The sequence below is a fragment of the Lysobacter enzymogenes genome (assembly GCF_023617245.1).
GTDB classification, from domain to species: Bacteria; Pseudomonadota; Gammaproteobacteria; order Xanthomonadales; family Xanthomonadaceae; genus Lysobacter; species Lysobacter yananisis.
In genome coordinates this window covers 5,971,593-6,027,350 of sequence record NZ_CP067396.1, presented here as the reverse complement: position 1 = coordinate 6,027,350, position 55,758 = coordinate 5,971,593, and the positions used below count along the sequence as shown (strand labels likewise).

At 71.3% G+C, this 55,758-nt stretch carries 49 protein-coding genes, 5 tRNA genes and 3 pseudogenes (2 of these 57 running past the window's edge); 36 read left to right on the top strand and 21 right to left on the bottom strand.

The features are described 5' to 3' along the window. The 4 genes from ubiA to JHW41_RS25115 all read left to right on the top strand — a co-directional run. A protein-coding gene (ubiA, locus tag JHW41_RS25130) for a 4-hydroxybenzoate octaprenyltransferase (RefSeq protein ID WP_250448299.1) crosses the window boundary here: on the top strand, positions 1-681 show its 3' portion. 231 nt of this gene lie to the left of the window's left edge; only the last 681 of its 912 coding nucleotides appear in the window; the start codon falls outside the window, past its left edge; its stop codon occupies positions 679-681. Positions 682-859: 178 nt separating this feature from the next. Beyond that, complete coding sequence (locus tag JHW41_RS25125; protein WP_250448297.1) at positions 860-2,902, top strand: CshA/CshB family fibrillar adhesin-related protein; 2,043 nt, start codon at positions 860-862, stop codon at positions 2,900-2,902. A gap of 169 nt (positions 2,903-3,071) precedes the next feature. Further along, positions 3,072-3,596, top strand: a complete 525-nt coding sequence (locus tag JHW41_RS25120; protein WP_250448295.1) for a Rid family hydrolase — start codon at positions 3,072-3,074, stop codon at positions 3,594-3,596. 254 nt (positions 3,597-3,850) lie between these two features. Continuing rightward, positions 3,851-5,290 carry a short-chain fatty acid transporter gene (locus tag JHW41_RS25115; RefSeq protein WP_250448293.1) on the top strand — a complete coding sequence of 480 codons (1,440 nt, stop codon included), beginning with the start codon at positions 3,851-3,853 and terminating at the stop codon, positions 5,288-5,290. Between the two features lie 946 nt (positions 5,291-6,236). Here JHW41_RS25115 and JHW41_RS27730 read toward each other — a convergent pair. From JHW41_RS27730 to JHW41_RS26100, 3 genes and pseudogenes are all read right to left on the bottom strand, one after another. Further along, a pseudogene (locus tag JHW41_RS27730) lies at positions 6,237-6,461 on the bottom strand (DUF6053 domain-containing protein); the annotation flags it as partial. 40 nt (positions 6,462-6,501) lie between these two features. Further along, positions 6,502-7,374, bottom strand: coding sequence for a ComF family protein (locus JHW41_RS25110; RefSeq protein WP_250448291.1), 873 nt, complete (start codon positions 7,372-7,374; stop codon positions 6,502-6,504). 48 nt (positions 7,375-7,422) lie between these two features. Further along, positions 7,423-7,551, bottom strand: a pseudogene (locus tag JHW41_RS26100) (hypothetical protein); the annotation flags it as partial. A 724-nt stretch (positions 7,552-8,275) separates the two neighbouring features. Here JHW41_RS26100 and bioB point away from each other — a divergent pair. From bioB to folE, 8 genes are all read left to right on the top strand, one after another. After that, entirely contained in the window at positions 8,276-9,310 is a 1,035-nt protein-coding gene (gene bioB / locus JHW41_RS25105) for a biotin synthase BioB (protein ID WP_428995434.1), read from the top strand. Positions 9,311-9,328: 18 nt separating this feature from the next. Next, positions 9,329-10,561, top strand: coding sequence for an 8-amino-7-oxononanoate synthase (gene bioF / locus JHW41_RS25100; RefSeq protein WP_250448289.1), 1,233 nt, complete (start codon positions 9,329-9,331; stop codon positions 10,559-10,561). A 313-nt stretch (positions 10,562-10,874) separates the two neighbouring features. After that, positions 10,875-11,672, top strand: a complete 798-nt coding sequence (gene bioH, locus JHW41_RS25095; protein WP_250448287.1) for a pimeloyl-ACP methyl ester esterase BioH — start codon at positions 10,875-10,877, stop codon at positions 11,670-11,672. Positions 11,673-11,904: 232 nt separating this feature from the next. Next, a complete protein-coding gene (bioC, locus tag JHW41_RS25090; protein WP_057945768.1) occupies positions 11,905-12,816 on the top strand; it encodes a malonyl-ACP O-methyltransferase BioC in 912 nt (303 codons plus the stop codon). Beyond that, positions 12,813-13,805, top strand: a complete 993-nt coding sequence (locus JHW41_RS25085; protein WP_250448285.1) for a multidrug resistance efflux transporter family protein — start codon at positions 12,813-12,815, stop codon at positions 13,803-13,805. Before bioC ends, JHW41_RS25085 begins: the two co-directional genes overlap by 4 nt. Positions 13,806-14,002: 197 nt before the next feature. Next, entirely contained in the window at positions 14,003-15,703 is a 1,701-nt protein-coding gene (locus JHW41_RS25080; RefSeq protein WP_250448283.1) for a sensor domain-containing diguanylate cyclase, read from the top strand. 190 nt (positions 15,704-15,893) lie between these two features. Further along, positions 15,894-16,238: a hypothetical protein gene (locus JHW41_RS25075; RefSeq protein WP_123645902.1), complete on the top strand. Its 345-nt coding sequence runs from the start codon at positions 15,894-15,896 to the stop codon at positions 16,236-16,238. A gap of 303 nt (positions 16,239-16,541) precedes the next feature. After that, positions 16,542-17,135 carry a GTP cyclohydrolase I FolE gene (gene folE, locus JHW41_RS25070; RefSeq protein WP_057945772.1) on the top strand — a complete coding sequence of 198 codons (594 nt, stop codon included), beginning with the start codon at positions 16,542-16,544 and terminating at the stop codon, positions 17,133-17,135. Positions 17,136-17,235: 100 nt separating this feature from the next. Here the strand turns inward: folE and JHW41_RS25065 are convergent, their stop codons facing one another. Then, entirely contained in the window at positions 17,236-18,768 is a 1,533-nt protein-coding gene (locus JHW41_RS25065; protein WP_250448281.1) for an FAD-dependent oxidoreductase, read from the bottom strand. 211 nt (positions 18,769-18,979) lie between these two features. Further along, entirely contained in the window at positions 18,980-23,473 is a 4,494-nt protein-coding gene (gene gltB, locus JHW41_RS25060; protein WP_250448279.1) for a glutamate synthase large subunit, read from the bottom strand. A gap of 543 nt (positions 23,474-24,016) precedes the next feature. On the opposite strand from gltB, the gene JHW41_RS25055 reads away from it, so the two are divergent. From JHW41_RS25055 to JHW41_RS27725, 3 genes are all read left to right on the top strand, one after another. Continuing rightward, complete coding sequence (locus JHW41_RS25055; protein WP_250448277.1) at positions 24,017-25,294, top strand: TCR/Tet family MFS transporter; 1,278 nt, start codon at positions 24,017-24,019, stop codon at positions 25,292-25,294. Between the two features lie 89 nt (positions 25,295-25,383). Next, positions 25,384-25,620, top strand: a complete 237-nt coding sequence (locus tag JHW41_RS25050) for a hypothetical protein (protein WP_078996215.1) — start codon at positions 25,384-25,386, stop codon at positions 25,618-25,620. Positions 25,621-25,641: 21 nt separating this feature from the next. Continuing rightward, positions 25,642-25,782, top strand: coding sequence for a DUF6053 domain-containing protein (locus JHW41_RS27725; protein WP_428995599.1), 141 nt, complete (start codon positions 25,642-25,644; stop codon positions 25,780-25,782). On the opposite strand, the gene JHW41_RS25045 is transcribed toward JHW41_RS27725, so the two are convergent. After that, entirely contained in the window at positions 25,779-26,216 is a 438-nt protein-coding gene (locus JHW41_RS25045; protein ID WP_250448276.1) for a barstar family protein, read from the bottom strand. The two genes, JHW41_RS27725 and JHW41_RS25045, sit on opposite strands and share 4 nt — an antisense overlap. Then, positions 26,213-26,647 carry a ribonuclease domain-containing protein gene (locus JHW41_RS25040; RefSeq protein ID WP_057945778.1) on the bottom strand — a complete coding sequence of 145 codons (435 nt, stop codon included), beginning with the start codon at positions 26,645-26,647 and terminating at the stop codon, positions 26,213-26,215. Before JHW41_RS25040 ends, JHW41_RS25045 begins: the two co-directional genes overlap by 4 nt. Positions 26,648-26,718: 71 nt before the next feature. On the opposite strand from JHW41_RS25040, the gene JHW41_RS25035 reads away from it, so the two are divergent. Beyond that, complete coding sequence (locus JHW41_RS25035; protein ID WP_250448274.1) at positions 26,719-27,162, top strand: hypothetical protein; 444 nt, start codon at positions 26,719-26,721, stop codon at positions 27,160-27,162. A 35-nt stretch (positions 27,163-27,197) separates the two neighbouring features. Here JHW41_RS25035 and JHW41_RS25030 read toward each other — a convergent pair whose 3' ends face one another. Continuing rightward, positions 27,198-27,602: an I78 family peptidase inhibitor gene (locus JHW41_RS25030; RefSeq protein WP_250448272.1), complete on the bottom strand. Its 405-nt coding sequence runs from the start codon at positions 27,600-27,602 to the stop codon at positions 27,198-27,200. A gap of 433 nt (positions 27,603-28,035) precedes the next feature. Continuing rightward, on the bottom strand, positions 28,036-28,338 hold the full coding sequence (locus tag JHW41_RS25025; protein WP_057945781.1) for an I78 family peptidase inhibitor: 303 nt from the start codon (positions 28,336-28,338) through the stop codon (positions 28,036-28,038). Positions 28,339-28,610: 272 nt separating this feature from the next. Between JHW41_RS25025 and JHW41_RS27720 the strand changes: the two genes are divergently transcribed. Then, the gene (locus JHW41_RS27720) at positions 28,611-28,715 is read left to right on the top strand and encodes a hypothetical protein (protein ID WP_428995598.1); all 105 of its coding nucleotides are present in this window, start codon (positions 28,611-28,613) and stop codon (positions 28,713-28,715) included. Here JHW41_RS27720 and JHW41_RS25020 read toward each other — a convergent pair. The 3 genes from JHW41_RS25020 to JHW41_RS27715 all read right to left on the bottom strand — a co-directional run bounded on the left by JHW41_RS25020 (position 28,668) and on the right by JHW41_RS27715 (position 32,576). Continuing rightward, complete coding sequence (locus JHW41_RS25020) at positions 28,668-29,879, bottom strand: ribonuclease H-like domain-containing protein (protein ID WP_250448270.1); 1,212 nt, start codon at positions 29,877-29,879, stop codon at positions 28,668-28,670. The two genes, JHW41_RS27720 and JHW41_RS25020, sit on opposite strands and share 48 nt — an antisense overlap. Then, positions 29,876-32,344: a DEAD/DEAH box helicase gene (locus JHW41_RS25015; protein ID WP_078996221.1), complete on the bottom strand. Its 2,469-nt coding sequence runs from the start codon at positions 32,342-32,344 to the stop codon at positions 29,876-29,878. The genes JHW41_RS25020 and JHW41_RS25015 overlap by 4 nt, the downstream gene beginning before the upstream one ends. A 181-nt stretch (positions 32,345-32,525) precedes the next feature. Then, positions 32,526-32,576 carry a DUF6053 domain-containing protein gene (locus JHW41_RS27715; protein WP_428995597.1) on the bottom strand — a complete coding sequence of 17 codons (51 nt, stop codon included), beginning with the start codon at positions 32,574-32,576 and terminating at the stop codon, positions 32,526-32,528. A gap of 91 nt (positions 32,577-32,667) precedes the next feature. Between JHW41_RS27715 and JHW41_RS25010 the strand changes: the two genes are divergently transcribed. The 4 genes from JHW41_RS25010 to JHW41_RS24995 all read left to right on the top strand — a co-directional run bounded on the left by JHW41_RS25010 (position 32,668) and on the right by JHW41_RS24995 (position 37,538). Next, the gene (locus JHW41_RS25010; RefSeq protein ID WP_250448268.1) at positions 32,668-34,041 is read left to right on the top strand and encodes an Hsp70 family protein; all 1,374 of its coding nucleotides are present in this window, start codon (positions 32,668-32,670) and stop codon (positions 34,039-34,041) included. 100 nt (positions 34,042-34,141) lie between these two features. Further along, positions 34,142-35,395: a hypothetical protein gene (locus JHW41_RS25005; RefSeq protein WP_250448266.1), complete on the top strand. Its 1,254-nt coding sequence runs from the start codon at positions 34,142-34,144 to the stop codon at positions 35,393-35,395. Continuing rightward, complete coding sequence (locus JHW41_RS25000; protein ID WP_428995596.1) at positions 35,367-36,038, top strand: DUF938 domain-containing protein; 672 nt, start codon at positions 35,367-35,369, stop codon at positions 36,036-36,038. The genes JHW41_RS25005 and JHW41_RS25000 overlap by 29 nt, the downstream gene beginning before the upstream one ends. 105 nt (positions 36,039-36,143) lie before the next feature. Beyond that, entirely contained in the window at positions 36,144-37,538 is a 1,395-nt protein-coding gene (locus JHW41_RS24995; RefSeq protein WP_250448262.1) for a sialidase family protein, read from the top strand. Here JHW41_RS24995 and JHW41_RS24990 read toward each other — a convergent pair. Together JHW41_RS24990 and JHW41_RS24985 are read right to left on the bottom strand one after the other, a co-directional pair. After that, positions 37,448-38,062, bottom strand: a complete 615-nt coding sequence (locus tag JHW41_RS24990) for a YiiX family permuted papain-like enzyme (protein WP_250448261.1) — start codon at positions 38,060-38,062, stop codon at positions 37,448-37,450. The two genes, JHW41_RS24995 and JHW41_RS24990, sit on opposite strands and share 91 nt — an antisense overlap. After that, on the bottom strand, positions 38,059-38,598 hold the full coding sequence (locus tag JHW41_RS24985) for a GNAT family N-acetyltransferase (RefSeq protein WP_250448259.1): 540 nt from the start codon (positions 38,596-38,598) through the stop codon (positions 38,059-38,061). Before JHW41_RS24985 ends, JHW41_RS24990 begins: the two co-directional genes overlap by 4 nt. Before the next feature lie 139 nt (positions 38,599-38,737). Between JHW41_RS24985 and JHW41_RS24980 the strand changes: the two genes are divergently transcribed. After that, positions 38,738-39,553, top strand: a complete 816-nt coding sequence (locus JHW41_RS24980; RefSeq protein ID WP_250451279.1) for a nucleotidyltransferase domain-containing protein — start codon at positions 38,738-38,740, stop codon at positions 39,551-39,553. A 19-nt stretch (positions 39,554-39,572) separates the two neighbouring features. Here the strand turns inward: JHW41_RS24980 and JHW41_RS27710 are convergent. Together JHW41_RS27710 and JHW41_RS24975 are read right to left on the bottom strand one after the other, a co-directional pair. After that, positions 39,573-39,656, bottom strand: a pseudogene (locus JHW41_RS27710) (DUF6053 domain-containing protein); the annotation flags it as partial. 31 nt (positions 39,657-39,687) lie between these two features. Then, a complete protein-coding gene (locus JHW41_RS24975; protein ID WP_057945788.1) occupies positions 39,688-40,314 on the bottom strand; it encodes a thymidine kinase in 627 nt (208 codons plus the stop codon). Between the two features lie 265 nt (positions 40,315-40,579). Between JHW41_RS24975 and JHW41_RS24970 the strand changes: the two genes are divergently transcribed. From JHW41_RS24970 to JHW41_RS24915, 12 genes are all read left to right on the top strand, one after another. Then, positions 40,580-42,562 (top strand): UvrD-helicase domain-containing protein, encoded by a 1,983-nt coding sequence (locus tag JHW41_RS24970; protein ID WP_250448257.1) that lies wholly within the window; start codon positions 40,580-40,582, stop codon positions 42,560-42,562. A 160-nt stretch (positions 42,563-42,722) separates the two neighbouring features. Continuing rightward, a complete protein-coding gene (locus tag JHW41_RS24965; protein WP_250448255.1) occupies positions 42,723-43,748 on the top strand; it encodes a DUF4272 domain-containing protein in 1,026 nt (341 codons plus the stop codon). 97 nt (positions 43,749-43,845) lie between these two features. Continuing rightward, positions 43,846-44,301, top strand: coding sequence for a GNAT family N-acetyltransferase (locus JHW41_RS24960; protein WP_250448253.1), 456 nt, complete (start codon positions 43,846-43,848; stop codon positions 44,299-44,301). Between the two features lie 357 nt (positions 44,302-44,658). Continuing rightward, positions 44,659-44,744: transfer RNA gene (locus JHW41_RS24955), tRNA-Leu, on the top strand. A gap of 18 nt (positions 44,745-44,762) precedes the next feature. Next, a tRNA-Leu gene (locus JHW41_RS24950) sits at positions 44,763-44,848 on the top strand. Positions 44,849-44,877: 29 nt separating this feature from the next. Further along, positions 44,878-44,964: transfer RNA gene (locus JHW41_RS24945), tRNA-Leu, on the top strand. Between the two features lie 24 nt (positions 44,965-44,988). Further along, a tRNA-Leu gene (locus JHW41_RS24940) sits at positions 44,989-45,073 on the top strand. A gap of 23 nt (positions 45,074-45,096) precedes the next feature. Continuing rightward, a tRNA-Leu gene (locus JHW41_RS24935) sits at positions 45,097-45,183 on the top strand. A gap of 124 nt (positions 45,184-45,307) precedes the next feature. After that, positions 45,308-45,823 (top strand): GNAT family N-acetyltransferase, encoded by a 516-nt coding sequence (locus JHW41_RS24930; protein ID WP_250448252.1) that lies wholly within the window; start codon positions 45,308-45,310, stop codon positions 45,821-45,823. A 116-nt stretch (positions 45,824-45,939) separates the two neighbouring features. Then, a complete protein-coding gene (locus JHW41_RS24925) occupies positions 45,940-46,386 on the top strand; it encodes a RidA family protein (protein WP_250448249.1) in 447 nt (148 codons plus the stop codon). Further along, positions 46,383-46,976, top strand: a complete 594-nt coding sequence (locus JHW41_RS24920; protein WP_250448247.1) for a hypothetical protein — start codon at positions 46,383-46,385, stop codon at positions 46,974-46,976. The genes JHW41_RS24925 and JHW41_RS24920 overlap by 4 nt, the downstream gene beginning before the upstream one ends. A gap of 357 nt (positions 46,977-47,333) precedes the next feature. Beyond that, positions 47,334-48,281, top strand: coding sequence for a 5'-nucleotidase, lipoprotein e(P4) family (locus JHW41_RS24915; RefSeq protein WP_078996233.1), 948 nt, complete (start codon positions 47,334-47,336; stop codon positions 48,279-48,281). 659 nt (positions 48,282-48,940) lie between these two features. On the opposite strand, the gene JHW41_RS24910 is transcribed toward JHW41_RS24915, so the two are convergent. The 4 genes from JHW41_RS24910 to JHW41_RS24895 all read right to left on the bottom strand — a co-directional run bounded on the left by JHW41_RS24910 (position 48,941) and on the right by JHW41_RS24895 (position 53,678). Continuing rightward, positions 48,941-49,960, bottom strand: coding sequence for a Csu type fimbrial protein (locus JHW41_RS24910; protein WP_250448245.1), 1,020 nt, complete (start codon positions 49,958-49,960; stop codon positions 48,941-48,943). Next, positions 49,957-52,440 carry a fimbria/pilus outer membrane usher protein gene (locus JHW41_RS24905; RefSeq protein ID WP_250448243.1) on the bottom strand — a complete coding sequence of 828 codons (2,484 nt, stop codon included), beginning with the start codon at positions 52,438-52,440 and terminating at the stop codon, positions 49,957-49,959. The genes JHW41_RS24910 and JHW41_RS24905 overlap by 4 nt, the downstream gene beginning before the upstream one ends. Then, entirely contained in the window at positions 52,391-53,113 is a 723-nt protein-coding gene (locus JHW41_RS24900) for a fimbrial biogenesis chaperone (RefSeq protein WP_250448241.1), read from the bottom strand. Before JHW41_RS24900 ends, JHW41_RS24905 begins: the two co-directional genes overlap by 50 nt. A 61-nt stretch (positions 53,114-53,174) precedes the next feature. Next, a complete protein-coding gene (locus JHW41_RS24895) occupies positions 53,175-53,678 on the bottom strand; it encodes a Csu type fimbrial protein (protein WP_250448239.1) in 504 nt (167 codons plus the stop codon). Positions 53,679-54,057: 379 nt separating this feature from the next. On the opposite strand from JHW41_RS24895, the gene JHW41_RS24890 reads away from it, so the two are divergent. Further along, a complete protein-coding gene (locus JHW41_RS24890; RefSeq protein ID WP_250448237.1) occupies positions 54,058-55,356 on the top strand; it encodes a hypothetical protein in 1,299 nt (432 codons plus the stop codon). Between the two features lie 159 nt (positions 55,357-55,515). Here JHW41_RS24890 and JHW41_RS27705 read toward each other — a convergent pair whose 3' ends face one another. Continuing rightward, positions 55,516-55,644, bottom strand: coding sequence for a DUF6053 domain-containing protein (locus JHW41_RS27705; RefSeq protein WP_428995433.1), 129 nt, complete (start codon positions 55,642-55,644; stop codon positions 55,516-55,518). On the opposite strand from JHW41_RS27705, the gene JHW41_RS27700 reads away from it, so the two are divergent. Next, positions 55,589-55,758 carry the 5' portion of a DUF6053 domain-containing protein gene (locus tag JHW41_RS27700; RefSeq protein ID WP_428995432.1) on the top strand. It continues 10 nt past the right edge of the window, so 170 of the gene's 180 nt are visible here — the first part of the coding sequence; its start codon is at positions 55,589-55,591; its stop codon lies off the right edge, out of view. The genes JHW41_RS27705 and JHW41_RS27700 overlap by 56 nt on opposite strands.

Here is a 55,758-nt window from a genome sequence, read left to right as displayed (position 1 = left end):
GACCGCTGGCTGGATCCGCACGTCGAGCGCACCAAGCACCGGCCGCTGGCCACCGGCGAGGTGCGCGGGCGCGAGGCGCTGGCGGTGTTCGCGGCGCTGATGCTGGCGGCGTTCGCGCTGGTGCTGACCCTCAACCGGCTGACCGTGCTGATGAGCGCGGTCGGCGTGGTGTTGGCGGCCAGTTATCCCTATCTCAAGCGCTACACCCACTTGCCGCAGGTCTACCTGGGCATGGCCTTCGGCTGGGGCATCCCGATGGCGTTCGCGGCGGTGCGCGGCGAGGTGCCGGCGGTGGCGTGGCTGTTGTATGCGGCCAACATCCTGTGGTCGACCGCGTACGACACCTGGTACGCCATGGTCGATCGCGAGGACGATCTCAAGATGGGCTCGAAGTCGACCGCGATCCTGTTCGGCGATCTCGACCTGGTCGCCATCGGCGTGCTCTATGCGCTGATGTTCGCCGCCTTGTTCCTGGTCGGCCAGCGCACCGGGCTGGGGCCGTGGTACTACGCCGGCCTCGCGGCGGCGGCGGCGTTGGTGGCGTACGAGTTCGTCATCGCGCGCGGGCGCGAGCGCGAACGTTGTTTCCGCGCGTTCCTGCACAACCACTGGGTCGGCCTGACGATCTTCGCCGGTCTGGCGCTGGACTATTTGCTGCGCAATACCAGCACGGTTGCCTGAACGTTGTTCAGGTTGGAAGGACGGTCGCGGGCTCAAGAACTGCGTACTTCAAGTGGCGTTGACAGCTCGATTGGCACACTCGCGGCACGCCTAAGCGGGGGATAGGGCGCCTGACCTGGTCTTGCGCGCGGCCCGTCCGCCCGGCGTCGTCCGTCCGCCGTTCGAACCGGAAGTCCGCATGACCCTCGTCCTCTCCGCGCGCCGCCCGCGCGCCCGCCTGGCCGCGCAGTTCGCGGCGATCGCCGCCATCGGCCTGGCCGCCCTGTTGTCGCCGCTGGTCGCGCAGGCGCAGTTCGCCACCGGCGGCGCCGGCCGGTTCAAGCAGAACATCTATTGGTTCGACTGGGGCACCACGCCGGACAACATCCCGCAGGCCGGCACCACCGTGACCAATACGATCCCGCTGTCGGGGCAGGAACTGCGCGTCACCTGTTCGTTGAGCAACATCAGCGGCGGCACCGGGCCGACCCTGCGCATCTACCGGCCGGGCAACTGGACCGGCGACGGCCTGGACGATCTGTACAACATCGGCGGCACCGGCAGCGCCAACACCATGGACATCGGCCTGCGCAACCGCGTGGACGGGGTCACCGCCAACTTCGATTTCGCCTGTTCGGCCACGCTCGGCGCGCCCGGCCAATCCAATCCGCCGGCCTACCAGCTCGACGGCCTGGTCGTGGCCGACGCCGAGCAGTCCTCCGGCGCCGAATACCTGCAGGCCACCATCAACAGCACCAACGGCGGCCTGCCGACGGTGTGGCGCATCATCGACCGCTTCCGCTCCTCCAACTGCGCCGACGGCACCCCGACCACGCTGACCGAAAGCGGCGGCAGCAGCACGCTGCGGTTCGGCGCGGCGCCGTTCTGTTCTTCCGGCCCGATGGGCATCGCCTTCATGGAAAACGCCACCCGCGCGAGCGTGCAGTTCCGCGGCGGCGGCGGCTCGGCGGTGGCGCTGGGCGTGGTGGTGGTGGACTCCACCGACCACGGCGACGCGCCGGCCAGCTACGGCGATGCGATCCACCTGGCGCAGTTCACCTGGAGCGGCGGCACCCTGACCGCGGGCACCACCACCGACATCCACGCCAGCGGCTTCGCCCTGGCCAATCTGGTGCCGCCGAGCACCCGCCTGGGCACCGCGCTGGACTCCGAATCGCTCGCCCAGTTCTCGGCCAACGCCGACGGCGACGACCTGCTCGGCAGCGACGACGAGGACGCGTTCGCCGCGCCGCTGGGCACGATCGCGGCCCTGCCGGGCACGACCTACACCTCGCCGGCGATCGCCTGCACCGGGCCCGGCACGGTGCGCGGCTGGATCGACTTCAACCGCGACGGCGACTTCAACGACGCCGGCGAAACCTCCAGCAACAGCCCGACCTGCACCGGCACGACCACGGTCAATCTCAACTGGACCGTGCCGGCCGGCGTGCAGACCGGACGCAGCTATATGCGCCTGCGCATCGCCAGCAACGCCGCGCAGATCGCCGCGCCGACCGGCAGCGCCAGCGACGGCGAAGTCGAGGACCACGTGCTGACCCTGGCCAACGCGCGAGTGACCTTGAACAAGCAGGTGGCCGCGCGCGCCAACGCCGCCGATCAGTTCACCGTGAGCCTGCTGCAGGGCGCCACCGTCGTCGCCAGCGCCGCCACCAGCGGTACCGGCACCAGCGCCGGCACCGGCGCGCAACTGCTGGCCTCGGCCACCGGCTACACCCTGCGCGATGCGCTCAGCGCCGGCAGCACCCCGTTCGCGCGGTATCAGAAGAGCATCGCCTGCGTCGCCAACGCCGGCAGCACCGGCGCGGTGCCGGTGCCCGGCGGGCCGACCGGCACCGGCCCGGTCGACTGGACGCTGACGCCGAACGCCGGCAACGACCTGACCTGCACCATCACCAATCGCGCGGTGGTGACGGCGTTGCGGATCAGCAAGAGCGACGACCAGGCCACCTACACGCCGGGCGACGCGCGCAACTACACGATCACCGTCAACAACGACGGCAGCGACGCGGCTACCGGCGCTCAGGTCAGCGACACCCTGCCGGCCGGCATGACCCTGACCGCGCAATGGCAATGCACCGCCAGCCCCGGCTCGACCTGCGGCGCGGCCAGCGGCGGCACGATCGGCGGCAACAGCGTGGCGTTGACGGTGAACCTGGCGCCGGGCGGCAGCGCGACGATCCAGGTGCCGGTGCGCTACAGCCCGAATCCGGGCGATTACTGATCGAACAGGATCGGGTCGGGCGCGCGGCTGCGGCTGCGGCGCATACGGATGCGCCGCACGGCGCGCAGTCGCGCAAGCGCGAGCGCCGCATAACGTAATCGCGATGCCGGGCAAAGACGGTGCCGCCGCGCTGGTGCGCAATGGCGGCACCCGTTGCCGGAGCGTCGTCATGCCGAAATCGTTGCTGCCGCTGTTGCTGTTCGTCCCTTGCGCCGCGCTCGGCGCGCCGGCCGGGCCGCACGCCGCGACCCCGACCCCGACCCCGACCCCGACCCGCGAACACTTCGCGCCGCCGGGCTGGGAAGGCTCGTATCGCGAGTTGCACTACTCGCCGGTGGTGCGCATCGGCGACCGGGTCATCGTGTCCGGCATTCCCACCCCGGACGGCGCGGACGATGAAGCCAAGGCGCGTGCGTTGTTCGTCGAGCTGCGCAAGCACCTGCGCAGCGCCGGCGCCGACCTGGACGACGTGGTCGAACTGCAGAGCTTCCACGTCGCCCGCGACCAGGCCGAATTCCGCGAGCGGATCGCGCCGGTGCTGAAGGCGCATCGCGAGTTCTTCAAGGACCATTACCCCGCGTGGACGGCGGTGGCGGTCAGCGGGCTGTATTCGAAGGGCGCGACGTTCGAACTGCGCGCCGAAGCGGTGATCGGCTCCGGCAAGGCGCCGCGGGCGACCATCGGCAAACCCTGACGCGTCTCGCACGGCCGAGTTGTAGCAGCGGCGCGAGCCGCAACCCACCGCAGCGACGCACGCCAGCGCCGCGGCCGAAGCCCGGCCGGCCGGTGGTTCGCGCGAGCCCGCGCCGCATCGCCGCGGCGGGCGACAACCTCGCCGCCGCATCGCGCGCCGGCGCCGCGCCGCCGCGCGATTCCGACTAAAGTCCAAGTGGCCCGAGCCTTCCGCGCTCGGACAATGCCCCAGCCACCGCAGGATTCCGCACCGCCATGACCGCAGCCGCTCCCGTCGCCGACGGTCCGCTCGCCCGCTTCGCCCTGCGCAGCGCCGCCTGGGCCGAACGCTGGTTTCCCGATGCCTATGTGTTCGCCGCGCTCGGCGTGGTCGTGGTCGCGGTCGCCGCGTTGGCCTTCGGCGCCACGCCGACCGCCATCGCGGCCGCGTTCGGCGACGGCTACTGGAGCCTGATCCCGTTCACCATGCAGATGGCGTTCGTGGTGATCGGCGGCTATGTCGTCGCCACCGCGCCGGCGGTGGCGCGGCTGATCGACGCGCTGGCGCGTTTCCCGCGCAGCGGCCGCGGCGCGGTCTGCTACGTCGCCTTGGTCAGCATGCTGACCTCGCTGCTGAGCTGGGGCTTCTCGCTGGTGTTCGGCGGCCTGCTGGTGCGCGCGCTGGCGCGGCGCGAGGACCTGGACATGGATTACCGCGCGGCCGGCGCCGCGGCGTACCTCGGCCTGGGCGCGGTGTGGGCGATGGGCCTGAGCTCCTCGGCCGCGCAGCTGCAGGCCAACCCGGCGAGCATGCCGCCCGGCCTGCTCGCGATCACCGGCGTGCTGCCTTTCAGCGAAACCATCTTCCTGTGGCAGTCGATCGCGCTGACCGCGGCGCTGATCGCGGTCTCGCTGCTGGTGTGCTTCGTCACCGCGCCGCGCGGGGCGTCGGTCAAGCGCGCGAACGAGTTCGAAGGCGCCGACCGCCTCGCCGCCGACGAGCGCCACGCGGCGGCGCTGCCGCCGCGCACGCGTCCGGGCGAATGGCTCGAATACAGCCCGCTGATCACCGTGCTGCTGGCCGCGCTGAGCCTGGGCTGGCTGGCTTACGAATTCGGCCAGAAGCCGCTGGTCACCGCGATCGCCAGCCTCAACACCTACAACTTCCTGTTCCTCACCGTCGGCCTGCTGCTGCACTGGCGTCCGCGCAGTTTCCTCAACGCGGTCGCGCGCGCGGTGCCGAGCACCGGCGGCGTGCTGATCCAGTTCCCGCTCTACGGCGGCATCGCCAGCCTGCTGACCGCGGCCAAGGGCGCCGACGGCCAGACCCTGGCGCACCATCTGTCGAGCGTGTTCGTGCACATCGCCAGCACCGACACCTTCACCCTGGTGATGGGCGTGTACTCGGCCGTGCTCGGCTTCTTCGTGCCGTCCGGCGGCGGCAAGTGGATCATCGAGGCGCCGTACGTGATGCAGGCCGCCAACGACCTGCAGGTGCACCTGGGCTGGGCGGTGCAGGTGTACAACGCGGCCGAGGCGCTGCCGAACCTGATCAATCCGTTCTGGATGCTGCCGCTGCTGGGCGTGCTCGGCTTGAAGGCGCGCGACATCGTCGGCTTCACCTTCATCCAGCTGCTGGTGCATATCCCGCTGGTGCTGGGCTTGCTGTGGCTGCTCGGGCTGACCCTGACCTATCACCCGCCGGTCATGCCATAAGCGCAAAGCGCGCGTTCGCGCAAGCGGAAAAATCCTACCCGCGCGCGCGCCGACCGCCGACTGACGCGGTCGGCCGCGGCGCGCGATGCTGTGCGCCGTGGAGACGCCATCGCGTTTGCGGCGGCGGGACCGGCAAGGAGGCCGCGTCCGCTTCCACACGGCGTTCCGGTCGATGCGAGTCGCCGCTGCGCCTTCAGGTCTCAATGTAGGAGACCTGTGTTGGCGACAATGGCGGCCTGCGGCAGGGAAGGGACATCCAGCCGGCAGCACACGCTCAAGGAGGGAGCGGACCGGGGGCCAGGGAACGCATCGCAGGCGACAAAGCATCCTCGTCGGTGGAGAACTTGCGATGCCGGGCCCCGGCCACGGCAGGGAACGTCGGCCAAGCGAACCCGCTCGATTCGATCAGGCGCGCCAGGAGGCGCGGCGCAGGGAGCACCGCCAGGGACGGCGGGCGATCGGATCGGGGATGCGCCCGGGATGGCGCGCGTGACGGCAGGGACGCCGTCACCGGGGAGGCGCCACGGACGGCGAGGCTTGCGCCAGGCCACGGAAGGGCGTGAACGGCCATGGATGGCTATGGATGGCCATGGATGGCAAGGGGGCCGCGCGTCGCGCAGGAGGCGCGACGCGCGGAGCAGGGGGGAGGCTCTTGAGTCCCGACGTTTTCGGCTCCGCGCGGGTCGAAGCCGCGCTGCGGTCGATTGAAGGCGTCGGGCCTGAAGGGCTTCGCTCAAGGATGAAGGCGGAGCCGGTTTGCCGATACGGATCGGCGTGCCGGTCGCGATAGCGCGAGCGTGTCGCGGCGGATCGGAAAGCATCGGGCCTGAAGGCCCTCCCACACAGCGATGGGAGGATCTTCGGGCCCTACTGTTTTCCAGGCAGGCGATTGCTTTCAGTCCCGATGCTTTCGGCGCAATGGGAGCGCCTTTCAGCCTCGGTGCTCTCAATGCGGCAGGGAGGCTTCATGCCTCGACGCTTTCCATATGCCGGGATGGCCGGAGCCTCTGATGCTTTCGACGCCCCGGAATGGCCTGAGACTCCGGTGCTTTCGATGCACCAGAATGGCCTGAGTTCCAATGCTTTCGATGCATGGGAGGGCTTCATGCCTCGATGCTTTCGACGCAGTGGGAGGGCCTTCAGGCCCGACGCTTTTGTTCCAGGTCGCTGCGCACTATGCCCAAGCCCCGGACCTTTCCCGCCGGCCGTCTCTAGAGTGTGCGCGCGCAGACCCAGGCATCGACCCGTTGCGCTCCGGCGCGTCGCAGCGCCAGCGCGGCGGCGTGCAGCGTGGCGCCGGTGGTCATCACGTCGTCGATGAGGATCGCGTGCATCGGTGGCGCGGCGGCGCCGGTCCAGGCGAAGGCATCGCGCAGGTTGCGCCGGCGTCGGGCGGCGTCCAGGCGCGATTGCGCCGGGGTGGCGCGGAGGCGATGCAGGCCGGTGGCGCACAAGGCCAGGCCCAGGCGCCGCGACAGCGGGCGGGCCAGTTCCAACGCCTGGTCGTAGCCGCGTTCGCGCAGGCGGCCGCGGTGCAGTGGGATCGGCACCAAGGTCGGTGTGTCGCGCGCAGCGGTTGTCGCGGTCCGGCGGCCCGGTTCGCCAGTGGCGCGGCGCGCGTTCGGGCGTTCGCTGGCCTGCGCGGCGGACTGCCGTGGGGTTGCGGCCGCGCCGTTCGCGAGCAAGCTGGCCGCGCGCGGCGCGAATGCCGCCGCCATGGTCGATGCCAGCAAGCGGCCGGCGGCGAGGTCGCGATGGAATTTGAAGCGCGGCAGCAGGCGGTCGAGCGGTGCGCGATAGAACGCCGCGGCGCGCACTTCGTGCAAGGGCGATGCGCGATTGCGGCAGGCGCCGCAGCGGTCGCGGCGCATATCGGCGGCGCGCGGTGCGGAATCGGCTGGATGCCAGCGATCGGCTTCGAGGTCGGTATCGAGGTTCGCATCGAGCGCTATATCAGGACCCGCATCAAGAGCCGCACCAAGCGTCGCACCGAGAACCGCCCCGCGGTCTGCGTCGCTCCCGCCGTCGCGGACCCTAGCGACCGCGCCCTCGGTTTCGCCGGCCACGTCCACCGGCAGCGGCATCGCGCATCCCAGGCAACTGCGTCCGGTGCGCGGCCAATGCGTCCAGCAAGTCGCGCACAGATCGCAGCCGGCCAGGCCGGGTTCGGCGCAGGCCAGGCAGCGCGCGGGCCACAGCGACCAGCCCAGGCGCGACCAGAAGCCGGCGGGGCAGGCGAGGGCGAACGTGTCTGGATTCATGGGCGTAGTGTTCGCGATGGCGCGCGCGCGGGTTATCGGCGCTGCAGCGGTGGTTGGGTCGGGGAAAGCCGGAGAGGCGGGCCGGGAAATGCCCCTGGGCTCCGCGGCGCGGCGCCGGCTCGCGGGTCGGCGCCGTGTCCGGGCTCAAGACGTCGGCACTGAAGTCCTTCCCGCTCAGGCGCGATGGCTGCCAAGCCGGTTTGGATGATCCGTCCCCGCGGGTGTCGCCGGCCTTGTTCGGCCCTCGACCGAGCCCACGCCGCTACGCGGATCGTCGCCCTGCGCGGCGGCTTCATGGCCGCATTCGATCGCCGAGGCCAGGCTCAGCGCATCGCTGTAGTCGAGCCCCGCCTGTTTAAGCGGCCTCGTCGTCCGGCGGCGCGTACCCGGACCGCCTTGCCCAATCGGTCCGTCGTCGCGAAAACGGCGCCGCGAACGTCGTTCAGGGATGCTGGTGCCGGGGCCCCGCCCGTCGTCCGTGTCCTGACGGCGCCCCAACACATGCTATCGCGCATCGAACAAGCGCCGAACGGCCGCAACCTGCAGAGAACTGCCGACAAGATGCGCTCATCTGTCGCTTCGCACGCCGTCAACCATCTGTGCATCACCTCGGTTGACAGCCCCCCGGCCACTTCCCAGACTGCCCGTTCCGGCCGCGCTGACGCGTCCGGTTCCCTTTCGCCCGCCGTCAGTGCAGTCCGCTGGAGCCAGCCCGGTGCCCAACATGTCCCCCGAATCGACCCCGCTGCGTCACGACTGGTCCCGCGCCGAGGTCCGCGCGCTGTTCGACCTGTCCTTCCCCGAGCTGCTGCACCGCGCCGCGAGCGTGCACAAGGCCCACTTCGATCCGGCCGAGGTCCAGGTCAGCACCCTGCTGTCGGTCAAGACCGGCGGCTGCCCGGAAGACTGCGCCTACTGCCCGCAGGCCCAGCGCTACCACACCGGTGTCGACGCGACCAAGCTGATGAGCACCGAGGCGGTGCTGGAGAAGGCCAGGCAGGCCAAGGCCGCCGGCGCCTCGCGCTTCTGCATGGGCGCGGCCTGGCGCTCGCCGAAGGACCGCGACATCCCCAAGGTCGCGGCGATGATCCGCGAGGTGAAGTCGCTCGGCCTGGAGACCTGCGCCACTCTGGGCATGCTCTCGGGCGAGCAGGCGCAAAAGCTCAAGGCCGCCGGCCTGGACTACTACAACCACAATCTCGACACCGCGCCGGAGTTCTACAACGAGATCATCCGCACCCGCGAGTTCCAGGACCGCCTGGACACGTTGGAGCACGTGCGCGACGCCGGCATGAAGACCTGCTGCGGCGGCATCGTCGGCATGGGCGAGTCGCGCGAGCAGCGCGCCGGCCTGCTGCAGACCCTGGCCAACCTGCCCGCGCACCCCGATTCGGTGCCGATCAACCGCCTGGTCCAGGTCGAGGGCACGCCGCTGGCCGGAACCACCGAGCTGGATCCGTTCGAATTCGTGCGCACCATCGCGGTTGCGCGCCTGATGATGCCCAAGTCGATGGTCCGTCTCTCCGCCGGTCGAGAATCGATGAGCGACGAGCTGCAGGCGCTGTGCTTCCTGGCCGGCGCCAACTCGATCTTCTACGGCGAGAAGCTGCTGACCACCGGCAACCCGGACACCGAGCGCGACCTCGCCCTGTTCGCGCGCCTGGGCCTGCGGCCGATGCAGGTCGTGGAGACCGCGGGCACCGTCCATGCGAGTATTGAAGACCACGAGGCACTTCCCGCCCACACCTGCGCCGCCTGAGCGGCGGAGCCACCTGCCATGAGCAGCCAGCGAATCCTTTGGCGCGACCGCGTCCATGCCGCACAAGCCCAGCGCGTGGCGGCCGCGCGCAGCCGCACCCACCGCGCGGTGAGCCACCGCGACGGCGCGCGCTGCGAAGTCGAAGGGCGTTCGCTGGTCAATTTCTGCGGCAACGACTACCTCGGCCTGTCGCAGCATTTCGCGGTGATCAACGCGTTCCAGGACGCGGCCTCGCGCGAGGGCACCGGCGGCATCGCATCGCATCTGGTCTGCGGCCATCACGCCCAGCACGAGGCGCTGGAGCGCGAACTGGCCGACTGGCTGGAATCGCCGCGCGCGCTGCTGTTCGGCAGCGGCTTCATGGCCAACATCGCCGCGGTGCAGGGCCTGCTCGGCGAGGAAGACGTGTGCGTGCAGGACCGGCTCAACCACGCCAGCCTGATCGACGCCGCGCGCCTGGCCGGCTGCCGTCTGCGCCGCTATCCGCACGCCGATCCCGAAGGCGCGATCCGCCAGCTGCGCAACGTCCCCGACGGCCTGGCGATGCTGGCCACCGACGGCGTCTTCAGCATGGACGGCGACATTGCCCCGCTGCGCGACCTGGCCCTGGTGGCGCGCGCGCAGAAGGCGGTGCTGTACGTCGACGACGCCCACGGCGTCGGCGTGACCGGCCCGGACGGGCGCGGCACGGTCGCCGCGGCGCGGTTGTCGGTGCAGGAAGTGCCGCTGCAGCTGGCGACGTTCGGCAAGGCGCTCGGCAGCTACGGCGCGGCGCTGCACGGCGACGCCGAACTGATCGGGCACCTGGCCGAAACCGCGCGCAGCCACCTGTACACCACCGCGTTGCCGCCGGCGCAGGCCGCGGCCACGCGCGCGGCGATCAAGCTGGCGCGCAACGACCATTGGCGGCGCGAGAAGCTGGCCGACCTGACCTCGCACTTCCGCGAACGCGCGATCCAGCTCGGCCTGGAACTGCTGCCCTCGGGCACGCCGATCCAGCCGGTGATGTGCGGCGACGACCGCCGCGCGCTGGCGATGGCGCAGGCGCTGGAGCAGCAGGGCTACTGGGTCGCGGCGATCCGTCCGCCGACCGTGCCGGAAGGGCGCGCGCGGCTGCGGGTGACGTTCTCGGCGCTGCACACGCGCGAACAGGTCGACGGCCTGATCGAAGCGCTGGCGCGCGCGGCCGAGCGGGTGGCGATCGAGCGCGCCGACGAAGCCGCGATGGCGGCGGTCGGGGCCGGGCGCTGAGGCGGCTCATGGCGACGCAATCGCTAGCGATGTGGCGGTGAATCGCGAAGTTTTTTCGGCGCTCCTGCGAAGGCGGGCTCCGCTTTGCTTCGGCGGAGCCGAACATCCAGGGCTTCACCGAGGCATGACGCTGAAGTCTCTGGATCCCCGCGTTCGCGGGGATGACGAGTAATAGCAACAGCACTACAGGCAATACCCACCCTCCGTCGTTCCCGCGAACGCGTGGACGACCAGCAGCACGACGGGCAACACCCGGTTTCGCGCCGCCCGGCCCAGCGCCGGCGGCACCGCAACGCAGCAACACGGACTTTCCATGTACATCCAAACCGCCGGCGCCCCCGCCGGCAGCGGCCGCCCGGCGCTGGCGCTGATCCACGGCTGGGCCATGCACGCCGGCCTGTTCGCGCCGCTGGTCGAGCGCCTCGGCGAGGCCTTCACCCTGCACCTGGTCGATCTGCCGGGCCACGGCTACGCCCGCGAGGACGCCACGCCGCTGGATCCGAAGGCGCTCGCCGCCGACCTGGTGCAGCGCATTCCCGACGCCCACTGGTTGGGGTGGTCGCTCGGCGGCCAGGTCGCGCTGCGCGCCGGGCTCGACCATGCCGACCGCGTGCGCGGCTTGATCCTGATCGCGTCCTCGCCGCGCTTCGTGGTCGGCGACGACTGGCCGCACGGGGTGCAGCCGAGCCTGTTCCGCAATTTCGGCGAAGCGCTCGGGCGCGATTTCCGCGGCACCCTGGAAGGATTCCTCGCGCTGGAAGCGCTGGGCTCGGCCAAGGCCCAGGAGGAACTGCGCCACCTGCGCCAGCTCGCCTTCGAGCGCGGCGATCCGGCGCCGCGCGCGCTGCAGGAAGGGCTGGTGCTGCTGGACGAATTCGACGTGCGCGCCGAGCTGCCGCGACTGCGCGTGCCGAGCCTGTGGATCTCCGGCCGCCGCGACCGGCTGGTGCCGGCCGGGGCGATGCCGGCCGCGGCCGCGCTCGCGCCGCGGGGCCGCAGCGAGGTCATCGCCAGCGCCGGCCACGCGCCGTTCCTCGGCGCCACCGACGAAGTCGCCGCGTCGATCGAGGCGTTCGTGGCGCAAGCGCCCGCGCCGGCCGTCGCCGTTTGAAACCGCCGCTCGAACCCACCCCTCGAACCCACCGCTTGAGCCCGTCACGTGAACCCGTCGTCGCGCCATCGCCCGTCCCAGCCTGTCGCCCCGGTCGCCGGCGCAGCGCGCCGTTCGCGCGAACGCGCCGGTTGCGTCGCCCGCGCTCGAACCCCGCGTCCGTGAACTACCCGCTCCGGGCCCGCCGCATTGCCGCGACCCCCGTGAGCCCACTGCATTACCGAGTCCCGTCATGACCGATCTGTTCGACCACCGCCAAGTGCGCCGCTCGTTCTCGCGCGCCGCGCACGGCTACGACCAGGCCGCCGCGCTGCAGCGCGAAGTCGGCGCGCGCCTGAGCGAAACCCTGGATTATCTCGACGAGCGCGTGCCCGATGTGGTCGTCGACGTGGGCTGCGGCCCCGGCCACCTCAGCGCGGCGATGCAGCAGCGCTGGCCGCGCGCGCAGGTGATCGCGCTCGACCTCGCCCTGCCGATGCTGCGCGAGGCGCGCGGCCGCTTCGGCGAGGGCGGCTGGCGCCCGCGCCTGCTCGGCGGCGCGCGCCGGCCCGATCCGGTCTGCGCCGACGCGCGCGCGCTGCCGCTGCGCGACGCCAGCGTCGATGTGCTGTTTTCCAACCTGTGCCTGCAATGGGTCGAGGACCTGCCGGCGGTGTTCGCCGGTTTCCGTCGCGTGCTCAAGCCCGGCGGCCTGTTGCTGGTCTCGACTTTCGGCCCGGACACCCTGTTCGAACTGCGCGGCGCCTTCGCCGAAGCCGACGCGGCGCCGCACGTGAGTCCGTTCGCCTCGATCGCCCAGTTCGGCGACGCGCTGATCGCGGCCGGCTTCAAGAACCCGGTGCTGGACCGCGACGAATTCGTGCTCGGCCACGACGACCTCGGCCACCTGATGCGCGAGCTGCGCACGCTCGGCGCCACCAACGCCAGCGTCGACCGCCGCCGCAGCCTCACCGGCCGCGCCCGCTTCGCCCGCGCCGCCGAGGCCTACGAGCCGCTGCGCGGCGCCGACGGCAAGCTGCCGGCGACCTGGGAAGTGGTCTACGCCCACGCCTGGGGCCCGGAGCCGGGCACGCCGATCCGGGTCGGCGGGGTCGATGAAGTGCAGGTGCCGGCGTCGAGCATCCGCGTGCGCCAGCGGCCGTGAGCGCGCGCCGGCACGCGCTGTACGCGGTGCTGATCGCGCTGGCCTCGGCGCTGTTCTTCACCTGCACCTACGTGCTCAACCGCGCCGCCGCCGACGGCGACGGGCACTGGGCCTGGACCGCGTCGCTGCGGTACCTGTTCACCCTGCCGATGCTGTTGGCGGTGATGCCGCTGCAGGGCGGGATCGGGCCGGTGTGGCGCGCGATCCGCGCCCATCCGGGACCGTGGCTGGCCTGGAGCGCGGTCGGCTTCGGCTTGTTCTACCTGTGCCTGAGCTACGCCGCCGCCAGCGGCCCGTCGTGGCTGGTCGCCGCGACCTTCCAGCTCACCGTGATCGCCGGGATGCTGTGCGCGCCGCTGCTCTATCGCGACGAACGCGCGCGCGTGCCGTTGCCGGCGCTGCTGGTCGGCGCGGCCATCGTCGCCGGCGTGCTGTTGATGCAGCTCGGCCACGGCGGCGGCCGGCTCGACCGCGCCGGCTGGATCGCGCTGATCTGCGTGGCGGTGGCCGCGTTCGCCTATCCGCTCGGCAACCGCGGCCTGCTGTTGCACCTGGAGCGGGCCGGGATCGAACTCAACGCCACCCAGCGCGTGTTCGGCATGACCCTGGCGAGCCAGCCGCTGTGGTGGGCGAGCGCGCTCTACGCCGGCGTCGAGGCCGGCGCGCCGACGGCCGCGCAGGCGTGGCTGGCCGCGGGCGTGGCGCTGGGCGCGGGAGTGATCGCCACGATCCTGTTCTTCCAGGCCACCGGCATGGTCCGCAACGATCCCACCGCGCTGGCCGCGACCGAGGCGATGCAGGCGGCGGAAATCGTCTTCGCCACCGCGATCGGCGCGCTGTGGCTGGGCGAGGCGTGGCCGCGCGGCCAGGCGCTGGCCGGGGCCGGGATCGTGGTGCTGGGCATCGTCGGCTTCAGCGCGGTGGCCGCGCGCGCCGCCGCCGGCAACGAGCGGCGGCTGCGGCGGTTGCGCAGCGATCGCGGCGGCTGAGGCGCCGATCCGCCAACGTTGATCGCGCCAGGCGGCACGTTCGCGGACGTTCGCCGCCGCTGGCGTCGCCACGCCGGGCCGGCGAAGCGGGCGCCGTGCGCTCGCGCGGCACGCGCCGGGCACGCGAGCGCCGCCCCGCACGCGCGCGCAGCGGCTAGACTTCGACGTTCTCTTCGCAGGCGGGAGCGGGCCGGGACATGCGCAAGGCGGTGTGGGCGCTGACGATCGCGTTGCTGTGCGCGCTGCTGGCGGGCATGCCGGCGGCCGCGCAATCGCTCAAGGTCGACGTGCTGCTCACCGAGACCGACCTGCAGACCCCGCCGGTCGGCGCGCCGGTGCTGCGCAGCCTGGTCGCCGAACGCCCGACCGACGCCATCCGCTTCAGCCTGCCGCGGCGCGAGGAAGGCTATTGGCTGCGCCTGACCAGCCAGCGCACGATCAAGCCCGGCGACGGCCAGATCCTGGTGGTGCGCGGGCTGCGCGCGTCCGGGCCGCTGCTGTACTACCCGCCCGGGGTCAGCAGCGCGCGCGAGATCGAGGACGCCGAACACGGCGGCGTGCCGCTGATGCGGCGCGGCTGGGTGCTGCCGCTGCCGAACGGCTGGCCGACCTCGTCGGTGGCCTACGTGCGCATCCAGGGCCGCGCGGCGATGAGCGAGATGCGCCTGAGCTTCGCCACCATTCCCGAACTGGCGCGGCAGGAGCGCGGCGACGCGCGCTTCATGGCCGCCGCGTTCACCGCGATGATGCTGATGGCGGTGGCCATGGTCGGGGTGTGGGTGGCGTTCCGCGACTTCGTCTACCTCGGCTACGGCGCCTACCTGGCGTGCATGGCCACCTACCTGCTGCTGCGCTCGGGCGACGCCTCGGAAATGTGGGGCCTGGCCGGCATGGCCAACGAACCGGCGGTGGGTTGGGCGCTGGCGACCCTGGCGACGATCTTCCAGCTCGGCTTCAGCGTGCGCTTCCTCGACCTGCCGCGGCTGATGCCGCGCACCACCTGGGTGCTGCGGATCGTGCAGTGGGCCAACATCGTCTGGCTGCTGGTGTTGCTGCTGCTGCGCGAACACGTCTACGGCTGGTGGTACATCGGCGGCAACGCGCTGTTGCTGCTGGGCGTGCCGCTGATGCTGGTGATCGCGGTCGCGGCCTGGCGCAAGGGCGCGCCGTACGCGGGCTATTACCTGCTGGGCTGGACGCCGATGCTGGTGCTGGCGGCGGCGCTGGCGGCCAACATCCTCGGCCTGCAGGACGCCGAGTGGGCCGAGCGCGGGCTGGCGCTGACCGCGGTGCTGGAATCGGCGGTGCTGGCGCTGGCGTTGAGCCAGCACGCCGCCAACCGCCACCGCATCGTGCTGCTGGCGCGGCAGTCGGTCGAGCGCGATCCGCTGACCGGCGCGCTCAACGCCCAGGTGCTGGAGCAGATGCTGCAGGCCTGGTCGTCGCCGGGCAGCCTCAACGTCAACAACTACGCGCTGTTGCTGGTCGACCTGGACGGCTTCGGCGAGGTCAACGCGCGTTACGGCCGCGCGGTCGGCGACGCGCTGCTGCAACAGGCGCTCTCGCGCATGCGCGGGGTGCTGCGTCCGGACGACACCATCGCGCGCATGGAGGGCGACTGCTTCGGCATCGTCAGCGAATGCGAGCGCGCCGAGAGCGAGATGCTGGCGCGGCGCATCGGCGAGACCTTCGCCCAGCGTCCGTTCCGCATCGACAGCCACGAGATCGTGATGAGCGTGAGCATCGGCCTGGCGATGTCGCAACGCGGCGAGAGCGTGCCGGCGTTGTTCGAACGCGCGCGGCTGGCCCTGCGCCACGCCGCGGCGGCCGGGCGCAACGCGGTCAGCACCGCCCAGGGCGGCGGCCGCGACGTGGCGGTGGTGCTGCAAGCCGAATGAGCGCGGCGGTCGCGGCGGCTGCGACGGCCGCGCGCTAACGTTCCTCACGCAGAACTAACGCAACGGCCACGTCCGATCGACGTTGGCCGCGTCCAGGCTGAACGTCTTAAGCCGCCTCGCCGATCTTCACCTGCATTGCATCGGCCAGGGCCTAGCTTGGTCCACGGAGATGAGCAAGTCGATGCGAGCCATGAGCAATCACGACGAAACGGAGGTCGGCGCGGCGGCGTTCGTGCAGGCGATAGATCCGGGCGAGTACCGCGAGCACTTTCATCGCGAATTCCGCTTCGCCCCGTACTACAGCGCCGGCCGGGAATGGCCCGATTACGAACCGGCGTATCGCTACGGATACGACCGTTACCTGCATTGTGGCGGGCGGCGCTTCGAAGAGGTCGAAGAAGCGCTGGCCCGCGAATGGAACCACTGCCGCGCCGCCTCGCGGCTGCACTGGACCGAAGCGCGCGAGGCGGTGCGCGACGGTTGGCACCACATCGAACGCAACCTGCCCCACGCGCTCGATCGGCCCCTGCGCTGACATCACGCGCACCGGCCCACCGCTCCCCCGGCGCTCTCTCCCCCGGGGAGCCGACTGGTCGCCCGTAGTGGGGCGACCTTTTTTTTGGAATAAGCGGCGCGGGACGTGCACGGGTCGCCGGGACGGTGCGGCCGCGCGCGCGCCGGCCCCGTCGCTGCCCGCATTCCCTTCGCCCTCTCGTTCCCGCCTGCCGCCCGGGCTTGCCGATCCTGCCGAAGCCCGGATCGTCCGCGCCGCGCATCCTCCCGCCGCTTTGCCCGGCTTGATAGCATTCGTGTCCCCCAAGCACACAAGGCCCATTCCATGGCCGACACCCCCGACAAGCCCAGCCGCGAGCAAGCCGAGGCCGCGGTCCGCACCCTGCTGGCCTGGGCCGGCGAGGACCCGAGCCGCGAAGGCCTGCTCGACACGCCCAAGCGCGTGGTCACCGCCTACGGCGACTGGTTCAGCGGCTACGACGACGACCCGCGCGAATACCTGGCGCGCACCTTCGAGGAAGTGGCCGGCTACGACGAGATGATCGTGCTGCGCGACATCGAGTTCGAAAGCCACTGCGAGCACCACATGGCGCCGATCATCGGCAAGGCGCACGTGGGCTACCTGCCCAGCGGCAAGGTCGTGGGCATCAGCAAGCTCGCGCGCGTGGTCGAGACCTACGCGCGCCGCTTCCAGGTGCAGGAGAAGATGACCGCGCAGATCGCCCAGTCGATCCAGGACGTGCTGCAGCCGCTCGGCGTCGGCGTGGTGGTCGAAGGCGCGCACGAGTGCATGACCACGCGCGGCGTGCACAAGCGCGGCGTCAGCATGATCACCTCGAAGATGCTCGGCATGTTCCGCGACGACGCGCGCACGCGCGCCGAGTTCCTGCGCTTCATCGACGTCGGCCCGGGGCGCTGAGCCCCGGCTGTAGCGGGAGGGCCTTCAGGCCCGATGCTCTTGTTCCAGATCGCTGCGGCCTGAAAGAACAGCATCGGGCCTGAAGGCCCTCCCACATCGCTCAACCGGTCTTGGCCAGCTTCTCGTCGCGCGCGGCCGCCAGCGGCGCGCGCTCGCGCAGCAGCGACACGATCCCCGCCGCCGCCTCGCGGCCTTCGAACGCCGCGGTGACCACCAGGTCGGCGCCGCGCACCGCGTCGCCGCCGGCGAACACCTTCGGGTTGGCGGTCTGGTACGGCAGTCCGGCCGCGGTCTTGCGCCGGGTCGCGCAGCTTTCGCTGGTCGCCAGGACCTTGATCCGGCCGTTGTCGGCCAACTCGATGCCCTGCTGCGCCAGCCACGCCGGCGGGTCGGGCTGGAAGCCGAACGCGATCACCACCACGTCGGCGTCGAGCGTCTCCTCGCTGCCTTCGACGATTTCGGCGCGCTGGCGGCCGCGCGCGTCGGGCGCGCCGAGCCGGGTCTGGGCCACGCGCACGCCGCCGACCGCTTCGCCGTCGCCGATCAGCTCCAGCGGCTGGCGGTTGAACAGGAACTGCACGCCTTCCTCGCGCGCGTTGGCGACTTCGCGCGCCGAGCCGGGCATGTTGACCTCGTCGCGGCGGTACACGCAGCTGACTTGGGCCGCGCCCAGCCGCACCGCGCTGCGCACGCAGTCCATGCCGGTGTCGCCGCCGCCGAGCACGATCACCCGCTTGCCGCGCAGGTCGGGCAGTTCGATATGGTCTTCCCAGCCGGCGATCGGCGCCGAACTCGCGTTCGCGCCCTCGCCGTGGACGATGCGCCCGTTCTGGACCAGGAACGGCAGCGCCGGCAGCACGTGGCGCAGGTCCTGGCCCGGCAGGCCGCCGTCGGTGTAGCGATAGGTGCCCAGGCCGAGGAACACCGCGTCGAACTCGGCGACCAGCGCGTCGAAGGCGATGTCGCGGCCGATCTCGACGCCGAGGCGGAACTGTACGCCCATGCCTTCGAGCACCTCGCGGCGGGTGGCCATCACCGACTTCTCCAGCTTGAAGCTGGGGATGCCGAAGTGCAGCAACCCGCCGATGTGTTCGTAGCGATCGAACACCACCGCCTGGATGCCGGCGCGGGCGAGGCGGTCGGCGCAGGACAGCCCGGCCGGGCCGGCGCCGACGATGGCGACGCGATGGCCGCTGGCGGTCACCGCGGACAGGTCGGGGCGCCAGCCGTCGGCGAGCGCGTTGTCGACGATGTACTTCTCGACCGCGCCGATGGTGACCGCGCCGAAGCCGTCGTTGAGCGTGCAGCTGCCTTCGCACAAGCGGTCTTGCGGGCACACCCGGCCGCAGACTTCGGGCAGCGGATTGGTCTCGTGGCACAGCGAGGCGGCTTCGTGCAGGCGGCCTTCGCGCGCCAGCTCCAGCCAGTTGGGAATGTAGTTGTGCAGCGGGCAGGCCCAGCCGCAGTACGGGTTGCCGCAGTCCAGGCAACGGCCGGCCTGCTTCTTGGCTTCGACTTCGGCGAAGCGGCCGTACAACTCGCCCCAGTCGCCGTCCAGGCGCAATTGCAGCGGAATGCGCGAGGGCATCTCGCGCGGGGCATCGCGGAATTGGAAGACTTGCTTCTTGCTCATGCTTGCTGGACTCGATGGCGTTGTCGACACACGGCGATGGAAGCGTTGCGAAGCGGCGATGCCAGCGGTTTTACCGGGGAAAGGCCGCGTTCGCTGGTAATTCGGATCATCGTCGTCGCCTCGGCGGGTGTCGTCGTCCGCGTCGCCGACGCGGCGCGGGCGCAAACGGAACGGGTAAAAGCGGAATGGGTGAAAGCGGACGCGCGCGCCATCACGCCGCGCTCCTCAGGGTTTCGGCCAGCGATTCCAGGCTCGCGGCCTTGGGCTTGACCAGCCAGAACTTGCCCAGGTAATCGCGCATCTCGTCGAGGATGCGCCGCGCCCAGGCGCTGCCGGTCAGCGCCACGTGCGTCTCCAACAGGTCGTGCAGGTGCGAGCGGTGGTGCTCGAAACCGTCGGCGGAGATGCGCAGGATGTCGATCAGCTCGTGGTTGTAGCGGTCGACGAAATCGCGCTCGACATCGAGCACGTAGGCCATGCCGCCGGTGAAGCCGGCGCCGAAGTTCAGGCCGGTGCGACCGAGCACCGCGACCACGCCGCCGGTCATGTACTCGCAGCAGTGATCGCCGGCGCCTTCCACCACCGCGGTCGCGCCGGAGTTGCGCACGCCGAAGCGCTCGCCAGCGCGGCCGGCGGCGTAGAGCTCGCCGCCGGTGGCGCCGTACAGACAGGTGTTGCCGAGGATCGGGGTCTCGTGCGCGGCGTAGCGCGCGCCGGCGGGCGGGCGCAGCACGATGCGGCCGCCGGCCATGCCCTTGCCGACGTAGTCGTTGGCTTCGCCGGTGAGCTCGAACTGCAGGCCGCCGGCCTGGAACGCGCCGAAGCTCTGGCCGGCGGTGCCCTGGAAGCGCAAGGTCAGCGGCGCGTCGTTCATGCCGCGGTCGCCGTGGGCGCGGGCGATGCGCCCGGACAGGCGCGCGCCGATGCTGCGGTCGGTGTTGCGGATCTTGTAGCTGTACTCGCCGCCGGCCTTGTGCGCGATCGCCGCGGCCAGGTCGGTGTCGAGCTGCAGCGCCAGGCCTTCGGGCTCGGCCGGCGGCGCCGGCATGCCGCAATGGCCGCCGTGGGCCAGGCCCGAGCCGGCCAGCAGCGGCGACAGGTCCAGGCGCTGCTGGCGCACGCTGTCGCCGGCGCGCTGGCGCAGCAGGTCGGTGCGGCCGACGATTTCGCCGAGCGTGCGCACGCCCAGCGACGCCAGCCAATGGCGCACTTCCTCGGCCAGCAGGCGGAAGAAGTTCTCCACGCGTTCGGGCAGGCCGGTGAAATGGTCGCGGCGCAGCGCGTTGTCCTGCGTGGCCACGCCGGTGGCGCAGTTGTTGAGGTGGCAGATGCGCAGGTACTTGCAGCCCAGCGCGATCATCGGCGCGGTGCCGAAGCCGAAGCTCTCCGCGCCCAGCAGCGCCGCCTTGACCACGTCCAGGCCGCTCTTGAGCCCGCCGTCGGTCTGCAGGATCACGCGCTCGCGCAGGTCGTTGCCGATCAGCGCCTGGCGCGCCTCGGCCAGGCCCAGTTCCCACGGCGTGCCGGCGTAGCGGATCGACGACAGCGGGCTGGCGCCGGTGCCGCCGTCGTGGCCGGACACGGTGATCAGGTCGGCGCCGGCCTTGGCCACGCCGGTGGCGATGGTGCCCACGCCGGCGTGCGAGACCAGCTTCACCGAGATCAGCGCCTGCGGATTGACCTGGCGCAGGTCGTGGATCAGCTGGGCCAAGTCTTCGATCGAATAGATGTCGTGGTGCGGCGGCGGCGAGATCAGGCCGATGCCCGGCATCGCGTAGCGCAGCCGCGCGATCAGCTCGTTGACCTTGTGCCCCGGCAGCTGGCCGCCTTCGCCGGGCTTGGCGCCCTGGGCGACCTTGATCTGCAGCACTTCGGCGTTGACCAGGTACTCCGGGGTGACGCCGAAGCGGCCCGACGCGATCTGCTTGATCTTCGAGACCTTGTCGCTGCGGTAGCGCGCCGGGTCCTCGCCGCCTTCGCCGGAGTTCGAGCGCCCGCCGAGCCGGTTCATCGCGATCGCCAGCGCCTCGTGCGCTTCCGGCGACAGCGCGCCCAGGCTCATCGCGGCCGAGTCGAAGCGGCGCACGATGGCTTCGATGGGTTCGACATCTTCCAGAGGAATCGCCCGCGAAGGATCGGCTTCGAGTTCCAGCAGGTCGCGCAGCGCCGCGGTCGGGCGTTCGTTGACCGCTTCGGCGTAATGCTGCCAATCGCTCCACTGCCCGCTGCCGACCGCGCGCTGCAGGCGGGTGACCACGTCGGGGTTGAACAGGTGGTACTCGCCGCCGGGCGTGTACTTGAGCAGGCCGCCGATCTCCGGCAGCCGGTTCGGATTCCAGGCGATGTCGGCGAGGGTTTCGTCGTCGCCCTGCAGCAGCGCGAAGCCGGCGCCGCTGATGCGCGAGGGCGTGCCGGCGAAGCACAGGTCGACGACTTCCCGGTCCAGGCCGATGATCTCGAACAGCTGCGCGCCGCGGTAGCTGCCGATGGTGGCGATGCCCATCTTCGAGATGATCTTGAGCAGGCCCTTCTTGATCGCGCGGCGGTAGCTGCGGCCGATCTGCGCGACCTCGCCGTGCTTGGTGCGCAGGATGCCGCGCGCGCCCAGGTCGTGCAGGGTCTGGTAGGCCAGGTACGGATACACCGCGGTCGCGCCGAAGCCGATCAGGCAGGCGAAGTGGTGCGGGTCGCGCGCGGTGCCGGTCTCGATGATGAGGTTGGCTTCGCAGCGCAGGCCGATCCGCACCAGGTGCTGGTGGATCGCGCCGGTGGCCAGCAGCGCGTGCATCATCAGCGCGTCGCGGCGCGGGCGGCGGTCGCTGACGATCAGCAGCACGATGCCTTCGCGGGTGGCGTCCTCGGCCTCGCGGCACAGCCGCAGCAGCGCCGCCTGCAGCCCTTCCTCGGCGCTGTAGTTGAGGTCGATGTAGCGGTGCGACTGGTCGTAGGGCGCCATCGCAAGCAGCTGGCGCAGCTTGCGCTGGGCCAGCACCGGCGAGTTGAGGTGGATGTGGCCGACGTTGTTCGGCCCGTCGACGAAGATGTTGCCCTCGCGCCCGATCTGGGTCGCCAGCGACATCACGCAGTCCTCGCGCAGCGGGTCGATCGGCGGGTTGGTGACCTGGGCGAAGGCTTGGCGGAAGTGGTCGTACAGCGGCCGCACCTGTTGCGAGAGCACCGCCATCGGCACGTCGTCGCCCATCGAGCCGGTGGCTTCCTGCTCGATCTCGGCCAGCGGGCGCAGCACCTGCTCGCGCTCTTCGCGGGTCAGCTGGAACAGCTTCTGGAAGCCGGCGAGGGTTTCGTGGTCGAACGGTTCGGCGGCCAGGTTCGGATCGATCAGTTCGCTGTGCAGGTAGGTCATGCCCTGCTTGAGCCAGCGCTTGTACGGCGCGCGCGCGCGGTTGACCCGGTCGATGGCTTCCGAATCCAGCAGCTCGCCCTGATACAGGTCGACGGCGATCATCTCGCCCGGGCCGAGCTTGCCCTTGGCTTCGATCTCCTCGGCCGGCAGTTCCCACACGCCGGCTTCGGAGGCGATCAGGAAATGGCGGTCGCGCGAGCGCAGCCAGCGCGCCGGGCGCAGGCCGTTGCGGTCGAGCGTGCAGGCGGCGTAGCGGCCGTCGCAGGTGACGATGCCGGCCGGGCCGTCCCACGGCTCGGTGTTGAGCGCGTAGTACTCGTAGAACGCGGCGAGGTCGGCGTCCTTGTATTCGAGCGATTGGGTCGCCGGCGGAATCAGGATGCGCATCGCCTTGAGCAGGTCCATGCCGCCGGCCTGCAGCACTTCCAGCATGTTGTCGAGGCTTTGCGAGTCCGAGCCGTCGACGCTGACGATGTGCTCGAATTCGCGCAGGTCCAGGTTCGGCGTGCGCCAGGCGTGCGCGCGCGCCTGCGCCCAGGCGCGGTTGCCGGCGATGGTGTTGATCTCGCCGTTGTGGGCGAGCAGGCGGAACGGCTGCGCCAGCGGCCAGCGCGGCGTGGTGTTGGTGGAGAAGCGCTGGTGGAACACCACCGCGCTGGCGGCCAGTTCGGGTCGTTGCAGATCCGGATACAGCTGCATCAGCCGATCCGGCAGGACCATACCCTTGTAGCCGATGCTGGCCGAGGACAGGCTCACCACATAGAAGTCGCGCTCTTCGCGCAGGCGTTGCTCGGCGCGGCGCCGGGCCAGGAACAGCGAGCGCTGGAACGCGGCCGGATCGAACGGCGCGGCGGCGTCGACGAACACCTGCTCGATCCGCGGCATGGTCTGGCGTGCGAGTTCGCCGCAGGCGTCCAGGTTGGTCGGCACCACGCGCCAGCCGGTCACCCGCATGCCTTCGCTGCGCAGGGTGTCGTTGAGGGTGTCGCGCGCGCGCGCGGCGGCGTCGGCGTCGTGCGGCAGGAACACCAGGCCGGCGGCGAAGTTCGCGCCCGGACGGATGTTGGCTTCGCGCGCGATCAGGCGCAAGAACGCGTCGGGATGGCGGATCAGCAGGCCGCAGCCGTCGCCGCTGAGGCCGTCGGCGGCGACGCCGCCGCGATGGGTCATGCGCGACAGCGCTTCCAGGGCGCGGTCGACCAGGGCGCGGCTGGGACGATCGTCGAGCTGCGCGATCAGCCCGAAACCGCAGCTGTCCCGCTCGTCGCGGGGATCGTAGAGCCCCTGCGACTCCGCGCGCGCGCGGTTCGGGAGGCTCGGACATTCTTGCCTGGCTTGCATCGCATCTCCGGGACGAAAGGTGTTCCGTGGATCGCTAGCTCGCTACCGCAGCGCGTTGTGTCGGCTCGTCCTGCCTCGGTCGGGACGCTGCCGCGCGGCGCGCGGCATGGCGTCGGGTTCCGGCGTTCGGCTGTGTCCTGGAGTTCGCTTCCTGTGGGGTCCGCAACGCGCGTCGCGTTGGCGACGTCGCTAAGTCTGGTGGCTTTGGCGCGGAGACCGTCCACCGCTGGCGCGGACTTTCGTCCGCACCGCAGCGTTGGAAACCGAGCGTGTCCCGACTAAAGCACAAATTGTGCGATGCGGCAATTCGCCCGCGGACGCGGAAATAGCAACTTTTGAGCGGCGTCGCGCTTGTGAGCGCACGCGCTCACAAGCGATTTCGTAAGTGATTCATCGCGAAGGAAAAATCGTCGATTCGTCGCGGCATTAGTAACGTCAGAAACCATCCTGCCATGACATTCGTCCCTGCCCGCGCGCAGGCCGCGCGCTAAACTGCGCGGCGAGCACCCTCGCACTGTCTCCCAGGCCGGCCGCCGACTCCGCATGACTTCCGCTTCCGCTCCCGCATCGGGCGCGCGCCGCGCTGCGCTCGTCTTCATCTTCATCACGGTGTTGATCGACGTGCTGTCGTTCGGCCTGATCATTCCGGTGCTGCCGCACCTGATCGAGAAGTTCGTCGACGGCGACACCGCGATCGCCGCGTATTGGGTCGGCGTGTTCGGCACGGTGTTCGCGCTGGTGCAGTTCCTGTTCTCGCCGATCCAGGGCAGCCTGTCGGACCGTTACGGCCGGCGCCCGGTGATCCTGCTGTCGTGCCTGGGGCTGGGTCTGGATTTCCTGCTGATGGCGGTGGCCGACAGCCTGCCGCTGCTGTTGATCGGGCGGATTATCTCGGGCATCACCGCGGCCAGCTTCACCACCGCCAACGCCTACATCGCCGACATCACCGCGCCGGAACAGCGCGCCAAGAGCTTCGGCATGATCGGCGCGGCGTTCGGCGTGGGCTTCGTGATCGGGCCGCTGATCGGCGCGTACCTGGGCGAGGTCGACCTGCGCCTGCCGTTCTGGTTCGCGGCCGGCCTGGCGCTGCTGAATTTCCTCTACGGCCTGTTCGTGCTGCCCGAGTCGCTGCCGCCGCAGCGGCGCAGCGCGCGCTTCGACTGGGCGCACGCCAATCCGTTCGGCGCGCTGCTGCTGCTCAAGCGCTATCCGCAGGTGTTCGGGCTGGCCGCGGTGGTGTTCGTCGCCAACGTCGCCCATTACGTCTATCCGAGCATCTTCGTGCTGTTCGCCGACTACCAATACCACTGGGGCCTGCGCGAGGTCGGCTGGGCGTTGCTGGTGGTGGGCGTGTTCAACGTCGTCGTCAACGTCGCCCTGATCGGACGCGCGGTGGCGCGCCTGGGCGAGCGCCGCACGCTGCTGCTGGGCCTGGCCTGCGGCGTGGCCGGTTTCGTGATCTACGGGCTGGCCGACCACGGCTGGCTGTTCCTGCTCGGCCTGCCGATCAGCGCGTTGTGGGCGATGGCCACGCCGGCGACCCAGGCGCTGCTGACCCGCCAGGTCGACGCCGATGCGCAGGGCCGCATCCAGGGCGCGCTGATGAGCCTGATCGCGCTGGCCGGCGTGGTCGGGCCGGGGTTGTACGCCGGCAGCTTCGGCTATTTCATCGGCCCGCACGCGCCGGTGCATCTGCCGGGCGTGCCGTGGTTCATCGCCGCCGCGTTGCTGGCGCTGGGCTGGTTGATCGCCTGGCGCTATGCGCGGGTGCCGCCGGCCTCGGCGCCGCCCGCGGCCGGCGCCGCCGAAGCGCTCGCCTGAACCGCGCCGCTCCCTACCTGACCGATGGCACAGGTCGGGCGGCGGCGCGCGGCGGCATCGTCGCGTTCGGACCTCCAGGAGAAACCCCGATGCAGATCGCGCCCGCTCTGGCCATTGCCGTCCTCGCCGCCGCGCTGAGCGCCTGCGGCGGAGTGTCGTATCGCGATACCAACGCCGCGGTCGACGCGCGGCCCGAATGCGCCAGCGGCCCGCAGCGTCCTGGCGAGACGCCGCCGACGTGGTGCGAGCGCAAGGTGCAGACGGAGTGGAAGTCCGACGGCGGCGGCGAGAAGGTCGACTTCAAGAAGAAGGACGACGAGCGCTGAGCGTTCGTTGGGGGCGCGGCGATCCGGAACGAGAGCGTCGGGCCTGAAGGCCCTCCCACAAGAGCGAGGCGTCGGGTTGTGCTGCCGGCTGCGCTCACGGCTTTGGTGGGAGGGGCTTCAGCCCCGATGCTCTTGTCTCAGCTCGCCGCGCCTTTCGCCTAAGGCGCCATCTGCACCAGTTCCGCTTCCGGCAGCGGCAGCAGCGCCCAGAACGGCACCCGCGTCTTGGCCCAGTCCTGCGCGGCGTCGCCGAGGATCTCGACCAACGTCGCCGCATCGTCGGCATGCGCGGCCTGCCACGCGCCGGCGCGTTCGATCAGCAGCAGGTAGCCCGGCGCGGGCCACCACGACAGGTCGTTGACGCTGTCGTCGAGCGCGTCCCAGTTGCCGCCGAACCACTCGGGAAAGCGCAGTCCCGCGGCGATGCGGGCGAGGGCGTCGTCCTTGTCGCGGCAGCCGGCGAAGTCCACCCGCGCCAGCGCGAATCCGAGCTCGGTCGCGGCATCCGCCAGGGCCTGGCTGTCGCGCGCATCGATGAAGTAGGCGCCGGCCTGGGCCGGATCGGCGAGCAGTTCGCGCGGGTCGGTGGCGCTCATCGCGCGGCTCCTTGGGCGGGCGGATCGAAGCGGCGGAAGCTGCGATAGTGATCGTCGGTGTAGTAGTACTCCGACGGCGGATCGCCGCCGGTGACGATGCGCCGCGCGCCGCGGTCGCCGGAGCCCGGGGTCTCCACGGTGTACTCGCGGTAATAGCCGCGCGCTTGCGCGGGCAGGCGGCGCTCGCGGTTCTGGAAGGTGCTGCCGTCCTGGCGGTGCGCGAACGGGCCGCCGTCGGCGATGCGGCGCAGTACGTCGCGGGCCTCGGCGGGCAGGAAGGCGGGGGCGGATGTGGCCAAGCCGTCGCCGGCGGATACTGCGACCGGCGCGCTTGCACCGCTGTCGCCGGTGGGTTGGCGCGCGCCCTGCTGGCTCCACAGCCACAGGGCCAGCAGGGCGACGACGGGGATCAGCCAGAGAGGGCGGCGCATGGCTTTACTCGTTGCGGAGCGGAAGCGAAAGTGTAGGCCAAGGCCGTGAAACGTGAAGGAGCGGGGACCGCATGACCGTACTGACGTTGCAGTGGACCTTCGTCGAATTCGAGCAGTACGAGGCCGCGGAACGCGAACACAGCGAAATCCATGTCGCCGCCGTCACCGAGCATGCATCGTTCCAGACGCGGTTGTACGTCACACGGGCACAGGTGCGTGCGCTGGCGTCCGCGTTGCGCGCGTGGCGCTTGTCTGGCGAAGCGCCGCACGCGCGCTGGGGCGAAGAGCGCGGCGCCATGGACATCCGTTTCGGGTTCGAGCCGCCGGGACGGGTCGCGATCGCGTTGCGCCTTCGGCAGCGGCCCATCCATACGGGCTTCGGCGTCATGGCCGACCAGGTCGAGCTGTACCTGGCCAGCGAGCCTATCCTGATCGACCATTTCGCCGATCAGTTGGCGGACATGGCCGAGTGGAAGAGCCGCAGCGCCGAGCTGCAGGCGGCACATTTTCTTTGAGCGATGCGGCGATCGGCGAGGCCGCATGCGCGGTCTCAGCCGCAGCCTACATCGACGACGACGTTGTTCGCGTCCACGCGCACGTTGACGCGGCCGTCGAGGTATTCCTTGGTGATCGCCTGTCCGGGCTTGAGCACGCGCACGGTGCGGCCGCCGGCGGCGGCGCGGGCGCGTTCGACCGTGGCGGCGTCGGCGGTCTTGCCGATCGCGCCGGCCTTGGCGGCTTCGGCGTTGCAGCTCGGACGCGGCGGCGGGGGCGTGGGTTGAGCGGGCGTGGCGGGTTCGACGGGCGCCTGGCCGGCGGCGGCGGATTGCTCGGCGGAGCTGGGCATCTCGGCGGCCGGACGCGGGCCGGCGCAGGCGCTCATCGCCAGCGGCAGCGCGGCGGCGAGGCACAGGGCGGGCAGGATGCGGCGGGCGGCGACGGTCGGTGCGGGCATGGCGGGCTCTCCTTCGCGATGCGCGCGGGGCGCGCGATCAGTCGAGCCTGCGCCGCCCTGGCTGTGTCGCGAGTTAATGCATCGGATCGCGATGACCGATCCGCGACCGCGCGCACAACGCGCGAATGGGCGAGGGAGGTCCCAGGGACCCGCGGCGTTTCGTCTCGCTCTAATCGAAACGCCGCGGGTCCCTGGGACCTCCCGTCCGCGGATCCGAGACACCGGACGCGACCGCGGCTTGCAGGGCGATGCCTTGGATTGCGAGAGCTGGTTTACGATCGGGTACACGGCTTGCAGCGCCGTCGCGGGAGGGCCTCAGGGCCCGCTGCGTTTCGATTAGAGCGAGACGAAACGCAGCGGGCCCTGAGGCCCTCCCACCGTGGGTTCGAAGTCTTGGGCGACGAGCCGCAGTCTGTGTGGGCCGCGATGCGGCTCAGCCGCAGCGCAGGCCGGTGATCGCGCCGCGGTCGTTGACGTCGACGTTGATGCGGTCTTCGCGGTAATCCATGGTCGCGGCCGAACCCGGGGTCAGCACGCGCACGTCGCGGCTGCGGGTTTCGCTGCGGATGCGGTCGACCGTGGCGGCGTCGGGCGCGCGGCCGATGGCCCAGCGCGCGGCCTCGGCGTTGCAGGTCGGGCTGACGTTGGTCGGTGGGATCGGGGTGGCGCAGGCGGACAGGATCAGGCCCAGCGCGGCGACCGGCAGCGCGAGGCGGAGAGAGATCGGAGAGGACATGGCGAGGCTCCTGCGTGAAGCATGGACGGGAGTGCCGCGAGCCTGGGCCCGGCGGCGTGTGCGGCGCATGAAGGCCGGCATCGCGGCAACGGCGCGGCGGCGAAGGCCATGTCTGGCGCGTTGCCGCGTTGCGTCGCGACCGTGCCGTCGCTGCGAGGCAGGGCGAGTCTATACAAGCGCGATGAATGTTCTTGTATCGATTGTTTACGGTGCAGCCGACGTCTCGTTCGGAGCGTGTGGGAGGGACTTCAGTCCCGACGCCTTTCGATCGGATCGGAAACGAAAACGTTGGGACTGACGTCCCTCCCACAACAGCGGAATGCGCGGGCTCAGGATTCCTGCAGCGCCGCTTCGGCCTGCGCCTGCGCATACGCTAGCACCAGCCGCTGCATCAGCTCGGCCAGGGTGACCACGTCCTGGTGGTTGTGCGCGGCCACCCGCCGCAGCAGCGCGGACGAACCGCCGCGCAGGAACTGCAGCCACGCCGCCGGCGCTTGCGAACCGGGCAGGTCGTCCTCGCGCAGGATCCGCAGCAGTTCGCGCTCCAGCGTCGCGAGCCTGCAGTTCTCCCACACCCCGCGGTACAGCCGTCGCGCCGGGAACAGCAGATCGACGTGATCGAGCCCGCTCAGCGGATTGGCGATGCGTGCCAGCCGGTAACGGGTGTTCAGCAGCGGCGCGTCGTAGCAGCGGCCGTTGTAGCTCGACAGCACCGTGCCCGGCGCCAGCCAGCGCGCGAACTCGCGCAGCATCGCGGCTTCGGCCGAGAGCGTGGAGATCATCAGCTGGCGGATGCGCAGGCCGTCGCCGAGCACGGGATCGTCGTGCCAGTCGGCCGCGCCGATCATGAAGGCGCGGGTGCCGGTGCCGCCGGCCAGGCCGGTGGTCTCGGTGTCGAAGAACAGCAGCCGGCGCGGGTCGAGGTATTCGTCGGGACGCTTGGCGAAGGCCAGCGACAGCGCTTCGCGCGGGCCGGGCAGGGGCAGGTGGGCCTGGATCAGGTGCAGGCCCGGGGCGATTTCCTCGCCGGGCAGGGAGCGGTCGATCGGTCGATCGCGCAGCGCGGGTGCGTGCACGGGCGTAGCGGTGTGGGCCAGCGCGCGCGCGGTCGGCGCGCGGTCGCGCGCGCCGGCGCTCGGCGCCCGCGGTGCGGGCGTCGCCGCGCCCGCGGGTTTGCGTTCGCGTAATGCGATCAGGCGGCGCAGCGCGTCGAGGTCGGTGCGTTGCGGGCGGCTCGGCGCAAGGCCGTCGGGGCCGAAGATGGCGTCGGCGCCGCTGGCATCGGCGACTGCGGCTACACGGTGCGTAGCGCTCGCTGCCGCCGCGTTCGCGGTCGGCGCGGCGGTGTCCGGCACGGCCGCAAGCGATGCGGCGGCCGTGGCCGCGTCGAGCATGGGCGCCGCCGGCAGCGCGCGGCGCGGGCCCGCGAACGCCGTCGCGCCGGCCGCGTCGCGTTCCCGCGCAGGTTGTTCCGTCGCCATCGCGTCGCTGCGCCCCGCCTGTTTCTGCAGCGCGCGCAGCTTGGCCAGGTCCAGGCTCATGCGTCGGCGTCCTCGAGCAGGCGCAACACCTGCAAGGCCAGCGTGCGCGGCGTGGCGCCGGCGCCTTCTTCGTCGCTGGCCAGGATCGGGCCGACGCAGGCCGGGCAGCCGGCGCGGCAGTCGCAGCCTTGCACCAGCTCGCGCGCGCGCGTCACCAGCTCGGCCTGGCGCAACCACAGCGGCTCGCTCAGGCCGACGCCGCCGGGGAAGTTGTCGTACAGGTACACGGTCGGCACGAACTGCTGCACCTCGCCGACCAGGGCCAGCGCCGCGTCGCCTTCGCCGTCGCCGGGACGGATCTGCCCGCGCCCGTCCTTGTCCTGGGTCGCGAACCAGGCGCCGTCGCCGTTGCCGACCGACTTCTGCAGATCGCGCGCATCGGCCATCACCGCCACCGTGGCGACGATATGCAGCGCGTGCGCGGCGCCGAGAAAACCGTCGAGCGCGTCCTGGCGCGAAGCGAAGCGCGACAGCAGCACGCCCTGCGGCAACTGCCACCACAGCGCGGTGGTGTGCAGCTCCTGGTCGGGCAGGTTGACCGGCCCGTAGCCGATGCTTTCGTGGGTGTAGTAGCGGATCTTCTTGTAGCCGGCCACGCGCCGCACCACGTGCACTTCGCCATGGTGGCTGTCGCCGCGGCCGGCATCGCCGCCGTCGAAGCGTTCCAGCACCTTGAGCTTGGTGTAGTCGATCGAGTCGGTGTAGTAATCGACGTGGGTGCGGGTGACATAGGCTTTGCGGCCCTCCCAGTCCAGCCGCTCGACCTGGTACGGCACCGACTGGATCATGTGGATCGCGCCTTCGTACAAGGTCAGCGCCGCGGCCGAGTAATCGACTTCGGCGATGATGGTCTGGCGGCCGTCGCTGCGGTCGACCACGACGAAGTTGCCGTCGGCGACCGAACGCAGGCTGACCGCATTGGCCGGATAGCTGTCGGCGATCCACTCCCAGCGCTCGCCCTCGCGGTGGACCACGCCGGTTTCGGCCAGCGCTTCCAGGAACACCTCCGGATCGACCGGGCCGAACGGCTCGCCTTGCTGGAACGGCAGCTCGAACGCGGCGCAGCGGATATGGTCGAACAGGATCAGCGGCTGATCGGGGGCGATGCGCGCGTGTTCGGGCGAGGCGTCGGCGAAGAAGTCCGGGTGCCGCACGACGTACTGGTCGAGCGGCTGCGAGCTGGCGACCATCACCCCGAGCGAGGGCTGTTGGCGCCGGCCGGCGCGGCCGAAGCGCTGCCACGTGGCCGCGACCGAGCCCGGATAGCCGTTGAGCACGACCACGTCGAGGCTGCCGATGTCCACGCCGAGCTCCAGCGCCGAGGTCGCGACGATGCCGTCGATGCGGCCGTCGCGCATCGCCCGTTCGGCCTCGCGCCGCTCGCTCGGCAGGTAGCCGCCGCGGTAGGCGCGGATGCGCGCGGGCTTGCGCGGGTCGGAATCGAACACGTCCTTGAGGTACTTGGTCAGCACCTCGACCATCAAGCGCGTCTGCGCGAACACCAGGGTCTTGAGCCCGGCCTTGATCGCGATGCGGGCGATGCGGTTGCTCTGCGAACGCGCCGAGGCGCGCAGGCCGAGGTCGGCGTTGATCACCGGCGGGTTCCACAGCAGCACGTGCTTGTCGCCGGTCGGCGCGCCGGAGTCGAGGATCGCGCGCACGGGTTGCTCGATCAGCGCCTCGGCGTGCGCCTGCGGATTGCCGATGGTGGCCGAGCACAGGATGAACTGCGGACGCACGCCGTAGAACGCGCAGATGCGCTTGAGCCGGCGCAGCACCCCGGCGACGTGGCTGCCGAACACGCCGCGGTAGGTATGGACCTCGTCGATCACCACGTAGCGCAGGTTCTCGAAGAACTGCGCCCACTTGGTGTGATGCGGCAGGATCGCCTGGTGCAGCATGTCCGGGTTGGAGACGACGATGTCGCCGTGCAGGCGGATCGCCTGGCGCGCGTCGCCGGGCGTGTCGCCATCGAAGGTGAAGGCCTTGACTCCGAGATCGCCGGCGCGGTTGAGTTCCAGCAACTCGGCGACCTGATCCTGGGCCAGCGCCTTGGTCGGGAACAGGTACAGCGCTTTCGCGCCCGAGGTCATCGCCGCGCTGACCACCGGCAAGGTGTAGCACAGCGATTTGCCGGAGGCGGTCGGCGTGACCACGGCGACGTGCTCGCCGGCCTGCGCCGCCTGCCAGGCTTCGGCCTGATGGCTGTAGAGCCGGTCGATGCCGCGCGCGCGCAGCGCGGCTTTCAGCGGCTCGGGCAGGTCCTCGGGCAACGGCGCGTAACGGCCCTCGCGGCCCGGCAGGGTGAAGTGCCCGGTGATGCGGGCGCCGTAGCGGCGTTGCAGGCGCTGGGCCAGCGCGGCGCCGTGGCGCGCCGGCAGCGGCGCATCCTCGCCCTCGGGCTTGCGCGCGTTGGGGTGGGCGGGGACGAGGTCGTGGTGCGCGGGATCGATAAGGGCGGACATGAAGGGGCTCGGGCGAAGGCTCGGGCGGAAGCGTGAGCGCGGACAGGTGCAGTCTCGTTGTACGCGACCGGGGTCTCAGCGTGTGAGACGGCGGCGTGGCGGATGCGGCGGGTTTGCCGTTTTTGGCGGCGGCCGAGGCAGGTGCCTTTTTGGGAGGGCCTTCAGGCCCGATGCTCTCGTTTCAGTTCGCCGCGACCTGAGCCGAAAGCATCGGGCCTGAAGGCCCTCCCACAACAGCCCGCGGGCATCGGGCCTGAACTCCCTCCCACAACAGCCCGCGGCAAAGCCTGTATCCTTGCGCGCCGCGAATTCCAGGCCCGCCCATGAAGATCGGCATCGACTTCGGCACCAGCTACTCGGCCGCCGCCGCCGTCATCGACGGCGAAGTCCGCACCGTGCGCTTCGGCCAGGAGCGCCAGTTCCGCACCACGGTGTACTTCCCCGAGGCCGTGCCCGACCTCGACAAGTTCGAGCTCGACGACGCGATGGAAGCCGAGGTCGAGGCCCTGGTGCGCAGCGCCCGCGCCGAGCAGAGCCGCAACCCCGCCCAGGCCCGGCGCAGCGACCTCGAACTGCGCCGCGACGCGGTGCGCGCGGTGCGCCGGCAATGGCTGGAGCGGCAGGTGCGCGAGGCGCGCGCCTCGGCCGCGTCGCTGCAGAACGCGGTGTACGGCGAGGAGGCGGTCGAGGCCTACCTGATCGAAGGCTTCGGCAATCTGGTGCAGTCGCCCAAGTCGATGCTCGGCTACCAGCTGGCGCCGCACGTGCGCCAGACCATCGTCGGCATCGCCGGCTACATCCTCGAACACATCCGCCTCAACGCCAGCCAGCAGTTCGGCGCCAACGTGCGCGCGGCGGTGCTCGGCCGGCCGGTGCAGTTCCGCAGCTCGATGGGCGCGGCCGGCGGCGACCAGGCGCTGGAGATCCTGCGCGAAGCCGCGGCCGGCGCCGGTTTCGACGACGTCGACTTTCTCGAAGAACCGGTGGCCGCGGCGCTCGGCCATCACGCACAGAGCGCGCAGCGACACCGCGCGCTGGTGGTCGACATCGGCGGCGGCACCAGCGACATCACCCTGGCCGAAGTCGGCGGCGCGCAGCCGCCGCGAGTGCTGGGCTCGTGGGGCATCGCCCGCGGCGGCGTCGACGTCGATCTCGCGCTGAGCCTGTCGCGGTTCATGCCGCTGTTCGGCAAGGGCGCCACGCGCGTGCCGGCGCACCATTTCGTCGAAGCCGCGACCGTGCACGACGTGATCCGCCAGCGCGACTTCCAGCGCCGCGACGCCTACCGCGACGTGCCCGCTCCGTTCGGCTCGCGCTTGATCGCGCTGCAGGACACCGGCAACACCACGCGCCTAAGCCGCGCGGTGGAGGCGGCCAAGGTCGAGTTGAGCTCGCGCGAACGCAACCGCGCCGCGTTGGACTACATCGAGACCGGGCTGTTCCAGGAGGTGTTGGCGCCGGATCTGACCGCGGCGGCCGAAGGCTTCCTCGGTTTCCTGACCGAACTGCTCGGCGAGGTGTCGGCGCAGATCGACGCGCCGCCGCAGGTGGTGTTCCTCACCGGCGGCATGTCGCGCGCGCCGTACGTGCGCGCCGCGGTGCAGCGTTGCTTCCCGGATGCGCAACTGGTCGCGGGCGATCCGTCGCTGGGGGTGGTGTCGGGGCTGGCGTTCGCGGCGCACAGGGCGCATATCTGATGCCGAACGAGGTGTGATCACAGTTGGGCCTGACCGAGGTGTTTGGAACGACTGAAGCTTATGGCAAGGTGGGCTCCAGCTGGCTGGGACGGGACAGGCCATGGATATGACGTCGGTCAAATCGAGCGGATCGCTAGCGGGAGTCGAGGCTTGGGCTGTCAGCCAGCTGAAAACGCATCCGAAAAGCAGCCTGGCGCTGATTTCTACGGTATGGGGCGGCGCAATCGTGCTGCATCATTTCGCTAGGATCGGGCATTTACCGATCCTCGCGCTGCCGGACCTAGCCGGCGTTGTGTTGGCGTCAGCCGTCATCGGTTTCGCGGCGCTGTTGGCCGTAATGGTGCTCCTGGTCGCGCCTGGGCTGATGCTGCTGTACTGGTATCGCCAAGGGGTGCGGGCGAAGAGCATCTTCTGCTGCGGGGCCGCCGCGCGGCGCAGGCCCAAGGCCGTGATTTGTATCGGTCTGAGTGTGCTTGCCGTGTTAGTGGTGGCGGCCGCTTATGCGGCGACGCTGGCGATGCCGGTCTTTCTGCTCCTGCCCGTATTTGCCCTGGCCTATTGTTGGCGCTACAGACTCTGGCCAAGGCAACTGCGCTGTGTCATCAGCCGGACTACGCGGCGCAGAACCAATCCCATTTCCTATTTCCTTCTGAGCGCGCTCGCCGCACTGCTCGCCGCGGCCGCCTACGCGGCGATGCTTCTGAATTTTCACTGGCTGGCTACTTGGCTGGTAGCGTTCGCTCTGCCGCCTATGGCCGTCGCGATCGGTCTGGAAACGCCGCTGCGAGAGCGCATTATCGGATGGCTGCGACCGCATCCGGTGTTCGTCGCATTTCAGTTTGCGTGCTATCTGATTGCTTGGGCGATCATGACGCCAATGCTGCTGCTATGGCGTTATGAGCCGGACCATGTCGTGATAAGGAATGTGGCTATCATGACCGCGATGACGCTGCTGCTTCATATGGTGATCTTCGCAACTGAGAAAATGCCGATCAGGCACAGACTGATCGCACCGACGGCGGTCATCGTCTACCTCATGGTCTTTACCAATGTTCCGTCCATAGGCGCGAGCCGGGTCATCGCGTTTTTCGGACTCGGCGAGGTGCCGAAGATAAACTTGATCCTCACCAAGCAAGGCTGCGATACGGTGAACACCGCGTGGGCGCGGAGACCTTGCGTGGTCACCGGCCAGCACTCCGGAGCTTACCTGCTGGCCGATGTCGACCTACTCACCCGTATTGGTCCGCACTATGTGCTGGCGCAGCGCGACAGTTCCATACGGACAGTTGATCCGCAGGCGCCGCGGGTCGCCGTCCGAGGCGATGATGTGCTGGGTTGGTCGAGGACGGAATGATATTCGCATGAAGCCTCACTCCCCCTCCTGCGACCGCAACCGCGACCCCATCCTCGCGGTCCTGCGCGAACGCTTCGCCGGCCGCTGCGAGGCGCTGGAAATCGGCAGCGGCACCGGCCAGCACGCGGTGCATTTCGCCGCGGCGATGCCGTGGCTGCGCTGGCAGTGCTCCGACGCCGCCGCGTATCTGCCCGGCATCCGCGCCTGGCTCGACGAGGCGGCGCTGCCGAACACGCCGCCGCCGCTGGAATTGCAGGCGGTCGTCGGGCCCGCGCCGGGCTTCGCGCCCGCGCCGCCGCTGCCGCGCGGCCCGGCGGGCGACGCGCGCGGTTTCGACGCGGTATTCAGCGCCAACACCCTGCACATCATGGGCTGGCCGCAGGTCGAGGCGTTCTTCGCCGGGTTGGCGACGGTGCTGGCCGCGCAGGCGAGCGTGGTCGTGTATGGGCCGTTCAATTACCGCGGCCGCTACACCAGCGACAGCAACCGCGATTTCGACGGTTGGCTGAAGGCGCGCGATCCGGTCTCGGGCATCCGCGATTTCGAAGCGGTCGATGCGCTCGCGGCCGCCATCGGCCTGCGCTTGCGCGAGGACATCGCGATGCCGGCCAACAACCGCTGCCTGGTCTGGCGTCGCGACTGAACTGCGACATACACAGCACGGCGCCGCGGCTGCGACGCCGCGGCGCTTGACCGCGGCGGTGGCGCGGTCCGCACAATGACAGCGGCTCCGAACCGGTCCTCGCTCATGCATCCCTCGCTTTCGTCCGCACTGTCGTGCGCGCTCGTCCTGACGGCGGCGACGACAGCGTGCCGGCCGGCCTCGCCGCCGCCGGCCGCGGTGGCGCAGGGCCAGGCCCAGGCCCATGCCGCCCAGGCTGCGCCGGCACCGCAATGGCGCGTATCCGACTGGCCGCTGCCGGCCACCGGCGCGGCGGCGCAGCCCGACCTGATCGCCGCGCCCGACGGCGGCTGGCTGCTGTCGTGGATCGAGCCCGGCGCACGCGGCGGGCATGCGCTCAAGTTCGCCCGCGCCGGCCGCGACGGCGCCTGGGGCCCGATCCGCACCATCGCCCAGGGCCGCGACTGGTTCGTCAACTGGGCCGACACGCCGCATATCGCGCTGGCCGCCGACGGCGCGCTGTGGGCGCACTGGCTGCGCAAGTCGGCGCCGGCGACTTATGCCTACGACGTGGTGCTGAGCCGTTCCGGCGACGGCGGCGCGACCTGGTCGGAACCGGCGAAGGTCAACGACGACGGCACCGCGACCGAGCACGGCTTCGTCTCGCTGTGGCCCGACGGCGCCGACGGCATCGGCGTGGCCTGGCTCGACGGCCGCCGCACGGGCGGGGGCGAAGGCCACGAAGGCGGCGCTCACGCCGGCCACCGCGGCGCGATGACCCTGCGCGCCGCGCGTTTCGACGCGCGCTCGCAACGCTCGCTCGACAGCGAGCTCGACCCGATGACCTGCGATTGCTGCCAGACCGATGCCGCGCCGACCGCGCGCGGCCCGCTGCTGGTCTATCGCGACCGCGACGCGCAGGAGATCCGCGACATCGCCGCGACCCGCCGCGAGGCCGGCGGCTGGACCGCGCCGCGGCACGTGCACGCCGACCGCTGGACCATGCCGGCCTGCCCGGTCAACGGCCCGTCGGTGGCGGCGCGCGGCGACGACGCGATCGTCGCCTGGTACACCGCCGCCGGCGGCGAATCCAAGGTGCAGGCCGCGCGCAGCGGCGACGCGGGCACGAGCTTCGGCGCGCCGGTCGTGCTCGACCGCGGCGAGCCGGTGCAGGGCCGGGTCGAAGCCGCGCTCGGCGCGGACGCGGCCTGGGTGTTGTGGCTGCGCGAGGACCGGCAAGACGGCCAGACCCTGTGGCTGGCGCGGCTGGCGCCGGACCTGTCGCGCGAACTGCAGCGGGTGCAGGTGACGCGGTTGCAGGGCCGCGGCCGCGGCACCGGATTCCCGCAGCTGGCGGTCGGCGACGGCGCGGTCTACATCGCCTGGACCGAACTGGCCGACGGCGCCGCGCGCCTGCGCGGGGCCAGGCTTCAGCCCGAAGCCACCGTCTCCAGCAGCGGCGAATCGAACATCGACGCCGGCGAGACCACCGGCTCGTCCAGCGGCACGCGCGCGCCGTAGCGTTCGCGCAGCTTGGCCTTCACCGCCGGGTCGTCGAGCTCGAACTCGCGCAGCCGTTGCAGGCGGCCGATGCGCACGCCCATGGCGCGGTCGTAGAGCTTGTAGACCAGTTCGCTGCAGTAGATGCGCTGGTCCGACCAACCGAAGGCGAGGTCGTAATGCTTGCCGCGCAGCCGCTCGGCCTGCGCCCGCAGGCGCCGCACCTGCGCGGCGTCCGGCGGCGCGCGCAGGCGCTTGGCGACGTAGCGCCCGCCCTGGCCGCGCGCGATCCAGTCGGCGAGCGGGGTGTAGCGCACCGGTTCCACCGCCTCGAACACATACGGCCGGCCGCCGCGATGCAGGACCACGCCCATGTGGCTGTAACGCGAGCCGGTCGCGCGCTGGATCGCCAGGCTTTGGGCCGAGCGCGACGCGTGGAAGACCAGGTCGCCGTCGCGCAGCGCCGGCGGCGCGGCGCGCGCGCAGGCCGCGCACGCGGCCAGCGCGGCGGACAAGGCCAGGCCGCGGGCGAAGGCGCCGATCATGCCGGCGCGGCGTCGGCGCCCGCGTCGGCCTCGGCGGTCGCGTACAGGCGCACGTCGCGGTTCTCGGTGCCGTGCCGGATCGTGCCCTGCGCGCGCATGCCCAGGCGTTCGAGCACCTTGATCGAGGACGCGTTGTCGGGATTGACGATCGCCAGCACCCGCGGCAGCGCCAGCGTGGCGCCGGCGTAGCGCAGCACCGCCTCGCCGGCCTCGACCGCGTAGCCGCGCTGCCAATGGCGCTGCAGGAAGGCGTAGCCCAGGTCGGGGTCGGGCAGGGTATCGCGGCGCAGCAGCCCGCACAGGCCGATGGGCTCGCCGCCCTCGCGCAGTTCCACCCGCCACAGGCCGAAGCCGTGGCGCGCATAACTGGCGGCGGGGCCGTCGTGGATGTAGCGCAGCGCGCCGTCGAGATCGCGCACGCCGCGGTCGCCGATGCCGCCGAGGAAGCCGGGTTCGTTGAGCAGTTCGAGGATGAAGCCGGCATCGCCGGCGGCGAGCTCGCGCAGGGTCAGGCGGTCGGTGTGGATCGTCGGCATGGGCGGCGGCGCGCGCGGGAGGGTGGGGCAACGATACGACAGTGGCGGTGCCGGGTGAGGCGAGGATGAAGCCGCGCCGCGGCTACACTGGCCGGCCGTTCCCGCTGCCGTTCGCGCCGCCATGACCGAACCCGACCGCCTGCACGAGATCCACCCCATCGCCGAGGACAAGCGCCGCGCCGTGCTCGACGCGCTGGCCGCGATCGAGCGCGAGCACGACGTGCGGGTGATCTACGCCTGCGAATCGGGCAGCCGCGGCTGGGGCTTTTCCTCGCCCGACAGCGATTACGACGCGCGCTTCGTCTACGTGCACCGTCAGCCGTGGTACCTGACCGTCGACGAGCGCACCGGCCCGGGCGAGCCGCAGCGCGACGTGATCGAACTGCCGATCGAGGCCGATCTGGACGTCGCCGGCTGGGACTTGCGCAAGGCGCTGCGGCTGGTGTCCAAGTCCAATCCGACGCTGCTGGAGTGGCTGCGCTCGCCGATCGTGTATCGCCGCGACGACGCCCTGGCCGCCGGCCTGCACGGCCTGGCCGAGCGGTTCTACTCGCCGGTCGCGGCGTGGCACCACTATCTGAGCCTGGCCCGCGGCACCTTCAACGCGCACCTGGGCGGCGACAGCATCCGCACCAAGAAATATCTGTACGTGCTGCGCCCGGTGCTGGCCTGCCAATGGATCGAGCGCGAGGACGCCGCGCCGCCGATGGCGTTCGAGTCGTTGCTGGAGCGTTTGTTGCCCGACGGCCCGGTGCGCGCGGCGATCGAGGACCTGCTCGCGCGCAAGCGACGCAGCGCCGAGGTCGAGGCGGGGCCGCGGGTGCCGGCGCTGAGCGATTTTCTCGCCGCCGAACTGGAGCGGATGCAGGCGCAGCCGCCGCAACTGATGCCGGGCCGCGGCCGCGGCGAGGAACTCGACGAGTTCCTGCGCGCCGCGCTGGCGCAACCGTGGTGACGCTTCCGGGCGCGGCGGTCGTGGGAGGGCCTTCAGGCCCGACGCTCTTGCCGCAAATCGCGATGACCTGACCGAACGGCATTGGGCCTGAAGGCCCTCCCACAGAAGGCCTTGCCGCAACCGCGCGACCGGGATCAGTTCGACAGCGGTAACGGCTGCTGCAGCGGCTCGATCGTGCCTTCCCCGCGCATCACCTTCTTGTATTCCTTGCGCGAAACCGAGATGTAGCGGTCGTTGCCGCCGATCTCCACCTGCGGGCCGTCGAGCACGGCGCGGCCGGCCGCGTCCACGCGTACGTTCATGGTCGCCTTTTTGCCGCTGTGGCAGATGGTCTTGATCTCGCTGAGTTCGTCCGCCCAGGCCAGCAGGTACTGGCTGCCCTCGAACAGTTCGCCGCGGAAATCGGTGCGCAGGCCGTAGCACAGCACCGGGATGCGCAGCGCGTCGACTACCTCGCTGAGCTGCCAGACCTGGGCGCGGCTGAGGAACTGCGACTCGTCGACCAGCACGCAGTGCAGCGCGCCGTGCGCGGCGATGTCGGCGCGGATCAGCGCCTCCAGGTCCTGGTCGCGCTCGAACGCCACGCCCTCGGCGCGCAGGCCGATGCGCGAGGCGACCACGCCGGCGCCGGCGCGATCGTCCAGGTGCGGGGTCAGGATCGCGGTGCGCATGCCGCGCTCGCGGTAGTTGTGCGCCGACTGCAGCAGCGTCGTGGTCTTGCCGGCGTTCATCGCCGAATAATAGAAATAGAGCTTGGCCATGCGCGCAGTGTAGGGCGCGCGGCGGCGCGGCTACAGACTTGACGGGGCGGGCCGGCGCGCTCCGGGCCGCGCGATGCCGACGCGGCGGCGCTCGCGCGTTGATTGCGCCGCGGCGCCGAGGCCGGCCGCGGCGCGCGTCGATGCGAGCCGCGCCCAGTGCCGGCGGCGTCTCAAGCGGCAGCGCGCCGATGGCCGAGCCGCGACCGCTGCCGGCGGCGGGTAGACTATCCGGCCAGCCCGGCCCCCGCCGGCGATCCGGCGTCCCATGCACGGTCTCAATCCTCCCCAGCGCGCCGCCGTCCTGAACACCGACGGCCCCCTGCTCGTGCTCGCCGGCGCGGGCAGCGGCAAGACCCGCGTGATCGTGGAGAAGATCGCCCACCTGATCGCTTCCGGCCGGATGCCGGCCAAGCGCATCGCCGCGATCACCTTCACCAACAAGTCGGCCAAGGAAATGCGCGAGCGCGTGGCCAAGCGCATCCGCGGCGACGCGGCCGACGGGCTGACCATCTGCACCTTCCACGCGCTGGGCCTGAAGTTCCTGCAGATCGAGCACGCCAAGCTCGGCCTGCGCCGCGGCTTCAGCGTGTTCGACAGCGACGACAGCAACGCCCAGATCAAGGACCTGCTGCCGGCCGGGACCAAGCCGGACGTGCTCGACGACATGCGCAACCTGATCTCGCGGGCCAAGAACGCGGGCCTGTCGCCGGAGCAGGCGATGGCCGAATCGCGCAGCCCGCGCGAGATCGAGGCGGCGACCGTGTACGAGCTGTACCAAAAGCGCCTGACCACCTTCAACGCGGTCGATTTCGACGACCTGATCCGGTTGCCGGTGCAACTGCTGGAAGCCGACCGCGACGCGCAGCTGGCCTGGCGCGAGCGCATCGGCTACCTGCTGGTGGACGAGTGCCAGGACACCAACGACGCCCAGTACCGACTGCTCAAGGCACTGGCCGGGCCGGCCGGACTGTTCACCTGCGTGGGCGACGACGACCAGTCGATTTATGCTTGGCGCGGCGCCAATCCGGACAACCTGCTGGAGCTGGGCAAGGACTATCCGACCCTGGAGATCGTCAAGCTCGAACAGAACTACCGCTGCAGCAACCGCGTGCTGCGCGCGGCCAACGCGCTGATCGCGCACAACCCGCACGAGCACCCCAAGACCCTGTGGAGCGACCAGGCCGACGGCGAGCGCATCCGGGTGTGGGAATGCCGCGACAGCGCGCACGAGGCCGAGAAGGTCGCCGCCGAGATCCACTTCCAGCAGCAGAAGCACAACGCGCCGTGGAGCGACTTCTGCATCCTGTTCCGCGGCAACCACCAGAGCCGCGCGCTGGAGAAGGCGCTGCAGCTGCTGCGCGTGCCGTACCACTTGAGCGGCGGCACCGCGTTCCTGGAGCGCGGCGAGGTCAAGGACGCGCTGGCGTGGCTGCGGCTGGTGGCCAATCCCGACGACGACGCGGCGTTCCTGCGCGCGGTCACCGCGCCCAAGCGCGAGGTCGGCGCGACCTCGCTGGCCAAGCTGGCGGAGATGGCGCGCCATGCGCAGCTGCCGATGTCGCGCATGGCCGAGTCGATCCACGCGATCAAGCAACTCACCCCGCGCGCCGGCAACGCGCTCGACGGCTTCGTCAACATCGTGCGCTTCCTGCGCGAGGAGGCCCAGCGCATCAGCCCCGGCGAACTGGTCGGGGTGCTGGCCGAGCGCAGCGGCCTGCTCGCCTCGATCCGCGCCCAGTGCAAGGACGAGGCCAGCTACCAGCGGCGCAAGGAAAACCTGGCCGAACTGTCGGGCTGGTTCGACGGCGGCCGCGGCTCCGGCCCCGGCGAACTGGCCGCGCAGCTGGCGCTGCTGTCGCACGCCGACAAGGGCGAGGCCGGCAACCAGGTGCGGCTGATGAGCCTGCACGCGGCCAAGGGCCTGGAGTTCCGCTTCGTCTTCATCGTCGGCGTCGAGGACGGCAACCTGCCGCACGACGCCAGCCTCGACGAAGGCCGCCTGGACGAGGAACGCCGGCTGATGTACGTCGGCATCACCCGCGCCAAGGAGCAGCTGTACCTGTCGCACTCGCGCGAAACCCAGCGCTGGGGCGAGCGCATCCGGCTCAAGCCGAGCCGCTTCATCGACGAACTGCCGCCCGGCGAACTGCAGCGCGACGGCGCCGACCCGGTCGCCGACGCCGAACGCAAGCGCGAACGCTCGCTGGCCGGCTTCGCCGCGATCAAGGCGCTGCTGGAAGAAGGCTGAGTGTCGCCGGGCCGCTGTGGGAGGGCCTTCAGGCCCGATGCCTTCCGCTCCGCTCGCCACGCACTCCCCGCCTTCCCCTTCCGCGGAAGGCGCAACCGCGCACGCGACCGCGCCGCACGAACACGCTAGGCTGGCGCCACTTCCCCCGAAGGCCGCGCCCATGCCCTTGCTGATCAACGCCTATTCCACGCTCGCCTCGCCGCCGCCGCCCGCGTTCCTGGCCCAGCCGCCCGCGCGCCGCGACCGCAGCGATCCGGAACTGGTGCCGCACCTGCAGGGCTTCGTCGGTTACGTGATGAGCACGGTCGAGGACGGCATGGACGCGCGCACCTTCGGCGTGCTGCGCCATCTGCAGCGGGTCCAGACCCAGTTCTCGTTCGAGGTGGACGAACGCGACTTCGACGCGCTCGCCGCCTGGGGCGAGGCGGCCAACGTGCTGTGCTTCCTGCCCGACGGCAGCGTGCGCGACGCCGCCGGCAACGTCCTGGCCAGCCGCGGCGAACCGCCGGTGGAGGCCGACGCCGCGCTGCCGTATCCGTCCGACGCGCGCGAACGCAAGCGCCGCAGCGAGGCCGAACTGCAGCAGCTCGGCGCGGCGCCGCCCGCGCACCTGCCGCCGGTGCTCGGCGCCGGCGAAGTGCGCCTGCGCGAGGCCGACGAGACGATGCGCCGCATGCTGGCCTTGTGCGCGGTGGCGGTGCGCGCCGAATCGCTGAGCTCGCAGCCGCTGTCGGTCGAGGAAATCCGCGCCAAGCTCGGCCCCGGCGTGGCCGCGCTGAGCCCGGCCGAGCGCGCGTTCATCGCCGCCGACAAGCCCGATGAGGAAACCTGGGCCAACCAGGGCTGGCGCTACGAAAGCGCCGCGCTGCTGCAATGGGCGTTGGGCCTGAGCGACGCCCTGCCGGCGCCGACCGCGATCTGCGATGCGGGCCGGGTCGCGCGCGTCGCCATCGACCACGCCGACGAAGCCGCCATCGCCGGCGCGCGCCTGCGTCCGTTGCCGGAACTGCTGGACGCGCTCGACGCGATCTACCGCCGCCACTGGCTGGTGCGCCAGGCGCGGCTGGACGACAAGCCCGCGCCGATCGGCCTGCATCCCAGCGTCGTCTACGAGCGCCACTACGCGCTGAACTGGCTGCTGCGTTTCGACGAGCAGGATTGGGACGAAGTCGGTACGCCGACCTGAAGCTAGCCGCGCGATCTTTCGCGTTTTTTGCGTCACCCGGAGATCCCGCCGCCTGAACCTTGTCGTCCGTCCCGCCACGCCCGCCGATCGCGCCGCCGTGCTCGCGCTGAACCTGGAAGCCGAAGCGCTGATGAGCCCGATGGACCACGCGCGCCTGCTCGCGCTGGAGGCGCAATCGGTCTACCACCGCATCGTCCACGACGGCCAGTCCGCGATCGCGTTCCTGCTCGCGTTCGACGAGCGCGCCGACTACGACAGCCCGAACTACCTGTGGTATCGCCAGCGCTATCCGCGCTTTGTCTACATCGACCGCATCGCGGTGGCCGCGAGCCACCGCAACCGCGGGATCGGCGGCCTGCTCTACGACGACGTGTTCGCGTTCGCGCGCGAACGCGGCGTCGGCACGCTCGCGGCGGAGTTCTACATCGAACCGTTCAACGAAGCGTCGAGCCGGTTCCACGCGCGCTTCGGATTCGGCGAGGTCGGGACGCAATGGGTCGCGCAGGGACGCAAGCGCGTGTCCCTGCAGATCGCGGCGGTGCCGCGCGACTGATGCAGTCGCGATGTTGCGCGCGCATCGCGAATAAAACGCGGCGGCACTTGCCTGCACGATTTTCGTTTTGCTATGTTGCGCGCATGGACATCATCTTCCACCGCCGACTACGCCTGAGCGCGCGACTGCATCGTCGCGACGCCGGCGTGCGTTCGAGCGGAATCCGACTAGGTTGACCCCATCGCTCCGATCCCTTGCGGATTGGAGCAGCCGGGGTCGCTAGCGGTACGACTCGAAGGCGCCGAAAGGCGCCTTCGTCGTTTTCGCCTTTCGGCATCGCATGCCACACCGATTCCGCTGCGCCTTCGCCGGCGCGGCGCGGGACCCCGCGCGCCTGCATCCGCATCGCCCTTCCACGCCCGAATGACGTAATGGAAAACGTGCAGCCCTGAGATGGCTGTGGCCGCAAGGCCGTGCGGGTTCGAGTCCCGCTTCGGGCACCACCTCGCATAACTCCATCCGCCCGGATGGCGAAACGGAAAACGCGCCGGTCTCAGAAGCCGGTGGCCGCAAGGCCGTGTGGGTTCGAGTCCCACTCCGGGCACCACCATCGACATCGACATCGATACACGCTGCGCCCAAGTGACGTAACTGGCAACCGTGCCGGCCTCAGATGCCGGTGGCCGCGAGGCCGTGCGGGTTCGACTCCCGCCTTGGGCACCAACCGAATCCAAACGCGATCCATCCGCCCGGATGGCGAAACGGCAAACGCAACGGTCTTAAACACCGTGGCCGAAAGGCGGTGCGGGTTCGAGTCCCGCTCCGGGCACCACCATCGACATCGATACACGCTGCGCCCAAGTGACGTAACTGGCAACCGTGCCGGCCTCAGACGCCGGTGGCCGCAAGGCCGTGCGGGTTCGACTCCCGCCTTGGGCACCACCGCATCGGCCGCCGCGAACGGCGATGCCGCGCGAAGGCAAAACTGCGATGATCGCGGCCAGTCCCGATGCATCGGTTCGCGCTTGATCGTGCCGCCTCTTCCTTCGTCGATCGTCTCGCCGCGATGATGCCGGCCCTGGCCCGTGTCGGCCTGCACCTGCGCCCGATGGCCATGGCCGACGCGCCGGCGTGGTTCGCCTATCTGTCGCTGCCCGATGCGGTCGAGCACACCAGCTGGCGCCTGGACGGGATCGAGACGCTGTATCCGCAGATCGCCGCGTCCAATCCGTTCCGCGCCGATGCGCCGGCCTTGTTCGCCATCGTCGACGACCTCGACGAGTTGGTCGGAACGGTCGGCTTCCACACCGTGCTCGACGCGCCGCGCGGCGGCGAGATCGCCTACAACCTGCATCCGGCGCATTGGGGCCGAGGCATCGCCAGCGAGGCTTGCGCGGCGGTGGCGCGGTGGGGGCTGGAACAGCGCGGCTACCGGCGGGTGGAGGCGTATGCGCTGGACAGCAACGCGGCCAGCCAGCGCGTGCTCGACAAATGCGGGTTCCGGCGCGTGCGCTTGGAGCCGGGCCTGCGCGCGGTGCGCGGGCAGCCGCGCGATTTCTGGCTGTACCGGCGCGAGGCCTGAGCCCGCCGTTGCGTTCGGCGCCGCGCGGCTTGCCAGCGGCGCGGCGGCGGACGATGATCCGGCCACTTCAACGGACGAGGTCGACGATCATGCACTGGTGCGTTTCCGCGGTTGGCTTGAGCCTGTGTTTCCTCGCCGCCGCCGCGTGCGCCGGCGAGCGCCCCGAGTTTCTCGCCTCGCCCGATCCGGCGGCGGCCGCGCTACCGTTCTCCGAAGCGGTGCGCAGCGGCGAGCTGCTGTTCCTGTCGGGCCAGATCGGCACCGTGCCGGGCGCCGACAACGCGTTGGCGAAGGGCGGGATCGGGCTGGAGGCCGAGCAGACGTTGAGCAACATCCGCGCCGTGCTCGAACGCCACGGTGCGTCGATGCGCGATGTGGTCAAGTGCACGGTGTTCCTGGCCGACATCGGCGACTGGCCGGCGTTCAACGCGGTCTATCGCCAGCATTTCAGCGCGCCGTTCCCGGCGCGCAGCGCCTTGGCGGCGTCGGGCCTGGCGATGGGCGCCAAGGTCGAGGTCGAATGCATTGCGCAGGCGCCGCGCAAGGCGGGCAAGCGGCGATGACGGCCTGGTTCGGTGAAGGTGCGCGCCGCGGGACCCGCATTGCGCGGCCGCGCGGCGCGTGGCTGCGCGTGGCTGCGCTGGCGTTGTGTCTGGCGGCGGCGCCGGTCGCGTTGGCCGACGAGGCGGAGCGCTACGCGCCGCCCGGCGCCGCGCTGTCGGAGCCGCGCGCGCATCCGGATTGGCCGTGCCTGGCCTCGTTGCTGCAGCAGATCGTCGACGACCAGGGCGCGCGCGGTGTCAACGCCCTGCATATCGGCCGGGTGGTGCGCGAGGACGACGACGGCAACGACTTCGTGCGCGTGTACTGGCCGCGGCGGCGCGCGATCTTGCTGGTGTCGCTGAACCGCAACGGCTGCGCCGATCCGGACTATCGCTACGATTCGCTCGGACTGGGCTGGTACCGGACCAAGGCGCGCATCGATCTGGATCACCACGTGCGCGCGACCGAAGCCGAGATCAGCGGAAGCAGCTTCCTGGTCACGCGCGCCTGGGCCGACGCGGTGATCGCCGAATGCACGACGCACGGCACCGAACTCAAGCTGCGGCGCGCGCGCCGACGGCGCAAGGACGCGGACGCCGACGCGCTGTAGCCGGCGCGGGTCGCGGCCGAGGCGTCGTCGGTTGCCGCTCTGGCGAAGGCGCCCGCTCGGACGTCCGCCGACCAGCCAAGCCGGGCCGCGGCAAGCGCAGAGCCGTCGGCCGCCGGGATCGGCCCGTGCAGCGTTTGCCGAAACCGGGCATTGGCTGGATCGAGGCCGTTGCTCAGGCGGCGGGGATCGGCCTTTCGCCATGCCCCGACCTGCCGCGCGGCGCGCCGCCGGTGCCGGCAGCGCCGCCGCGCCCAGGGCGGCCGGCCCCGACCGGAGCCTCCGCGCCGGCGCCGGCGCATTCGACACCCTTTCGCGCCGCGGCCTACACTCCCCGCCTTTCCCAGGGGATTCCAGCGCATGCAGATCCGCGCCTCTCTCGTCCGCGTTCCCGTCGCCGCGCTCGCCTGCGCGCTGGCGCTGGCCGCGTGCAAGCCGCAGCCGGGCCAGCCGGCCGATGCCGCCGCGCCCGCGGCGCCCGCCGCCAAGCCCGACGCTGCCGCCGCGGCACCGGCCGCCGCGGCCAAGCCCACCGGCGCCGACGACAACCTCAACGCGGTGCTGTGGATGCAGCGTTCGGTCGAGTACCGCGCCAGCGCCGAGACGATCTACCGCGCCGCCGCCGACAAGCTCGATGTCGCGCTCAAGCAGCCCAACTGGGATGCGCTGGTGCCGGACGAGCGCGGCAACGCCGCCAAGGGCCTCAAGCCCGCGGTGGTGATGGACGTGGACGAGACCGTGCTCGACAACTCGCCGTACCAGGCGCGGTTGGTGCGCGACGGCAAGGAATACGACGAAGTCACCTGGGACGCATGGGTGGCGGAGAAAAAAGCCAAGCCGGTCCCCGGCGTGGTCGAGTTCGCCAAGGCCGCGCAGGCCAAGGGCGTGACCATCCTGTACCTGTCCAACCGCGCGGTGCATTTGAAGGAGGCCACGCTCGCCAACCTGCGCAGCGTCGGCCTGCCGGTCGCCGACGATTCGGTGTTCCTCGGCCTGGGCACGGTGGTGGACGGTTGCGAGCAAAACGGCAGCGAGAAGAACTGCCGCCGCCTGCTGGCCGGCAAGCAGTACCGCGTGCTGATGCAGTTCGGCGACCAGATCGGCGACTTCGTGCAGGTGGTGGCGAACACGCCCGAAGGCCGCGACGGCCTGCTGGAGCAGTACCACGACTGGTTCGGCGAACGCTGGTGGATGCTGCCGAACCCGAGCTACGGCTCGTGGGAGGCGATGACCTTCAACAACGACTACAGCCAGTCGCGCGAAGCGCGGCGCGAGGCCAAGCGCAAGGCGCTGGATGTGGCGCCGTAAAGCGTCTCAGCGCTTCATGTGATTATTTATTCATATGAATCAATAGTTTATATCGCAATACTTCAGGTATTGCATTAACTTGGCCGCGGCGTTAGTCTGCCCGCATCCCGGCTGCGGTCGGGGCCATGCCACAACTCGTACTCTCCGGCGCAAGCCGGATTTGAAGGAGGCCTCGCGCCTCCTTTTTCTTTTCTGCGCAGCCGTCGTCGCCCCTTGTAGGAGCGGCGCGAGTCGCGACCGCGATACCGCGCTTGCGGCGGACCTTGGATAAGCATTCGCCACGCGCACGCGTGCGTTTTGTGTCGGCTCGCCACGCGCACGCGTGCGTGTTGTGTCGGCCGGTTCGCGTGGCGTTTTCCGGTGGGTTTCGCCGCAACGGATTTGGCGCGGTCGCGGCTTGCGCCGCTCCTACAGGTAGGCCATGCGGTTTGCGATGCGGCTTTGATGTTTCGGCTGCTGTTGTAGGGGCGGCGCGAGCCGCGACCGCGATACCGCGCTTGCGGCGGACCTTGGATAAGCATTCGCCACGCGCACGCGTGCGTTTTGTGTGGGCCGGTTCGCGCAGCGTTTTCCGGTGAGTTTCGCCGCGACGGATTTGGCGCGGTCGCGGCGTGCGCCGCTCCTACAGGCAGGCCATGCGGGTTTGCGATGCGGCGGCGTCAGTAGGTGACGGCGACGACGACGGTGTCGGTGTAGCTCCCCGGCGTCGCGGTCTGCGGCGCCACGCGTCCGTACACCGTTTGCGATTGCGCCGCGCCGGTGCCGGTGCCGCTGACCGTATCGGTACCCAGCGTCGTGCCCCAGCGCTGGCTGCGGCCGCTGTCGCGGTAGAGTTCGTAGGGCACGAACTGGCCGCCGGCGCTGCGCATGCGGCGGATGTTGCCGCTGGCGTTGAGGCCGTTGCCGATGCCCAGTTGCCAAGCGGTGCGGCCGGTGCAGGTCAGGCCGATCGCGGTGGTGCGGTCGACGTTGGCGGTGACGTAACCGGGGACGCTGCCGAAGGCCAGGTCGGGTACCGGCTTGGGGCTCAGCGCGCAGGTGTTGGGCACCGAGCCGTTGACGGTGAAGGGAAAGCTCGACGGCGTGCCGGTGCTGCCGCCGCTGACGCAGGAGGCCGGCATCGGCGGGGTGCCGAGCAGCGCTTCGGCGTATTGGAATTCGATGCGGGTGTCGGCGGCGGCGGTGAAGCGGTTGCGGTAGGTGCCGGCGTTGAGCGCGGTCTGCGCGGGGATGCGGCCGTACAAGGTCGCGGTCAGGGTTTGGCTGCCGCCGATCGCGATCACTTCGTAGTCGAACTGCAGCGGCAGGAAGTTCGGCACGGTCGCGTTGCCGCGCGCGCCCCAGATCTGGCTGCGCGCGCCGTCGGTGTAGAGCTGCATCTGCATCGCGTCGCCCGGGGTGTTGGTCATGCGCCGCGGCGCCAGGGTGCCGCCGCCGTCGGTGCCGCTGAAGATGCTCACGCACATGTTGACCCGGGCCCGCGCCAGCAGCGACAGCGCGCCGGTCGAGCAGGTGACGGTGAGGGTGGCGGTGGCGTCGACGGCGGCGCCGGTGGTCGCGGCGAAGTTGAGGTTGGTCATGCTCCCCGTGCACGAGGTCGCCGCGTGCGCGGGCGCGGCCAGGGCCAGCGCGGCGAACAAGGCCAGTGCGCAGCGCAGGATCGCGGCGCGCGCGCTCATCGCCCGTCCTCGCGCACGCACGCCAGCGGGCCGAGCCGGGCGATGCCGCGCGCGTCGGCCGGATAGTCGAAGCGCACCGTGCAGGCGCCGGCGGGCGTGTCCACGCGCAGTTCGTTGCGCGGCTGCAATTGTTCCAGGTAGGTCTCGCCGTCGTAGCCGACCACCGCCTGTTCGCCGTTGCCCGCGCGTACCGCGCTGCCGAGCGCCAGCGGCGCGCCGGCTTCGTCGCGCAGCGCCAGCACCGCGGCGCGGATCGTGTCGATCGCGAAACGCACCACGGTGCCGGAGCGGTCGCGCGGGGTGGCGTCGGCCTCGACCCGGTCCAGGCGGGTGTCGGCCGGCAGTTCCATCGGATCGATGCCGATGCGGTTGCGCTGCCAGGCGTTGAGCGGCGTCACCAGCAGCATGCCGTCGGCGTCGGTGCGGCCGAACGGGCGGTTTTCCAGCAGCACCGGCACCCCGGGCACGCCGGTGGAGACCACCGCGAACGCGTCGCTGACGCTGCGCGCGGCGAAGGCGTGGCCGCCCATCCACACCAGCGCGCCGCTGGCGCTGGCGTAACCGTAGTCGCGCGAACCCTGGCGCGCGTAGCCGAGGTTGACGCGGCCGGTTTCGGTCAGCCACGCGGCTTCGGCCAGCGCGCCTTCCTCGCTGTCGCCGCCGCGCGCCTGCAGGCGCCAGCCGAAGCCGCCGTCGCCGGGCACCGGGCGGCTCAGGTCGATCGCGCCCTGGTCGAGCCCGCCCTGGTCGAGCCCGCCGGCGCGCTGCGCCGAGACGCTGAGCTGGGTGCCGGGGCGCCCCGGATCGGGTTGCAGGTTGAGGGTGAAGCCAAGGTAGACCGTGCGATCCGCGCCGCGGTCCAGGTTCTGGTTGTAGGACAGGCTCAGCGAGGCGCGGCTGCGCAGGTTGCGGCTCCAGGTGGCGCCGGCGTAGCGCGCCGGCGGTTCGCCGCGGTAGAGCAGGCGCACGTAGCTCAGGCCGAGGCTGCCCAGGCGCGCGTCGCTCCAGCCGATCACCGCGCGTTCGCTGACCCGCGGCGCGCCCAGGCCGTAGCGCGAGGCGAGGTCGCGGTAATCGCCGTGGGTGCGCTGGGTGTCGGCGGCGAAGTTGAAGCGGCCGTTGCTCCAGTTGTAGGCGGCGGTGTATTGCCAGCCCGCGTCGCCGCCGTCGCGGCCATGGCTCAGCGACGCGCCGAACACGCCGGCCCGGCCGAGCAGCCAGGCCGCGCCGAGGCCGGCGTTGGCGACGCCGTCGCCGCCTTCGCCGTGCGCCTGGAAGGTCAGCCGGTCGCTGAGGCCGTAGCGCAGGTCGGCGCTGAGCAACGGCGCGCTGCCGTATTCGAACGAACGCAGCGCGTAGTCCTCGCGCGCCACGCCCAGGCTCACCGACCAGTCCGACAGGCCCTTGGCCAGCAGTTGCTGCGCGGCGTAGAACGGGAAGTCGAGGGTGCGGACGCGGCCGAACGCGTCGGTGACCACCAGCTGCGCGCTGCCGGCGCCGGTGATGCCGGGAACGGTGGTGAGCTGGAACGGCCCGGGCTGCACCTCGCCGCTGTACTGGCGGATGCCGTTGACGTACAGGTCCACCGCCGACGGCACCGCGACTTCGCCGGCCAGGGTCGGCAGCGGCGTGGTGATGCGGTAGGGCTGCAGGCCGAAATCGCGGCCGAAGCGCACGCCGCCCAGGCGCAGCGGGCGGGTCCAGTCGAGCTGGCCGCTGATCACGTCGCCGACGGTGACGGCGAACATCGATTCCGGCCGCGACCAGCGCCAACTGGTGTCGAGCCGGATCGAATCGGTGCGCCGCGGCGCGCCGTCGTCGCGGTAGTGGCGGATCACCCCGGTCTGGCTCAGCACGCTGTCGGCGAACGCGCCGCGGCCCAGGCCGAACGCGCGCGCTTCGACGAACGCCGTGGCGTTGTCGCTGCGGTCGTCGCGGCTGGCGTAGAGGTCGTAGTTGAGCAGCAGGCCGGGCGAGGCGGTGGCGCGCGGCACGTCGGCGCCGGGTGCGTTGAGGCGCTGGGTGCGCAGGTCCAGCAGCGACAGCGGCGCGTCGATGGCGACGCGCTGCTGGGCGGCATCGAAGCGCACCGTGGTGCCGGCCAGTTCGTCCGGCGCCAGCGTTTCGCCGCCGTCGCGGCCGGGCAGGGCGAAGCCGATCGCGCGCAGGGTGGCGACGCGGGCGTAGAGCCGGCCCGCGCGCAGTTCGAACGGCTGCGGCGGGCCGAACGCGGTCTGGTTGAGGCTGACTTCCAGGTACAGGCTCAGGTTCGCCGCCTGCGCCGCGCCGGCTTCGGCGATGCCGGTCCGGTGCGTGCCGGCCTGTGTCGCGCCGGTCTGGATCGTGCCGGCCTGGGCCGGCGGCGGCAACGCCGGCGGCTCGGCCGCATGGCCCGGCGGCGACGCCAGGAGCAGGCCGGCCGGCATGGCTTCAGCGAGCCGGCGGGTCCAGCGCCAGCGCCTGGGCGTCGGGTTCGCCATTGATCCTCGCTTCCAGGGTGCCCGGTCCGCGCAACAGCGCGGCCGGCGCCTGCAGCGCCCAGCGCATGCGTTGGCCGGCGTGGGCGTAGCCGAGCAGGCCGGCGGCGATGGCATGGCGCCGGCCTTGCGCATCGACGAAGGTGAGGTCGGCCAGTTGCGCGTGCTGGTCGCCGCGGTTGTCCACCGCCAGGAACGGCCGGTCGTCTTCGAACTGCAGTTGCGCGCGCAGCCGCGGCGCGATCGGCCCGGCCGCGGCGGGGGCGAGGAACACCGGCACCGAATAGCGCAGCACGAACTGCAGGCCGGGGGCCTGGGCGGCGTCGGCCGGCGGCAGCTCGTCGACGATCAGGCGGTACGCGGTCTCCTGCGCCGGCGGCGCGCCGAGCCGGATCACCCGCACCAGTTGGCGCGCGCCGGGCGCCAGTTCCAGCATCGGCGGGCTCACCGCCAGGCCGGGATCGGGTTCCAGCCGCTCCTGGCCGTCTTGCTGCAGCCAGCGGAACACCCGCACCTGCGCGCGCAGCGTGGCCGGCCCGGTGTTGTTGAGCCACAGCGCGTCGGCCGGGCGGTCGCGGGCGAGGGTGAGCTGGGTCGGGGTGACCTGCAGGCCGGCGGCGAGCGCCGGACAGGCCGGCGCGGCCAGCGCCGCGCCCAGCGCCAGCCGGATCGCCAAAGTGTGGGCCGCGAAAGTGCGGACCGCCTGCCGGAACCGGCCGCCGCCCATGCCGCGGCGGTCAGTAGGTGATCGTGGCGATCACCACGTCATTGTAAGTACCAGCGGGAAAGTTGGCGCTGGGCGTGCGCCCGTACACCGGGACGTTGACCGCCGCGCCGGTGCCGCTGCCGGCCAGCACGTTGCCGCCGGCGCCGACCGTGCTGCCCCACACGTCGCCGGGGCCGCGCGCGGCGGCGCGGTAGAGCTGGTAGGGCACCAGGTTGGCGCCGTTGGCCATCTTGCGGCTGTTCACATCGGTGCCGTTCTGGCCGTTGTCCAGGCCGATGGTGTAGGCCGTGCCCGGCGTGCAGTTGACGGTCAGCTGGCCCTGCTGGTCGACGTTGGTGGCGCTGGAGGACACGCTGCCGAAGTTCACCGGCAACGGCGCGGTGGTGTGGATGTCGCAGACGCTGGTGATGGTGATGGTGACGTTGAGGTTGGCGGTGTCGGACGCCGCGAACGCGGGACCGGCGACGGCCAGGGCCAGGGCAGCGAAGACGCTACGGCTCGATACGGAACGCATGGTTCGTTCTCCTGCGCGCGGGGCGCGATGGTCGGGCGAGCTTGTTTGCCGGTTTTGCCCGTTTAGAACGCATAAAACATGCCAGCGCGGGCACCTTAGCCATGCGGCCCAGGGCTGCGGGTGACCCCTTTCACAAGACGCGGGGCCGTACCTGTTCAGCCGCATTTCTGCACGGACGCGCACGAAAACGCAGTGACGCACTGGGTCTTAACGCTTCGACCCATGCCGTCGCCAACTGTGCGTTCGGGTCGCAAACGTGAGCCAGCGTGAGCCCGCGGCTTGTGCCCCGCCGGGGCCGGGGCCAAGATGCCGGTCCGCGGATGCGCTCCGCGCCAGAGCCTCCGCCCGTATGTCTCTCGTTCGACGCGCCGGCGCCGCCGTGCTGACGACCGCCGTCCTGTTGGCGGCGGCCGGCTGCGGCCCGGATCCGGCCCCGGCCGAGACGGTGCCGACCCTGCCGGCGCAGGCGGTGACCCAACTGGTGTCCGACCTGCGCCGCAACGACCTGGCCGGCTACGCCCGCCACGCGGTGCCGCCGGAACTGCACCAGCGCCTGGAGCAGGCCTGGAGCCAGGGCCGCACGGTGTGGCCGCTGACCGAGCTGCCGCTGGACGACCGCTTCGCGTCGTTCATCGCGGCCCTGGCCGAGCAGGACGCCGAGCGCAAGCTGGTGGCGACCTACCGCCGCCAGTTCGCCGGCGCCGATACCGAACTGCAGTCCGCGGCCAAGACCCTGGGCCTGTTCGCCAGCCAGTACGTGCGCAGCGAGCCGGGCTACAGCGAGACCGAGCGCGACCACCACGCCCAGTTGATCGAGGCGCTCAGCGGCTGGGCCCAGACCGCGCCGCTGGGCGATTCGCAGCGCGCGCGCGAGGCGATTCCGCAACTCGTCTCGGCCGCGCGCGCGACCGGGTTGGCCGGCCCGGACGGGTTCGCCAAGGCCGGCATGGACCGCAGCCTGCGCCGGCTCGGCCCGTTCGCGGAACGGCTCAAGCAGGTGCTCGGCCAGTACGGCCTGGGCCTGGACGCGGCGCTGGACAGCGTCGACGCCAGCCTGGCCGAACAGACCGGCGACACCGCGCGGGTGCGGGTGCGCTATCAACTGGCCGGGCAGCCGGTCGACGCCTATGTGCTGGTCGAGCGCATCGACGGCCGCTGGTACCTCAGCGACGTGCTGCGCCATGCCCGCGCCGAAGCCGAGGCGACGAGCAAGCCGGCGCCGTCGGCGACGATGGCGCAGCGGTTGGCGGCGCTGGCCAAGGTCCAGGCGCGGGCGCCTTCGGCGGTGCCGGCCAAGCCGGCGGCGGCGCCTGCGCCGGCCGTGCCGGCCACGGTGGCCGGGGACCAAACCGGTGCGGCGCCCGGCGCCGTGCCGGGCGCGGCGACCGAAGGACTCAAGCCGGTGGGCGCTGCCTCGCCGGCGGCGGCCGAAGTCCGGCCCGAAGCCGCCGGCAAGGCCGCCGGCGCCCGCCCCGCCGAGCGCGCGCTGCCCGAAGGCAAGCCCGCCGAGGCCCGGCCGAGCGCGGTCGACGGCCGGACCGGCGCCGGCGCGAAACCCGCCGCGGGCGAGGCAAAACCTGCCGCCGCGGGCAAATCCTTCCCGGCCGAAGCCAAGCCGGCGAGCCGACCCGCGGCCAAACCGACCGCGGCCACGGGCGAGCCGCCGAAGCCGCGCTGAGCGGCCGGCGCGGGTGGCGCTGCGGTGTGGGCGCCCTAACTGCCGTGGGTGCTCAGCGGTTGTGAGAGCCATTCGGCTGTTACGAGGGCTCAGCTGTTACGGGGGCCCTTCAGCTGTCGTGGGGCTCAAGCGGTTGTTGGGCTCAAGCTGTTGTGGGGCTTAGCTGCTGCTGTGGGGCTTAGCTGCTGTGGGGGGCTTGGCTGTTGTGGGAGGGCCTTCAGGCCCGACGCTTTTGTTCCAGCTCGCGGCGACCCGACCGAACAGCGTCGGGCCTGAAGGCCCTCCCACAACAGAAAGGCTCTCCCAGCACAGCGGCCCCCCAGCACAGCGGATCCCAAGCACGGCGGGCCCCCAGCCCGGCACGCCCCTCCCGCCACAGCCGTCCCCGCGCCGCGGCCACAC

Coding starts and splice junctions, on each gene's coding strand:
- JHW41_RS25020 (WP_250448270.1), bottom strand. CDS start 29,879: ATGAGCCTGGACCTGGCCAAGCTGCGCGCGCTGCAGAAACAGGCGGGG.
- JHW41_RS24970 (WP_250448257.1), top strand. CDS start 40,580: ATGCACGGTCTCAATCCTCCCCAGCGCGCCGCCGTCCTGAACACCGAC.
- JHW41_RS25115 (WP_250448293.1), top strand. CDS start 3,851: ATGACCGCAGCCGCTCCCGTCGCCGACGGTCCGCTCGCCCGCTTCGCC.
- JHW41_RS25050 (WP_078996215.1), top strand. CDS start 25,384: ATGCAGATCGCGCCCGCTCTGGCCATTGCCGTCCTCGCCGCCGCGCTG.
- JHW41_RS25000 (WP_428995596.1), top strand. CDS start 35,367: ATGTGCTGGGTTGGTCGAGGACGGAATGATATTCGCATGAAGCCTCAC.
- JHW41_RS25055 (WP_250448277.1), top strand. CDS start 24,017: ATGACTTCCGCTTCCGCTCCCGCATCGGGCGCGCGCCGCGCTGCGCTC.
- JHW41_RS25005 (WP_250448266.1), top strand. CDS start 34,142: ATGGATATGACGTCGGTCAAATCGAGCGGATCGCTAGCGGGAGTCGAG.
- JHW41_RS25040 (WP_057945778.1), bottom strand. CDS start 26,647: ATGCGCCGCCCTCTCTGGCTGATCCCCGTCGTCGCCCTGCTGGCCCTG.
- JHW41_RS24965 (WP_250448255.1), top strand. CDS start 42,723: ATGCCCTTGCTGATCAACGCCTATTCCACGCTCGCCTCGCCGCCGCCG.
- gltB (WP_250448279.1), bottom strand. CDS start 23,473: ATGCAAGCCAGGCAAGAATGTCCGAGCCTCCCGAACCGCGCGCGCGCG.
- bioC (WP_057945768.1), top strand. CDS start 11,905: ATGACCGATCTGTTCGACCACCGCCAAGTGCGCCGCTCGTTCTCGCGC.
- JHW41_RS25080 (WP_250448283.1), top strand. CDS start 14,003: ATGCGCAAGGCGGTGTGGGCGCTGACGATCGCGTTGCTGTGCGCGCTG.
- JHW41_RS24930 (WP_250448252.1), top strand. CDS start 45,308: ATGATGCCGGCCCTGGCCCGTGTCGGCCTGCACCTGCGCCCGATGGCC.
- JHW41_RS24995 (WP_250448262.1), top strand. CDS start 36,144: ATGCATCCCTCGCTTTCGTCCGCACTGTCGTGCGCGCTCGTCCTGACG.
- JHW41_RS25120 (WP_250448295.1), top strand. CDS start 3,072: ATGCCGAAATCGTTGCTGCCGCTGTTGCTGTTCGTCCCTTGCGCCGCG.
- JHW41_RS25015 (WP_078996221.1), bottom strand. CDS start 32,344: ATGTCCGCCCTTATCGATCCCGCGCACCACGACCTCGTCCCCGCCCAC.
- JHW41_RS25030 (WP_250448272.1), bottom strand. CDS start 27,602: ATGCCCGCACCGACCGTCGCCGCCCGCCGCATCCTGCCCGCCCTGTGC.
- JHW41_RS25035 (WP_250448274.1), top strand. CDS start 26,719: ATGACCGTACTGACGTTGCAGTGGACCTTCGTCGAATTCGAGCAGTAC.
- folE (WP_057945772.1), top strand. CDS start 16,542: ATGGCCGACACCCCCGACAAGCCCAGCCGCGAGCAAGCCGAGGCCGCG.
- JHW41_RS24905 (WP_250448243.1), bottom strand. CDS start 52,440: ATGGCGAACCCGACGCCCAGGCGCTGGCGCTGGACCCGCCGGCTCGCT.
- JHW41_RS24915 (WP_078996233.1), top strand. CDS start 47,334: ATGCAGATCCGCGCCTCTCTCGTCCGCGTTCCCGTCGCCGCGCTCGCC.
- JHW41_RS25075 (WP_123645902.1), top strand. CDS start 15,894: ATGAGCAATCACGACGAAACGGAGGTCGGCGCGGCGGCGTTCGTGCAG.
- JHW41_RS24910 (WP_250448245.1), bottom strand. CDS start 49,960: ATGAGCGCGCGCGCCGCGATCCTGCGCTGCGCACTGGCCTTGTTCGCC.
- JHW41_RS25045 (WP_250448276.1), bottom strand. CDS start 26,216: ATGAGCGCCACCGACCCGCGCGAACTGCTCGCCGATCCGGCCCAGGCC.
- JHW41_RS25065 (WP_250448281.1), bottom strand. CDS start 18,768: ATGAGCAAGAAGCAAGTCTTCCAATTCCGCGATGCCCCGCGCGAGATG.
- JHW41_RS25025 (WP_057945781.1), bottom strand. CDS start 28,338: ATGTCCTCTCCGATCTCTCTCCGCCTCGCGCTGCCGGTCGCCGCGCTG.
- JHW41_RS25010 (WP_250448268.1), top strand. CDS start 32,668: ATGAAGATCGGCATCGACTTCGGCACCAGCTACTCGGCCGCCGCCGCC.
- JHW41_RS25110 (WP_250448291.1), bottom strand. CDS start 7,374: ATGCCGCTGCCGGTGGACGTGGCCGGCGAAACCGAGGGCGCGGTCGCT.
- bioB (WP_428995434.1), top strand. CDS start 8,276: ATGTCCCCCGAATCGACCCCGCTGCGTCACGACTGGTCCCGCGCCGAG.
- JHW41_RS24985 (WP_250448259.1), bottom strand. CDS start 38,598: ATGCCGACGATCCACACCGACCGCCTGACCCTGCGCGAGCTCGCCGCC.
- JHW41_RS24975 (WP_057945788.1), bottom strand. CDS start 40,314: ATGGCCAAGCTCTATTTCTATTATTCGGCGATGAACGCCGGCAAGACC.
- JHW41_RS25125 (WP_250448297.1), top strand. CDS start 860: ATGACCCTCGTCCTCTCCGCGCGCCGCCCGCGCGCCCGCCTGGCCGCG.
- JHW41_RS24990 (WP_250448261.1), bottom strand. CDS start 38,062: ATGATCGGCGCCTTCGCCCGCGGCCTGGCCTTGTCCGCCGCGCTGGCC.
- JHW41_RS24895 (WP_250448239.1), bottom strand. CDS start 53,678: ATGCGTTCCGTATCGAGCCGTAGCGTCTTCGCTGCCCTGGCCCTGGCC.
- bioH (WP_250448287.1), top strand. CDS start 10,875: ATGTACATCCAAACCGCCGGCGCCCCCGCCGGCAGCGGCCGCCCGGCG.
- JHW41_RS24920 (WP_250448247.1), top strand. CDS start 46,383: ATGACGGCCTGGTTCGGTGAAGGTGCGCGCCGCGGGACCCGCATTGCG.
- bioF (WP_250448289.1), top strand. CDS start 9,329: ATGAGCAGCCAGCGAATCCTTTGGCGCGACCGCGTCCATGCCGCACAA.